65 protein-coding genes and 1 tRNA gene (2 of these 66 cut by a window edge) are annotated in these 51,941 nt (G+C 69.8%); 31 read left to right on the top strand and 35 right to left on the bottom strand.

Annotated elements, in window-relative coordinates; genetic code table 11:
* On the bottom strand, window positions 1–207 hold the start of the coding sequence (locus HWV07_RS18945) for a thiolase family protein (protein WP_178335827.1). Its footprint begins 942 nt before the window's first position; 207 of the gene's 1,149 nt are visible here — the first part of the coding sequence; the start codon lies at window positions 205–207; its stop codon lies beyond the left edge, outside the window.
* A gap of 140 nt (window positions 208–347) precedes the next feature.
* Window positions 348–1,706: a DolP-mannose mannosyltransferase gene (locus HWV07_RS18940; protein WP_211694188.1), complete on the bottom strand. Its 1,359-nt coding sequence runs from the start codon at window positions 1,704–1,706 to the stop codon at window positions 348–350.
* 170 nt (window positions 1,707–1,876) lie between these two features.
* Between HWV07_RS18940 and HWV07_RS18935 the strand changes: the two genes are divergently transcribed.
* Window positions 1,877–2,995, top strand: a complete 1,119-nt coding sequence (locus HWV07_RS18935; RefSeq protein WP_178335826.1) for a mechanosensitive ion channel family protein — start codon at window positions 1,877–1,879, stop codon at window positions 2,993–2,995.
* Window positions 2,996–3,272: 277 nt separating this feature from the next.
* Window positions 3,273–3,431, top strand: a complete 159-nt coding sequence (locus tag HWV07_RS18930; RefSeq protein ID WP_178335825.1) for a DUF7838 family putative zinc beta-ribbon protein — start codon at window positions 3,273–3,275, stop codon at window positions 3,429–3,431.
* A 936-nt stretch (window positions 3,432–4,367) separates the two neighbouring features.
* Here HWV07_RS18930 and gcvPB read toward each other — a convergent pair.
* Both gcvPB and gcvPA read right to left on the bottom strand, forming a co-directional pair.
* Entirely contained in the window at window positions 4,368–5,795 is a 1,428-nt protein-coding gene (gene gcvPB / locus HWV07_RS18925) for an aminomethyl-transferring glycine dehydrogenase subunit GcvPB (RefSeq protein ID WP_211694187.1), read from the bottom strand.
* Complete coding sequence (gene gcvPA / locus HWV07_RS18920; RefSeq protein WP_178335824.1) at window positions 5,792–7,120, bottom strand: aminomethyl-transferring glycine dehydrogenase subunit GcvPA; 1,329 nt, start codon at window positions 7,118–7,120, stop codon at window positions 5,792–5,794. Before gcvPA ends, gcvPB begins: the two co-directional genes overlap by 4 nt.
* Before the next feature lie 160 nt (window positions 7,121–7,280).
* Here gcvPA and HWV07_RS18915 point away from each other — a divergent pair, with 160 nt between their 5' ends.
* Complete coding sequence (locus HWV07_RS18915; protein ID WP_178335823.1) at window positions 7,281–7,670, top strand: universal stress protein; 390 nt, start codon at window positions 7,281–7,283, stop codon at window positions 7,668–7,670.
* Complete coding sequence (locus HWV07_RS18910) at window positions 7,667–7,936, top strand: DUF7553 family protein (RefSeq protein WP_178335822.1); 270 nt, start codon at window positions 7,667–7,669, stop codon at window positions 7,934–7,936. Before HWV07_RS18915 ends, HWV07_RS18910 begins: the two co-directional genes overlap by 4 nt.
* Window positions 7,937–7,942: 6 nt before the next feature.
* Here HWV07_RS18910 and HWV07_RS18905 read toward each other — a convergent pair whose 3' ends face one another.
* Together HWV07_RS18905 and HWV07_RS18900 are read right to left on the bottom strand one after the other, a co-directional pair.
* A complete protein-coding gene (locus HWV07_RS18905; RefSeq protein WP_178335821.1) occupies window positions 7,943–9,193 on the bottom strand; it encodes an ornithine cyclodeaminase, nickel-pincer nucleotide-dependent in 1,251 nt (416 codons plus the stop codon).
* Window positions 9,194–9,250: 57 nt separating this feature from the next.
* Window positions 9,251–9,628, bottom strand: coding sequence for a hypothetical protein (locus HWV07_RS18900; RefSeq protein ID WP_178335820.1), 378 nt, complete (start codon window positions 9,626–9,628; stop codon window positions 9,251–9,253).
* A 129-nt stretch (window positions 9,629–9,757) separates the two neighbouring features.
* Between HWV07_RS18900 and HWV07_RS18895 the strand changes: the two genes are divergently transcribed.
* The 5 genes from HWV07_RS18895 to HWV07_RS18875 all read left to right on the top strand — a co-directional run bounded on the left by HWV07_RS18895 (window position 9,758) and on the right by HWV07_RS18875 (window position 15,130).
* Window positions 9,758–10,213 (top strand): RDD family protein, encoded by a 456-nt coding sequence (locus tag HWV07_RS18895; protein ID WP_178335819.1) that lies wholly within the window; start codon window positions 9,758–9,760, stop codon window positions 10,211–10,213.
* A gap of 278 nt (window positions 10,214–10,491) precedes the next feature.
* The gene (locus tag HWV07_RS18890) at window positions 10,492–12,075 is read left to right on the top strand and encodes an MmgE/PrpD family protein (protein ID WP_178335818.1); all 1,584 of its coding nucleotides are present in this window, start codon (window positions 10,492–10,494) and stop codon (window positions 12,073–12,075) included.
* On the top strand, window positions 12,072–12,980 hold the full coding sequence (locus HWV07_RS18885) for a diacylglycerol/lipid kinase family protein (RefSeq protein ID WP_178335817.1): 909 nt from the start codon (window positions 12,072–12,074) through the stop codon (window positions 12,978–12,980). The genes HWV07_RS18890 and HWV07_RS18885 overlap by 4 nt, the downstream gene beginning before the upstream one ends.
* 196 nt (window positions 12,981–13,176) lie before the next feature.
* Entirely contained in the window at window positions 13,177–14,391 is a 1,215-nt protein-coding gene (locus tag HWV07_RS18880) for a PAS domain-containing response regulator (RefSeq protein ID WP_178335816.1), read from the top strand.
* 34 nt (window positions 14,392–14,425) lie between these two features.
* Window positions 14,426–15,130: a fumarylacetoacetate hydrolase family protein gene (locus HWV07_RS18875; protein WP_178335815.1), complete on the top strand. Its 705-nt coding sequence runs from the start codon at window positions 14,426–14,428 to the stop codon at window positions 15,128–15,130.
* A gap of 26 nt (window positions 15,131–15,156) precedes the next feature.
* On the opposite strand, the gene HWV07_RS18870 is transcribed toward HWV07_RS18875, so the two are convergent.
* On the bottom strand, window positions 15,157–15,600 hold the full coding sequence (locus tag HWV07_RS18870) for a universal stress protein (protein ID WP_178335814.1): 444 nt from the start codon (window positions 15,598–15,600) through the stop codon (window positions 15,157–15,159).
* 126 nt (window positions 15,601–15,726) lie between these two features.
* Here HWV07_RS18870 and HWV07_RS18865 point away from each other — a divergent pair, with 126 nt between their 5' ends.
* Together HWV07_RS18865 and HWV07_RS18860 are read left to right on the top strand one after the other, a co-directional pair.
* Complete coding sequence (locus HWV07_RS18865) at window positions 15,727–16,077, top strand: winged helix-turn-helix domain-containing protein (protein WP_178335813.1); 351 nt, start codon at window positions 15,727–15,729, stop codon at window positions 16,075–16,077.
* 153 nt (window positions 16,078–16,230) lie between these two features.
* On the top strand, window positions 16,231–16,521 hold the full coding sequence (locus HWV07_RS18860) for a DUF7521 family protein (RefSeq protein WP_178335812.1): 291 nt from the start codon (window positions 16,231–16,233) through the stop codon (window positions 16,519–16,521).
* Window positions 16,522–16,608: 87 nt separating this feature from the next.
* Here the strand turns inward: HWV07_RS18860 and HWV07_RS18855 are convergent, their stop codons facing one another.
* Window positions 16,609–17,802: a redox-regulated ATPase YchF gene (locus tag HWV07_RS18855; protein ID WP_178335811.1), complete on the bottom strand. Its 1,194-nt coding sequence runs from the start codon at window positions 17,800–17,802 to the stop codon at window positions 16,609–16,611.
* A 153-nt stretch (window positions 17,803–17,955) separates the two neighbouring features.
* Here HWV07_RS18855 and HWV07_RS18850 point away from each other — a divergent pair, with 153 nt between their 5' ends.
* The 3 genes from HWV07_RS18850 to HWV07_RS18840 all read left to right on the top strand — a co-directional run bounded on the left by HWV07_RS18850 (window position 17,956) and on the right by HWV07_RS18840 (window position 18,980).
* Window positions 17,956–18,099: a hypothetical protein gene (locus HWV07_RS18850; protein WP_178335810.1), complete on the top strand. Its 144-nt coding sequence runs from the start codon at window positions 17,956–17,958 to the stop codon at window positions 18,097–18,099.
* A gap of 15 nt (window positions 18,100–18,114) precedes the next feature.
* Window positions 18,115–18,471: a DUF5658 family protein gene (locus HWV07_RS18845; protein WP_211694186.1), complete on the top strand. Its 357-nt coding sequence runs from the start codon at window positions 18,115–18,117 to the stop codon at window positions 18,469–18,471.
* A gap of 71 nt (window positions 18,472–18,542) precedes the next feature.
* Window positions 18,543–18,980, top strand: a complete 438-nt coding sequence (locus tag HWV07_RS18840) for a universal stress protein (protein ID WP_178335809.1) — start codon at window positions 18,543–18,545, stop codon at window positions 18,978–18,980.
* 24 nt (window positions 18,981–19,004) lie between these two features.
* Here the strand turns inward: HWV07_RS18840 and HWV07_RS18835 are convergent, their stop codons facing one another.
* The 3 genes from HWV07_RS18835 to HWV07_RS20005 form a co-directional block, all read right to left on the bottom strand.
* A complete protein-coding gene (locus HWV07_RS18835) occupies window positions 19,005–19,424 on the bottom strand; it encodes a hypothetical protein (protein ID WP_178335808.1) in 420 nt (139 codons plus the stop codon).
* Window positions 19,425–19,589: 165 nt separating this feature from the next.
* Window positions 19,590–20,639, bottom strand: a complete 1,050-nt coding sequence (locus tag HWV07_RS18830; protein WP_178335807.1) for an actin-like salactin — start codon at window positions 20,637–20,639, stop codon at window positions 19,590–19,592.
* A gap of 93 nt (window positions 20,640–20,732) precedes the next feature.
* The gene (locus HWV07_RS20005; RefSeq protein ID WP_281362319.1) at window positions 20,733–20,855 is read right to left on the bottom strand and encodes a hypothetical protein; all 123 of its coding nucleotides are present in this window, start codon (window positions 20,853–20,855) and stop codon (window positions 20,733–20,735) included.
* 125 nt (window positions 20,856–20,980) lie between these two features.
* On the opposite strand from HWV07_RS20005, the gene HWV07_RS18825 reads away from it, so the two are divergent.
* The 4 genes from HWV07_RS18825 (at window position 20,981) to HWV07_RS18810 (ending at window position 23,392) form a co-directional block, all read left to right on the top strand.
* Window positions 20,981–21,526, top strand: a complete 546-nt coding sequence (locus HWV07_RS18825; protein WP_178335806.1) for a P-loop nucleotide/nucleoside kinase family protein — start codon at window positions 20,981–20,983, stop codon at window positions 21,524–21,526.
* A 36-nt stretch (window positions 21,527–21,562) separates the two neighbouring features.
* Window positions 21,563–21,988 carry a DUF8048 family protein gene (locus HWV07_RS18820; RefSeq protein ID WP_178335805.1) on the top strand — a complete coding sequence of 142 codons (426 nt, stop codon included), beginning with the start codon at window positions 21,563–21,565 and terminating at the stop codon, window positions 21,986–21,988.
* A gap of 49 nt (window positions 21,989–22,037) precedes the next feature.
* A complete protein-coding gene (locus HWV07_RS18815; RefSeq protein ID WP_178335804.1) occupies window positions 22,038–22,838 on the top strand; it encodes a YihY/virulence factor BrkB family protein in 801 nt (266 codons plus the stop codon).
* A 104-nt stretch (window positions 22,839–22,942) separates the two neighbouring features.
* Window positions 22,943–23,392 (top strand): hypothetical protein, encoded by a 450-nt coding sequence (locus HWV07_RS18810; RefSeq protein WP_178335803.1) that lies wholly within the window; start codon window positions 22,943–22,945, stop codon window positions 23,390–23,392.
* An 18-nt stretch (window positions 23,393–23,410) separates the two neighbouring features.
* On the opposite strand, the gene HWV07_RS18805 is transcribed toward HWV07_RS18810, so the two are convergent.
* A complete protein-coding gene (locus tag HWV07_RS18805; protein ID WP_178335802.1) occupies window positions 23,411–23,830 on the bottom strand; it encodes a hypothetical protein in 420 nt (139 codons plus the stop codon).
* Window positions 23,831–24,005: 175 nt separating this feature from the next.
* Here HWV07_RS18805 and HWV07_RS18800 point away from each other — a divergent pair, with 175 nt between their 5' ends.
* From HWV07_RS18800 to HWV07_RS18790, 3 genes are all read left to right on the top strand, one after another.
* Window positions 24,006–24,296 (top strand): DUF7553 family protein, encoded by a 291-nt coding sequence (locus HWV07_RS18800; RefSeq protein ID WP_178335801.1) that lies wholly within the window; start codon window positions 24,006–24,008, stop codon window positions 24,294–24,296.
* A complete protein-coding gene (locus HWV07_RS18795) occupies window positions 24,289–25,362 on the top strand; it encodes an NAD(P)/FAD-dependent oxidoreductase (protein ID WP_178335800.1) in 1,074 nt (357 codons plus the stop codon). Before HWV07_RS18800 ends, HWV07_RS18795 begins: the two co-directional genes overlap by 8 nt.
* A 110-nt stretch (window positions 25,363–25,472) precedes the next feature.
* Window positions 25,473–26,420, top strand: coding sequence for a hypothetical protein (locus HWV07_RS18790; RefSeq protein ID WP_178335799.1), 948 nt, complete (start codon window positions 25,473–25,475; stop codon window positions 26,418–26,420).
* An 88-nt stretch (window positions 26,421–26,508) separates the two neighbouring features.
* Here the strand turns inward: HWV07_RS18790 and HWV07_RS18785 are convergent, their stop codons facing one another.
* From HWV07_RS18785 to HWV07_RS18775, 3 genes are all read right to left on the bottom strand, one after another.
* Window positions 26,509–27,849 carry a hemolysin family protein gene (locus HWV07_RS18785; RefSeq protein ID WP_178335798.1) on the bottom strand — a complete coding sequence of 447 codons (1,341 nt, stop codon included), beginning with the start codon at window positions 27,847–27,849 and terminating at the stop codon, window positions 26,509–26,511.
* Between the two features lie 76 nt (window positions 27,850–27,925).
* Window positions 27,926–28,480 (bottom strand): hypothetical protein, encoded by a 555-nt coding sequence (locus HWV07_RS18780; protein ID WP_178335797.1) that lies wholly within the window; start codon window positions 28,478–28,480, stop codon window positions 27,926–27,928.
* Between the two features lie 197 nt (window positions 28,481–28,677).
* A complete protein-coding gene (locus tag HWV07_RS18775) occupies window positions 28,678–28,977 on the bottom strand; it encodes a hypothetical protein (RefSeq protein ID WP_178335796.1) in 300 nt (99 codons plus the stop codon).
* Window positions 28,978–29,128: 151 nt separating this feature from the next.
* On the opposite strand from HWV07_RS18775, the gene HWV07_RS18770 reads away from it, so the two are divergent.
* From HWV07_RS18770 to HWV07_RS18760, 3 genes are all read left to right on the top strand, one after another.
* Window positions 29,129–29,407, top strand: coding sequence for a hypothetical protein (locus HWV07_RS18770; RefSeq protein WP_178335795.1), 279 nt, complete (start codon window positions 29,129–29,131; stop codon window positions 29,405–29,407).
* A gap of 51 nt (window positions 29,408–29,458) precedes the next feature.
* Window positions 29,459–30,091, top strand: coding sequence for a class I SAM-dependent methyltransferase (locus HWV07_RS18765; RefSeq protein ID WP_178335794.1), 633 nt, complete (start codon window positions 29,459–29,461; stop codon window positions 30,089–30,091).
* A gap of 84 nt (window positions 30,092–30,175) precedes the next feature.
* Entirely contained in the window at window positions 30,176–31,429 is a 1,254-nt protein-coding gene (locus HWV07_RS18760) for a zinc metalloprotease (RefSeq protein WP_211694184.1), read from the top strand.
* A 27-nt stretch (window positions 31,430–31,456) separates the two neighbouring features.
* On the opposite strand, the gene HWV07_RS18755 is transcribed toward HWV07_RS18760, so the two are convergent.
* Together HWV07_RS18755 and HWV07_RS18750 are read right to left on the bottom strand one after the other, a co-directional pair.
* Window positions 31,457–31,732 (bottom strand): acylphosphatase, encoded by a 276-nt coding sequence (locus tag HWV07_RS18755; RefSeq protein WP_178335793.1) that lies wholly within the window; start codon window positions 31,730–31,732, stop codon window positions 31,457–31,459.
* 56 nt (window positions 31,733–31,788) lie between these two features.
* Window positions 31,789–32,763, bottom strand: coding sequence for an acetamidase/formamidase family protein (locus HWV07_RS18750; protein WP_178335792.1), 975 nt, complete (start codon window positions 32,761–32,763; stop codon window positions 31,789–31,791).
* Between the two features lie 124 nt (window positions 32,764–32,887).
* Between HWV07_RS18750 and HWV07_RS18745 the strand changes: the two genes are divergently transcribed.
* The gene (locus HWV07_RS18745) at window positions 32,888–34,003 is read left to right on the top strand and encodes an AI-2E family transporter (RefSeq protein ID WP_178335791.1); all 1,116 of its coding nucleotides are present in this window, start codon (window positions 32,888–32,890) and stop codon (window positions 34,001–34,003) included.
* A 130-nt stretch (window positions 34,004–34,133) separates the two neighbouring features.
* Window positions 34,134–35,090, top strand: coding sequence for a TIGR03557 family F420-dependent LLM class oxidoreductase (locus HWV07_RS18740; protein ID WP_178335790.1), 957 nt, complete (start codon window positions 34,134–34,136; stop codon window positions 35,088–35,090).
* Between the two features lie 160 nt (window positions 35,091–35,250).
* Here the strand turns inward: HWV07_RS18740 and HWV07_RS18735 are convergent, their stop codons facing one another.
* From HWV07_RS18735 to hpt, 3 genes are all read right to left on the bottom strand, one after another.
* Window positions 35,251–35,613, bottom strand: coding sequence for a hypothetical protein (locus tag HWV07_RS18735; RefSeq protein WP_178335789.1), 363 nt, complete (start codon window positions 35,611–35,613; stop codon window positions 35,251–35,253).
* A gap of 54 nt (window positions 35,614–35,667) precedes the next feature.
* On the bottom strand, window positions 35,668–37,044 hold the full coding sequence (locus HWV07_RS18730; RefSeq protein WP_178335788.1) for a uracil-xanthine permease family protein: 1,377 nt from the start codon (window positions 37,042–37,044) through the stop codon (window positions 35,668–35,670).
* A 96-nt stretch (window positions 37,045–37,140) separates the two neighbouring features.
* On the bottom strand, window positions 37,141–37,686 hold the full coding sequence (gene hpt, locus HWV07_RS18725; protein ID WP_178335787.1) for a hypoxanthine/guanine phosphoribosyltransferase: 546 nt from the start codon (window positions 37,684–37,686) through the stop codon (window positions 37,141–37,143).
* A 100-nt stretch (window positions 37,687–37,786) separates the two neighbouring features.
* Between hpt and HWV07_RS18720 the strand changes: the two genes are divergently transcribed.
* The 3 genes from HWV07_RS18720 to HWV07_RS18710 all read left to right on the top strand — a co-directional run bounded on the left by HWV07_RS18720 (window position 37,787) and on the right by HWV07_RS18710 (window position 38,947).
* Window positions 37,787–38,464, top strand: coding sequence for a glycosyltransferase (locus tag HWV07_RS18720; RefSeq protein ID WP_178335786.1), 678 nt, complete (start codon window positions 37,787–37,789; stop codon window positions 38,462–38,464).
* Window positions 38,465–38,489: 25 nt separating this feature from the next.
* Window positions 38,490–38,639, top strand: coding sequence for a zinc ribbon-containing protein (locus HWV07_RS18715; RefSeq protein ID WP_178335785.1), 150 nt, complete (start codon window positions 38,490–38,492; stop codon window positions 38,637–38,639).
* An 83-nt stretch (window positions 38,640–38,722) separates the two neighbouring features.
* Window positions 38,723–38,947 carry a hypothetical protein gene (locus HWV07_RS18710; RefSeq protein WP_178335784.1) on the top strand — a complete coding sequence of 75 codons (225 nt, stop codon included), beginning with the start codon at window positions 38,723–38,725 and terminating at the stop codon, window positions 38,945–38,947.
* Window positions 38,948–39,014: 67 nt separating this feature from the next.
* On the opposite strand, the gene HWV07_RS18705 is transcribed toward HWV07_RS18710, so the two are convergent.
* The 9 genes from HWV07_RS18705 to HWV07_RS18665 all read right to left on the bottom strand — a co-directional run bounded on the left by HWV07_RS18705 (window position 39,015) and on the right by HWV07_RS18665 (window position 45,204).
* On the bottom strand, window positions 39,015–40,046 hold the full coding sequence (locus HWV07_RS18705) for a deoxyhypusine synthase (protein ID WP_178335783.1): 1,032 nt from the start codon (window positions 40,044–40,046) through the stop codon (window positions 39,015–39,017).
* A gap of 61 nt (window positions 40,047–40,107) precedes the next feature.
* The gene (locus HWV07_RS18700; RefSeq protein WP_178335782.1) at window positions 40,108–40,605 is read right to left on the bottom strand and encodes a YkgJ family cysteine cluster protein; all 498 of its coding nucleotides are present in this window, start codon (window positions 40,603–40,605) and stop codon (window positions 40,108–40,110) included.
* Between the two features lie 78 nt (window positions 40,606–40,683).
* On the bottom strand, window positions 40,684–41,385 hold the full coding sequence (locus HWV07_RS18695) for a hypothetical protein (protein ID WP_178335781.1): 702 nt from the start codon (window positions 41,383–41,385) through the stop codon (window positions 40,684–40,686).
* A 72-nt stretch (window positions 41,386–41,457) separates the two neighbouring features.
* A complete protein-coding gene (locus HWV07_RS18690) occupies window positions 41,458–41,781 on the bottom strand; it encodes a transcription factor S (protein ID WP_178335780.1) in 324 nt (107 codons plus the stop codon).
* 43 nt (window positions 41,782–41,824) lie between these two features.
* Window positions 41,825–42,238 carry a DUF8135 domain-containing protein gene (locus tag HWV07_RS18685; RefSeq protein WP_178335779.1) on the bottom strand — a complete coding sequence of 138 codons (414 nt, stop codon included), beginning with the start codon at window positions 42,236–42,238 and terminating at the stop codon, window positions 41,825–41,827.
* On the bottom strand, window positions 42,231–43,046 hold the full coding sequence (locus HWV07_RS18680; protein ID WP_178335778.1) for a hypothetical protein: 816 nt from the start codon (window positions 43,044–43,046) through the stop codon (window positions 42,231–42,233). Before HWV07_RS18680 ends, HWV07_RS18685 begins: the two co-directional genes overlap by 8 nt.
* 104 nt (window positions 43,047–43,150) lie before the next feature.
* Window positions 43,151–43,984 (bottom strand): RAD55 family ATPase, encoded by an 834-nt coding sequence (locus HWV07_RS18675; protein ID WP_178335777.1) that lies wholly within the window; start codon window positions 43,982–43,984, stop codon window positions 43,151–43,153.
* 60 nt (window positions 43,985–44,044) lie between these two features.
* Window positions 44,045–45,016, bottom strand: coding sequence for a beta-ribofuranosylaminobenzene 5'-phosphate synthase family protein (locus HWV07_RS18670; RefSeq protein WP_178335776.1), 972 nt, complete (start codon window positions 45,014–45,016; stop codon window positions 44,045–44,047).
* A 47-nt stretch (window positions 45,017–45,063) separates the two neighbouring features.
* Window positions 45,064–45,204: a rubrerythrin-like domain-containing protein gene (locus HWV07_RS18665; RefSeq protein WP_178335775.1), complete on the bottom strand. Its 141-nt coding sequence runs from the start codon at window positions 45,202–45,204 to the stop codon at window positions 45,064–45,066.
* A gap of 242 nt (window positions 45,205–45,446) precedes the next feature.
* On the opposite strand from HWV07_RS18665, the gene ilvD reads away from it, so the two are divergent.
* On the top strand, window positions 45,447–47,192 hold the full coding sequence (ilvD, locus tag HWV07_RS18660; RefSeq protein ID WP_178335774.1) for a dihydroxy-acid dehydratase: 1,746 nt from the start codon (window positions 45,447–45,449) through the stop codon (window positions 47,190–47,192).
* A 267-nt stretch (window positions 47,193–47,459) separates the two neighbouring features.
* On the opposite strand, the gene HWV07_RS18655 is transcribed toward ilvD, so the two are convergent.
* The gene (locus HWV07_RS18655; protein ID WP_178335773.1) at window positions 47,460–48,128 is read right to left on the bottom strand and encodes a DUF2391 family protein; all 669 of its coding nucleotides are present in this window, start codon (window positions 48,126–48,128) and stop codon (window positions 47,460–47,462) included.
* A 107-nt stretch (window positions 48,129–48,235) separates the two neighbouring features.
* Between HWV07_RS18655 and HWV07_RS18650 the strand changes: the two genes are divergently transcribed.
* Window positions 48,236–48,676, top strand: a complete 441-nt coding sequence (locus HWV07_RS18650) for an acyl-CoA thioesterase (protein WP_178335772.1) — start codon at window positions 48,236–48,238, stop codon at window positions 48,674–48,676.
* A gap of 16 nt (window positions 48,677–48,692) precedes the next feature.
* Here HWV07_RS18650 and HWV07_RS18645 read toward each other — a convergent pair whose 3' ends face one another.
* The 5 genes from HWV07_RS18645 to cmk all read right to left on the bottom strand — a co-directional run.
* Window positions 48,693–49,040: a DUF8062 family protein gene (locus HWV07_RS18645; RefSeq protein ID WP_178335771.1), complete on the bottom strand. Its 348-nt coding sequence runs from the start codon at window positions 49,038–49,040 to the stop codon at window positions 48,693–48,695.
* A gap of 351 nt (window positions 49,041–49,391) precedes the next feature.
* Window positions 49,392–49,462 (bottom strand) — tRNA-Pro (locus tag HWV07_RS18640).
* Between the two features lie 50 nt (window positions 49,463–49,512).
* A complete protein-coding gene (locus HWV07_RS18635) occupies window positions 49,513–50,613 on the bottom strand; it encodes a succinylglutamate desuccinylase/aspartoacylase family protein (RefSeq protein WP_178335770.1) in 1,101 nt (366 codons plus the stop codon).
* A gap of 73 nt (window positions 50,614–50,686) precedes the next feature.
* Window positions 50,687–51,565: an RNA-guided pseudouridylation complex pseudouridine synthase subunit Cbf5 gene (locus HWV07_RS18630; protein WP_178336102.1), complete on the bottom strand. Its 879-nt coding sequence runs from the start codon at window positions 51,563–51,565 to the stop codon at window positions 50,687–50,689.
* Between the two features lie 11 nt (window positions 51,566–51,576).
* Window positions 51,577–51,941 carry the 3' portion of a (d)CMP kinase gene (cmk, locus tag HWV07_RS18625; protein ID WP_178335769.1) on the bottom strand. 214 nt of this gene lie beyond the right edge of the window, so 365 of the gene's 579 nt are visible here — the last part of the coding sequence; the start codon falls outside the window, past its right edge; its stop codon occupies window positions 51,577–51,579.

Raw genomic sequence — 51,941 nt, 5'->3', positions numbered from 1 at the left:
GAGCCGGGCGATGTTGAGCCCCTGCTCGTCGACCGGCGTCACGCAGCCGTAGATGACGTCCTCGACGGTCTCGGGGTCGAAGTCGTTGCGCTCGCGGAGCGCCGTCAGCGGTTCGGCGGCGAGGTCCTGCGGGTGCGTGTCGCTGAACGAGCCGTCGCGCTTGCCGAACGGCGTCCGTACGGCGTCGACGATGACTGGCGTACTCATGTGTCCTGTGAACACACGGTAAGGTCCGACTTGGGCGTTGCGGTGTGGATAAGAGGGACGTTGAAAAGGCACCGACGAACGCCGGCCCACCCCTTCGAATCGAAGTGGGTATCGGTCCTCACCGTTGCAGGGCTGTCGAACTAACCCGGCAGCATCCTGTCGACGACCCACTCCGCCGGCGGGTCGTCGAACGGCCACTGTCCGCACTTCGGCTTGTCGAGCGGCTCGCCGGTCTTGTGGGCGTACCAGCGCTGCTTGTGTCCCAGCCGGTAGTGGCAGATTTCCGGCTGGCGTTTCTCCCAGTAGATGGTCCGCATCGAGGGGACACCGTCCGGTTCCGGCGGGAGCGTCTCGTAGCTCGAGACCGTCTGGGACTCCTGGAGTTCGGTCATCCTGTCGCGAGCCGAGGTGACGGGGGCGACGGCCCACACCAGGCTCCCGGCGACGATGAGGACGACGACGCCCGCGACGACGGCCTGCCTGGGTGGCGTCCGCGCCCGCGCGACCAGCAGTCCGGCGCCGACCGCGAGGAACACCACCAGCAGGACGAGCTCGATGGCCCCCTGGAACTCCAGGAAGACCTGGAGAGCGTACACCGCCCCGCCGGCGCCGACCCACCAGTACCGCTCCGGGTCGTCCAGGATGGCCCGCGCCCAGCCGTACGCGCCGAGCGGGACGAGCAGCGCCCCGTAGCCGAGTTCGACGACGACCCCGAGGAGTCGGCCCGCCACCGAGTAGTTCTCCACGCCGTAGATGGAGCCAAGCACGGTCTCGAGGAAGAGGGGGATGGCCAGCCCCGCGGCGACGAACGGGAGGACGACGGCTGCGGCGACCAGGAGGCCACCGAGGACGGTCCGGCCCGCGGCGCGTCGCCCGCCGCGCTGGTAGCCCATCGCGACGACGAGGAGGGCGATAGGAGCGCCGAGTTGCCAGAATCCCGCGGCGGCCGCGGCAGCGGCGCCGCTCCAGGCCGGCCGGTCGCTCACGGCGAGGAGCAGGGCCGCCGCGCCGAGCGCGAACGCGAAGTACTTCGGCCGGATGCCGGCGAACGGGTAGGTGTAGAGCGACGGGAGGGCGAACGTCGCGACGCCGGCGACGAAGCCCGCGAATCCGTCGTCCGTCACCCGGTAGGTGAGCAGGCCGACGAGCGCCACGCCAGCGACGACGGTCGCGACCGCGACGGCAACGCTCAGCAGGTGGAGGAGGTGCATGTCGCCGCCCGCGAGCAGTGCGAGCACGGTCGTCACGCCGTAGATGAGCGGCGGTTTGAGGTCCCAGAAGTCGACGTACGGGGTCGCTCCCTGGGTGATGTACCATCCGGCGTGCTGGAACAGCGCCGAATCGTCCGAGACGTAGTAGGGAGCGACCCGGAAGCCCTCCCACGTCCCCCACGCCAGCAGCGCGATCGCGACCCCGACGAGCAGTGCGAACCACCGTCGTTCGATCCAGCCTCGCCATTCCGACCGGGACTCGTCCATCGACAGCGGGACCTTCGCCACAGGTCACCAATTTCTTGTCGGATTATCGAGCACCTGGAAATTTTCAGTCAATTAACCACTAGGTACACAGCGCAATTCTCCCGCTAATCGGCCTCCACCCCGGCTCTCGGGTGGCCGCGGCGGTCGCCGGTATCAATCAGCACTTCCGTCGGAACGTGTCATACGCTAGTATGCAGGCGTCGCCAACGGGGGAGGGACTGCAGCCCTCGGTACCGGACGCGCTGGTTCCGCTGCTCGATCTCCCGGCCTGGCAACGGCTCCTCGTCGTGGTCCTCGTCAGCGTCATCGCCGCGAGGCTCGTCAACGCGGCCACCGGGCTGGTCGTTCGTCGGCTCTCGCAGTCCGAGACCGGTCTCGACGAGGTGGTCGCCCAGGAGCTCCGCCTCCCGCTCTACGCGACGACCGTTCTCGGAGCCGTCTACTTCAGCACCGGCCTCGTGGCCCAGCTGTCCATCCCGCTCGAGCAGATCCAGGTGGTCGTCGCGCGACTCGCGGTCACCGGTATCGTCGCCGCCTGGACCTACGGCGCCATCCGGATCGGACGCCGGAGCCTCGAGGTGGTCCGCGATAGCGACACCCAGTACCAGTTCGCGCCGATCCTGAAGAACGTCTGGACGTTCACCGTCGTCATCGCGGCCGCCATCACCCTCGTATCCATCTGGGGCGTCAACCTCACGCCGCTGCTGGCCGCCGGCGGTATCGTCGGCATCGTCGTCGGCATCGCCGCCCAGGACACCATCTCGAACTTCATCGGCGGCATCTCGCTGTTCTTCGACAACACCTACAAGCTGGGCGACTTCGTCCTGCTGGAGTCGGGCGAGAAGGGGACCGTCGTCGACATCGGCATCCGGTCGACGACCATCCTCACGCCCGACTACGTCCTCGTCACGGTCCCGAACTCGGTGCTCAACACCGCGCAGGTGATCAACCAGTCCGCGCCGAAACGCCGGATGCGCATCCGCGTCGACGTCCGGGTGCCCTACGACGCCGACCTCGACGTCGCGGAGGCGTGCATGTTCGAGGCGGCGGCGGAGGCCGGCAGCGTCCTCGAGTCCCCCTCCCCGCAGGTCCGCATCCAGCAGTACGCCGACCGGGGGATCGAGTACGAGCTACACGTCCACATCTCGAGTCCACTCCGGCAGCCCCAGGCCCGCCACGACGTGTACCGAGCGCTGAACGCCGCCTTCGACCGCGAGGGGATCGAACCGCCCTACCAGGGCCAGGAGGTCCAGTTCCGGGAGGAGCGAGCGGTCGACGACGAGGACGATGGACCGTCCGAGACCGAGTAACCTCCGCTACTTTATCCCATCAAATAAGATAGGAAAGATGTCAAATTCGGCTAAACGATCGGGTTTAGGGCCGATATTCGAGGTTCATCACCCTCGCTGTACCGCGAAATTCGATATAGTAGTATCCAGTTTGCTATTTATACCAACGGTACGAGAGGGGTTGCGTTACTTTCTGGCGAGCGTCTTTCCTGGTCGCAGAAACGACCAGTGGGAGAACTGTATCGCCCTGCGGCAGTCGTTGGAAAAGTACAATTACGCCCGGCTACAAGGCCGGTGTATGGCCCTTTCGCTCGAAGACGAGTGCCCCGAGTGCGGCGAGGACGAGTTCTACAAGGCCGCGAGTACCCAGCTCCAGCTCGGCCAGAAGCAGAAGTGGCACTGCGCCAACTGCGACTACGGGTTCGTGACGATCGACGGGATCGACACCCGGGCCTGACGGTCGGGAAGACCAACGCCCGCGATCCGTCTCGTCGAGGAGTCCCACCGGGTTCCCACTCTTCACCCCGCGCCTCGGTGGTCAGTCTCCGGCATCTCATCCCACTTCCGATAGAAGTTAGAACCATTTGCTGATAGACTCCGAGATCGGATGAATCTCGGTTGAGGTCCTCTCCCGTACTCTTGCGACCCGCTGATGGAGACGCCACCCCTGGGGTTCACGCGTCAGATAACGTGCCCTAAATCTCGACGTCCGTTCTATGCTTGCAGTGATCAGATATGGGAGGGAATTCGCCGATTCTCCGATGACGAATCACCGATGGCCCGATGCTGGGTAATTGAGAACTATCCCTAGTCGATACCGTTCCAGAAGTCACACGAAAACTGGGGGAAACGAAGGATTTCCCTGAAGCGACTGGCCTCAGCTTCGACCAGTTTGCGCCGGTCCCCCAAGGGAGCGATCGATTTCTTTTCCGGGGCTGTTCTAGCTCTGATTCCTGTTTACAAGCGAAACGAGGTGTGTGAGATTCGGCAGGGCAGTTCTCGAAACCGAGATACCTCCTGCTGGGTCGTCTACCCCTGTTCTCGTGCGCGTCGGGATGCAAATCTGAGTTTCTCGAGTGCCGAAGACTCCAGAATTCCCCCATCTGAACATCGCAACGGCGGGTTTGAGTCAACCGTAGGTGATCAAGCCTAAACGTCGGATTCCGTTGAATCCCTTTCATCAGACCTACTCGAATCGATTCCTCGCTCGGTCGCGCCATACCAGTAACTCGTCACGCGCCGTCTAACTGACGGCAGATGTCCATCGAATCGGCAGCCGCTAGCCAATCCATACGAAACTCGTAAACTATATGTCGCGATAGAGAACACGAAAACGGCGAAGAGAATAGACCCACAGGTAGGAGCCTTCTATCCGTCAAAAATAGGCGTTCCGCTATTCGTCGTCCAGCTCTCGCCAGGACAGCCGGGGGTTTCTGGCGGCCGAGACCTGGTCGATGCGGCGTGCGGCCGTCCGCTCGGGCGCCGACGCCAGGGTCTCGTCGCTGTCCGCCCGGGCGGCGTCGAACGCGGCGGCGAGCTGGTCGAGCGTCCGGCGGTTCTCGATCTCGGTTGGTTCGGTCATCAGCGCCTCGCCGACGATCTCCGGCCACTTCGTCGTCGGCGGGTGGACGCCGTAGTCGAGCATCCGCTTGGCGACGTCGGCGGCGTCCTGCTCGCCCGCGCTGGCGACGAACTCGTGGTGGAAGGGTTCGAACGGCACCTCGTAGTCGATCTGCTCGGCGAGGTAGTTGGCGTTGAGGACGGCCTTCGCGCTGGCGTCCGAGAGCCCCTCGTCGCCGAGTCGTGCGATGTAGGCGTATGCCTTCACGAGGACGAGCCAGTTGCCCTGGTAGCCGTGGACCTTCCCGATGGAGTTCTCGGGCGCGTACAGCTCGTAGTCCCCGTCGGACTTCCGGACGTGGGGGTCCGGGAGGAACTCGGCGAGTTCTTCGGTGACGCCGACGGGGCCGGCGCCGGGACCGCCGCCGCCGTGCGGCGTCGCGAACGTCTTGTGGACGTTGTAGTGCATGACGTCGAATCCCATGTCGCCCGGGCGGCCGCGCCCGAGCAGGGCGTTGAGGTTCGCGCCGTCGTAGTACAGCAGACCGCCGACGTCGTGGACGAGTTCGGCGATCTCGACGATGTCGCGCTCGAAGAGCCCGAGGGTGTTCGGGTTCGTCAGCATGAGCGCGGCGGTGTCGTCGGTGAGCGCGGCCTCGAGAGCCTCCAGGTCGACGCGGCCGTCGTCGGAGGGCAGCGACACGACGTCGTAGCCGGCCATCGCCGCGCTGGCGAAGTTGGTGCCGTGGGCGGAGTCCGGGATGACGACCTCGCTGCGGTCGTCACCGTTGGCCTCGTGGTAGGCCCGCGCGACGAGGATGCCGGCGAACTCCCCGGCGGCGCCGGCGGGCGGCTGGAGCGTGACGGCGTCCATCCCGCCGATGCGGCCGAGGTAGTCCTGGAGCCGATACTGGAGCTCCAGGGTCCCCTGCGTGGAGCGCTCCGAGCGGCCGGGGTGGACCGCGGCCTTCGGGTGGGCGGCGACGTCCTCGGTGAACTTCGGGTTGTACTTCATCGTACAGGACCCGAGCGGGAACGGCCCCGACTCGACGCCGTAGTTCATCTCCGAGAGTCGGGTGTAGTGCCGCGCGAGCTCGGGTTCGCTGAGCTTCGGCAACTCGACGCTGTCGCGGGTGAGGTCGTCGGGGAGCGAGGAGTCGACGGCCACCGACTCGGCGTTCTTCTCCGAGAGCAGCGGCTCGTAGGTGTCCTCGTCGTCGGTCCACCGCGCCTGGTCGAAGGTCAGCGGGTCGTCGGTCATCGCGCGGCCACCTCGAAGGCGTCGACGAAGCCGTCGATCGCCCGTTCGTTGGTCTCGGTCGCACAGACCTGCACCTGGTGTTCGTCGACGACGTGGACCGCGTAGCCGTCGGCCTCGAGGTCGGCGGCGACGGCCGCCGCGGGCTGGTCGGTCCGGACGACGAACTCCCGGAAGTGGTGGCGGTCGTGGATCGGCGCCTTCACCCCGCCGATCTCGTCGAGCCGAGCGGCCAGGTCGCGGGCGCGGGTGACGCAGTCCTCGGCGAGTTCGACGAGACCGTCGGGGCCGAGCCACGCGACGTGCATCGCGGTCCGGAGGGCGACCCACGCTTGGTTCGTACAGATGTTGGAGGTCGCCCGCTCGCGGCGGATGTGCTGTTCCCGCGTCTGGAGAGTGAGCGTGTACGCCCGGCGGCCGGTCGCGTCCTCGCCGGCGCCGACCAGCCGGCCGGGGACCTGCCGGAGGAACTCCTCGCGGCAGGCGAACAGCCCCAGGCCCATCCCGTAGGCCGTCGACAGCCCGAGCGTCGCGGCGTCACCGACGACCACGTCCGCCCCAACGCTCGCGGGTTCCTCGAGGAGCGCGAGCGCGACCGGGTCGGAGCCGAGGACGAACAGCGCGTCGTTGTCCTCGGCGATGTCGCCGACGGCCTCGAGGTTTTCCTCGATGGTCCCGCGGACGGTCGGGTTCTCGGCGTAGACGAGGAGCGTCTCCTCGTCGACGGTGTCTGCCAGGACGTCGACGTCGACGTTGCCGTCCGCCAACGGGTACTCCTCGACGGCGACGTCGTGGCCCCCGACGTAGTTCTCGAGGGTGCCCCGTCGACCCTCGTGGATCGTCTCGGGGACGAGGACGCGCGACCCGTCGACCGACCGGACGCGCGTCGCGAGCGTCGCCGCCTCGCCGAGCGCCGACGCCGCGTCGTACATCGAGCAGTTCGCGACCCCGAGACCGGTCAGTTCGACGAGCATCGACTGGTACTCGAACAGCGCCTGCAGGAAGCCCTGGGCGACCTCCGGCTGGTACTGGGTGTAGCTGGTCAGGAACTCCGAGCGCTGCGAGAGGTGGTCGACCATGGAGGGGACGTAGTGGTCGTAGTGGCCCCGGCCGAGGAACTCCACCAGGTCGTCGTTCTCGCCGAGCGTCCGCTCGACGTGCGTCCGGACCGCCCGCTCGCCGCGGGCCTCGATGCCGAACTCGTCGTCGAACCGGACTTCCTCGGGGATGTCGAAGAGCGCCTCCTCGCTGTCCGCGCCGACGGCCGAGAGCATCGCCTCGGTCTCGGCGTCGGTGTGCGGCGCGTAGGGGCTGCCGTTGGCTGTCATGGGGAATCGAGTATGGCACCTCTTGCGAGGGAGGCCTAAAGAGCGCCCCGGTTCGACCCACTCGGTTGCATAGAACCAGGAGTCGATATCGAGTTTTATCCACGTTCGTGAGCATCGTGGGCGGGAGCGGTTTTATAGGCGCTCCGTGCTAGCCGGAGGTATGACGAAGTTCCTCGCGGCGACCGACGACGAGACGACGAGCAAGCGGCTCCGGCGGTACCTCGCCGACCGCGTCACCGGCGACGACACCGTGTTCGTGATCAACTCCCTGAAGGGCGGCGACGAGACCTCCGACGTCGACGCCGCCGACGGCGAGACGGCGATGGCGGAGCTCGCCGAGGGGCTGCCCGGCGCCGAGCCCCACCAGCTCGTCCGCGGCAACTCCCCGGAGCAGGACATCAAGAAGTTCGCGACCAAGCACGACGTCGACGAGATCGTCATCGGCATCCGGAAGCGGAGCCGAACCGGGAAGATTATCTTCGGCTCGACCGCACAGGACGTGTTGCTGTCGGCCGACGTTCCGGTCGTCGCAGTACCCCTCGACTCATGAGCGCAGACGAACTCCAACACGCACTCGACGAACTCCGCACCGCTCGCGACCTCGCAGACGGCGAGGCCGAAGAACGAATCTCGAAGCTCGTGGACAGCGTCGCAGGCGCCATCGAGAACGACCGCACAGTCGACCACGGCAAGCTCGCGCGGATGGACCGCACGCTCGCCGATATCGCCGAGGACAGCGCCGGCGAGACCGAGACGGCGGTCCAGGACGCCCGCGACGCGCTCCGGTCGTACCGCGAGGGCGTCCCCGGCGCCTGAACCCGGCTAGTCGTCCAGTTCGACGGCGCCTTCTTCCAGCAGGTTCTCCGCCAGGATCGGCACGAACGTCCCGATGTCGGTGACCATCCCGACGGCTTGCGCCGACCCGCGGTCGAGCAGTTGAGTCACCGTCGCCGGGTTGATGTCGACGCAGACGACGCGGGTCGTCGACGGCAGGCAGTTGCCGACCGCCACGGAGTGCAGCAGCGTCGACAGCATCAGCACCATGTCGGCCTCGTGGGCCTGCTCGCGGATGGCGTTCTGGGCCTCGACGGCGTCGGTGATCGTGTCCGGCAGCGGCCCGTCGTCCCGGATTGACCCCGCGATGACGTAGGGGACGTCGTTCGTCACGCACTCGTACATGACGCCGGACTCGAGCATGCCGTCCTCGACCGCCTCCTCGATGCCGCCGGCGCGGATGATCTCGCTGATGGCGTAGATGTGGTGCTTGTGGCCGTGCCGGGCGTGGTCCAGCGTCTCGGTGTTGACGCCGAGCGAGGTGCCGTAGAGGTCCCGCTCGATGTCGTGGACCGCGAACCCGTTGCCGATGGAGAGGTAGTCGACGAAGCCGCCGTCGACCAGCCGCGCGAGGTCCTCGCGAGCCCCCGAGTGGATGAGCGCCGGGCCGGCGACGACGAGGACGTCGCCGCCCTCGGCCTTCGTCTCCTCGACGGCGCCGGCGATCTGCTGGATGGTCGACTCCGAGGGGCGCTCGGAGGAGACGCCACCCTGCATGAACCCGAAGGCGCCCTCCTGGTCGCGGGGGCGTTCCGGCGGCTGGACGCGGATGCCGGCCTCGCCCGTGACGATCATGTCGCCCTCCTCGACGGCGTTGAGAACCTTCGTGTACGCTCGGGGTCCGTCGGCCGTCCCCTCCACGACGACGGCGCAGTCCATCTCGATGTCCTCCACCTCGATCCACTCGCCGTCGAGGCGGATCTCGGTGGGGTGGTTCGTCGTCGAGTAGAAGCCGTGCGGGACGACGCGGTCGTCGGGCGCCGGCTCGAGGGTGGCGTCGTCGGGGTCCGCCGGGTTCGCGCCCTGCTGGTGGAGGTCGTGGACGATGCTCTGGAGGTCCTCCTCCGTCTCGGCGGTGACGAGCATGCGGGCGTACGACTCCTGGTCCTTGCGGCGGCCGATGTCGAACTCCTCGACGTCGAAGGAGCCGCCGTGGTCCATGACGATGCCGAAGGCGGCCTGCATCATCCCCGAGTCGATGATGTGGCCCTCCAGTTCGACGACGCGAGAGACGCTCATGGGAGGGGTGAGGGATGGCCCCGATAAGTCGGTTGTGGGTCGCAGAGCCGGCCGCCGTCAGCGGCGGTCGACGTACCACGTCGTCTCGCTGGCGTCGACGAGCCGATCGTACAGCCGCCGCAGCCCCTCCGGTTCGGTGTCGGGCAGGACGTGGAACTCCACGTCGCCGTCCCGGACCGCGACCCGGAAGGTGTCGCCCGTCACGTCGTCGTGGACGAGGTAGAGCGGCATCGGGAGGTCGAACCAGTCGCCGTACCGGTAGGGGTCGCCCTCGAGGACGGACCGGACGAGCGACGCGAGTTCGGGGTCGTCGAGCGGGTCCGCCGGCGTCAGCGAGAACACCGTCTGCCCCTCGTACTCGACGCCGCCGCGCCGCGGATAGCGTCGCACCGGCGGCTCCGGGATGGCGAACGTCGGCGTGTCGTCGTCGGCCACACCGGCGGTACGGCGCGATGTCGTTTAAAGTCGCGGGCACCGATACCGCGGCGCGTCCCCGGCGTCGGGACCTCGCTCGCCGGCGAACGTCTGCTGTACATTTATGCCCCCGTTGGGCGGACCACCCCCATGGTCACGTTCGAACGACCGAGACCGGACCCCGAAACGGAGGGCGAGGTCCTCCTGGAGCGAATCCTCGCGTTCGCCATCGACGCCGTCGGCTTCTCGATCCTCGTCAGCGTGATCGCGAACCTGGTGTACCTCGTCTCCGCGTCCCTCGGTATCGTCCTGAATCTGCTGGGCGTCCCGCTCTTCTTCGCCTACTTCGTCTACTTCGAGGCGGAGTACGGCCAGACCGTCGGCAAGATGGTGACCGACGTGGTCGTCGTGGCCGACGGCGGCGGCCCGATCGACTACCGGGCGGCGACGATCCGCTCGCTCGTCCGCATCGTCGACCTGTTCCCGTACCCGCTCCACCTCGTCGGCCTCGTCGCCATCCTCCTCACCGACCGGAACCAGCGGCTCGGCGACATCGCGGCCGACACCGTCGTCGTCCGGGCCAGAGAGAAGGGCGAGAAGCTGTAGTCCGGCCCGGGATTTATCAACCAGAACGCGGCCAGACCGCCCGTGAGCTGACGACGTGCCGGCGGGCGGTCGAGGCGGGAGCGCGGAACGCCGCCGCCGGATTCCACGACGGGAGCGGGATAACTCTCTCGTGTATCATCGACAGGTCGGTCCACGCACCACGTTCCGCCTGTTAGCCACCCGGATCAGTCGTGGGTCCCGGCGAGCGACGGAGGATTCGGTCGGTCCCTGGCCGATCGACCGAACGAATAAGCGGCCGGCCGCCGTCGGGTCCGTCAATGAACGTCTCCGACCGCCTGCCGTTCCTCGGCGGCGACGACGCGGATGTCGACGCCTTCCTCGACCGCGCCGCGCGATGGGCCACAGACCTCGAGTACCGCGAGATTCCGCAGCCGGTCCGGCGGGCCGCGAAGGCCCAGCTCGCCAGCACCGTCGGGGCGGCCGTCTGGACCGTCACCCACCCCCTCGGCGACCCGATCGCCGCGGCTACCGGGTCGCGGTTCGAGGGGGACGGATCGACGTTCCTGGGCGGCGAGGATCTCTCCCCGGAGGGTGCCGCCTGCGGGAACGCCGCGCTCTCGATGGCGCTGGACTTCGACGACACCGTCCTCGGCGGCCACACCGGCCACAGCAGCGTCTTCGTCCCGCTGGCGTACGCCGAGGCCGACGGCGCCAGCGGCGAGCGCGCGCTCGTGGCACACGTCGCCGCGAACGAGGTAGCCGCGCGGCTGGCCTCGGCGGCCGCCATCGGCCCATTCCGCGGCCAGCAGACCGCCTACGTCCACGCCGTCGGCGCCGCCGTCGGCCGCGCCGTCGTCGAGGGCGACGACGCCGACACGCTCGCCGACGCGCTCGGCATGGCGCTGCTCCAGCCGCCGTGGCCCCTCGAGCCGCCGTTCCTCGGCTCCGACGCGAAGGTCTGGAGCGCGAGCGAGCCGATCCGGACCGGTCTCGGCGCGGTCGACTCCGCCCGCGCCGGCCTGTCCGGCCGCTCCGACCTCGTCGAGGCCGACGCCGGTTTCCTCGCGGAGTTCGCCGACCGCCCGGTCGAGGAGTTCCTCGAGGGGTTCGGCGAGCGCTGGCACACCCGTGCGGTGACGATCAAGGCCGTCCCCGGCTGCGCGTACGTGACGGCGCCGGTCGAGGCCGCCCTGGAGGTCCGCGGCCGGTTCGACCGCGGCCGGACGTCGATCGAGCGCGTCGACGTCCACGGCTCGCTGTTCGCCACCGAGGTCGACGACCGAGCGTCGCCGTACCTCGAGGGGCCGGACAGCCCCGTCTCCGCGCTGACGTTCACCGTCCCGTTCAACGTCGCCGCGGCGCTGATCGACGGCGAGCACACGCCCAGACAGCTCGGCGACCGCGCGAAGAACGACGCCATCTGGGAGCTCGCCGAACGGGTGACCCTCCAGCACGACTCCGACTTCACGATGGCGGCGCTGCGGTCGGAGGTACCGGTCGGCGCGATGCTGCGCCGGGTCGGCCTGCCGGTCGTCGGCTACGCGGCGAAGACCGTCGGCGTCGGCGCGACGGTCCGGCACCTCCCGACCCTGCTGCGGTTCGCCCGCAAGCGCCCGCTCCCGACGGACCTCTCGACGGCCGAGAAACGGATGGGCGCCCGGGTCGAGGTGACCACGACGGACGGGCGGACCTTCGAGTCGACGGTCGAGCACCCCTCCGGGTTCGCCGGGAAGCCGCTCGCGGAGATCCGGGCGGTCGCGCGGAACAAGTGCCGGTCCGGCCTCCAGGCGGCCGGGGTCCGCGAGTCCACCGCCCGCGAGCGCGTGGACGACCTGCTGTCCATCGACGAGGAGCGAACGGTGTCGCTGGCCGGCCTCCTCGCCGCGGCCGACCGGGTATGAGGCCCGAGCGCGTCGGGGCGGTCGTGAACCCGCACTCGGGCGGCGGCGACGCGGCGAGACTGTTCGCCGAACTGGCTCACTGCCTCCCCGACGCGACCGTCGACGCCCGCATCACGACCGGACCCGACGACGTCCCGGTCGCGGCCCGCGAGCAGGCGGAGTGGGCGGACCTCCTCGCGGTGATCGGCGGCGACGGGACGCTCCGGGAGGTGACGGCGGCGCTGGTCGAGGCCGGCGCAGACACGCCGCTGTTCGTGGTACCCGCGGGCCGCGGGAACTCCTCGTACCGTCACCTCTACGGCGACCGGGCCTGGCGCGACGTGGCCCGGGGACTGGCCGCCGGAATCGACCGACGGCCTCTCGACGTCGGCCGGGCGGACTGCGAGCCGGCGATCGACGAGACGCACTTCGTCCTCGGGTTCACCGCCGGCCTGTTCCGCAACGCGGTCGTGAACGCCGAGCGGTTCCGCGCGCTGCCGGGGCCGCTGGCGTACGTCCTCGCGACCGGCCAGGCGTTCGTCGTCGACGACCCGGTGACGGCGACCGTCCGCGTCGACGACGACCCGTTCTTCGACGGCGGCGCACGACTCCTCGCCGTCGGTGGCGGCCGGTTCCGCGGCAGCGACTTCGAACTGTTCCCGGCCTCCCGGCCCGGCGACGGCATGCTGCACGTCCTGGCGATCGAACCCGTCGGGCACCAGGACTCCGTACGCCTCGCTCGTCTGGCCCGCCGTGGCCGACTCCACGAGCACCCGGCCGTCGCGTCCACCACCGGCGGGACCGTGACCGTCCGGTCTGACGACGGTCTGCCCGTCGAGATGGACGGCACCCCGATCTCGCCCGCGCTCTCTGAGGCGAACCTGTCAGTCGTCCCCGGTGCGGTCTCGGTCGCCTATCCGGCCTGAGAGGGACTTCGCGCTCGGAGAACGCGCCGCACGATTTATATTGGTAGTCCGTGACACGGAGGACGAACGCGGGGCGAGAGGGGTATCGACCGCCGACGAGGACGCGACGAACGGGGGCTGAACCGCGCGTCCAGTCGTTGTGAACCGCCCGAGGGGCCGGGCGTCCAGCGCAGGGATTCAGAACCAGATTAACACGATGGCAACAGACGGAACGGAGGGACGGAGCGAAGAGACGGAACGGTCGATCTCGGTAGTCTACGTGGACGACTACGACGAGCTCTGCAGTCTCGCGAAGACGGGGCTCGAGACGGCGAGCGACCGACTGGCGGTCGAGACCACGACGGACCCGACGACGGTGACCGACCGGCTGGGCGACGTCGACTGCATCGTCTCGGACTACGAGATGCCGGAGGTCGACGGCCTGGAGTTGCTCCGGCAGGTCCGGGTCCTGGACGAGGACGTCCCCTTCATCCTCTTCACCGGGGAGGGCTCCGAGAACGTCGCCAGCGACGCGATCTCGCTGGGCGTCACCGACTACCTCACCAAGGGCGGCGGCCAGGAGCGGTTCGTCCGGCTGGCCAACCGCATCGAGGGGGCAGTCGAGGCCCACCGGGCCAGCGAGGTCGTCCAGCGGACGCGGTCACAGGCCGCCGAGGCCATCGAGCGCGAGCGGGCACGCAGCCGCGCGCTCATCGAGCACTCGCCGGCGATGACCGGCATCCTCGACGGCGGCGGCCGGTTCGAGTACGTCAGCCCCTCCGTCGAGGACATCACCGGCTACAAGCCGCGGGAGCTGCAGGGCGAGGTCGCCTTCGACTACGTCCACGAGGAGGACCGCCCCCGGATCATGGACGAGTTCCAGCGCTCGCTGTCGAACACGGCCTACCGGCCGACGGTCAGGTATCGGTTCAGACACGCAAGCGGGGAGACAATCCACCTCGAGACGAAGGGCGTCAACCGGCTCGACGACCCGGTCGTCGAGGGGATCGTCGTCAACACCCGGGACGTCACCGAACAGGTCAGGTCGGAGCGGAAGCTCCGGCGCGAACGCGACATCTCGAAGCGCATCCTCCAGGTCAGCCCGGCGCCGCTGATGCTCGTCGACGGCGAGGCGCGAATCCGCCGGGTCAACTACCGGGCGGCGGAGGGCTTCGACATGACGCGTGAGCGGCTGGAGGGGATGTCGCCGTCGTCCTCGAGGCTCGAGGTCCGGACGCCCGACGGCGAGGACGTGCCTATCGATGAACTCGTCACCTCGCAGGTCGCAACCGCCGGCGTCGAGCGCAGCGGCGTCGAGTACCACGTCGACCTGCCGACCGGGACGTTCCGCGTCGAGGTGAGCGCGGCGCCGCTGGCGGAGACGGACTTCGAGGCCGCCGTCCTCTGTCTCGACGAGGTCGAACGCGTATAACAATACGTAAGGCCGCCGCGGTCGCGCCTCCGGTATGAAGCTGGCACGCGTCGAGACGCCCGACGGCGTCCTCGAAGGCGAGTACGACGACGGCACAGTGACGACCGACGAGGGAACGTACGAACCCGAGGAGTACGACCTGCTCGCGCCCTGTGAGCCCTCGGTCTTCTACTGCGTCGGCCGGAACTTCGGCGAGAAGGTCGACCAGATGGACTACGAGGTGCCGGAGGTCCCTGACTTCTTCATCAAGCCGCCCGTCTCGCTGCACGACCCCGAGACGCCCATCCCGTACCCATCCTTCTCCTCGGAGCTGACCTACGCCGGGGAGCTGGCGGCCGTGATCGGCGAGGAGTGCAAGGACGTCGCCGAGGACGAGGTCGACGACGTGGTCCGGGGGTACACAATCCTGAACGACCTCGACTGCCTCGACCAGGAGCGCCGCACCGCCCGGAAGGCCTTCGACTCCTCGGGGCCGCTCGGGCCGGTCGTCTCCGACGTCGACCCCGTCGGCCTCGACATGACGACCCACATCAACGGGGAGCTCCGCCAGGAGGACAACACCGAGAACATGTTCATCAAGCCGCGGGAGGTCGTCTCGTTCCTCTCGGAGCGCTTCACGTTCGAGCCGGGCGACGTGATCTCGTTCGGCAGCCCCGCCAACCCGGGACTGCTGGAGCGCGGCGACGAGATCGAGATCTGGTACGAGGGCATCGGCACCCTCCGGAACACGGTCGAGTAGCGGTCAGGCGGACCGTCCCTCGTCGCTCACTCCTCAGCGCCGCCGATGTCGACGACCAGCAGCGGTCGCTCTGCGGCCTTCACGATCCGCTCGGTCGTGCTGCCGAGGTTCAGGCGCTTCTCCCGGCCGGTCCGGCCGTGGGTCCCGAGGACGAGCAGGTCGACGTCCGCGTCGTCGGCGTACGACAGGATCTCCCGGTAGGGGACGCCCTGCGGCGTCGCGGTCGTGACCTCGATGCCGGCGTCGGTCGCGCGGGTGGCGAGTTCGTCGACGGCCTCGTCGGCATCCTCGGTCAGCTCCGACTCGACCGCCGCCTTCTCGTCGACGTCGGCCGCGAGGACGACGCGGCGGTCGACGACGGAGACGACGTGGAGGTCGGCGCCGTAGGCCTCGGCGGCGCCGATGGCGTGGTCGAGCGCCTCCGCCGCGCCGTCGCTGCCGTCCGTCGGCAACAGGATGGAATCGTACATGTCGCGACGTCCGGGGGCCACCTACTTGAAACGCCGTCACCTCGACCGCCCGGACCCGGGGGTGGCGCCGTTACTAGATTTGGTTTGCCAGTAACTCTTTTATGGTCCGACTACCGTTTCAGTTACGTGGCAGACGAGCGCAGCATCGAGGACATCCTCGACACTATCGGAGACCAACACGCACGGACGGTTCTGGCCACCCTGAGCCACGAACCTCGGTCCGCCAAGCAGCTCGCCGAGGAGTGCGACCTATCACTGCCGACGATATATCGACGACTCGAACTGCTGCAGGACCACAACCTCGTCGTCGAGCGGACCGCGGTCGCCGAGGACGGCAACCACTACAACGTCTACGAGTGCAACTTCGACAGCACCGTCATCCGCCTCGAGGACGACGAGTACGACGTCCGCATCTACCGCAAGGAGAACCTCCCCGACCGGTTCACTCAGCTGTGGGACGAACTCGGCGCGGAGTGAGACGGACCGTCGGACCTACCATCGGCCAGCCGGCGGAGTAGTCTCGAATCGCAGTCCGACCTCAGCGGTGCGGTTCGTCGTGGCTTCGTTCGTTTACGACGCCCCGTGTGAGTCGTCGCGTACATTTATTAGCACGGCAGAAATCCCCCGCACATGGTCAATATCCTGCAGGGCGTTCTCATCCTGATGCGGCTCGTCCTCTTCGGTCTCACCCTGGGTCTGACGCTCATCAGCTTCCAGGCGTACACGAAACGCGAGAGCCAGCGGCTCCAGTACGCCTTCATCGGCTTCGCCTTCCTCAGCATGGGGGTGGCGGTGACGAACCTCACCACGCAGGTCGGCGTCACGAGCGACCTCGGGAGCGACCTGCTGTACCTCCAGATCGCCGAGACGATCCCCTTCATCATCGGCTTCGCGATGATCTACGTCTCGCTGTACCGGTAGCCAGTCGAACGAACATCCAGGCCCCTGCGGTCTCAGTTCTCGGGAACTCCCTCTTTTGGCTCTGCAGCCACGGAACCCCGGCCGGGCTCAGTTCGTCGTGACAAGCTCGACGACGTCGCGGTGGTCGAGTTCGTGGTCCGAGCCGACCTGTCGGCCCGCCCGGCAGTCGACACCGTGGAGCAGCCCGTCGCCGAGGTCGGAGTGGATGTGGTAGGCGAAGTCGGAGGTCGTCGCGTCCTCGGGCAGCAGGAAGCAGTCCGGAAGGAGCTTGCCGTCGGCGGTGCCGAGTCCGCCGGCCGAGCCCGGGAACACCGCGACCGCGCCGAGGACGTCGAAGACCGCCGTCTCGAGGGCGCCCTGGACGCCGGTGCCGCCGTACTCGGCGGCGAACTCGGCGATCTGTTCGAGACCGGCGGCCTGCTCGTCGGAGACGTCGCCGACGATCTCGAAGCCGTCGTCGCCGGGGACGTAGTCGACGGCACCGTTCTCGTCGGCCTTCTTCAGCGCCTTCTCCGCGTGGGCGCTCGCGGGGACGACGGTGAGGTGGTCGTAGTCGGGGTCGCTCGCGATCGCCTCGTAGTTGGCCTGCGCCTCGGGGGTGTCCATCTTGTTCGCGGCGACGACGATGGGCTTGGTCGCCTGTCGAATCTCGCGGGCCAGTGCCTCGCGGTCGTCGTCGTCCCACTCGGCGGGCTCGAAGCCGCAGTCGACCCGGCGGATCAGCCGCTTGATCTCGTCCTCGTTCGTCCGGAACGCCGTCATCTGCTCGGCGAGTTCGACCTCGATGTCGGTCTCCTGGCCGTTGTAGGCGCCCTCGTAGCGCTCGATGCCGCGCTCGAGGATGTCGAGGTACCACATGTCCAGCTCGTGCTCGAGGAAGTCGATGTCCTCGCGGGGGTCGTGGCCCTCGGTGGGTTCGCCCTCGGCGTCGGTCGTCCCCGAGAAGTCGACGACGTGGACCAGCACGTCGGCCTCGTTGAGGTCGGTGAGGAACTGGTTGCCGAGGCCGGCGCCCTCGTGGGCCCCCGGGATGAGGCCGGCCACGTCGACGAGGCGGATCGGGACGAACCGCGTGCCGTCCCGGCAGAACCCGGAGTCGGGGGTGCAGGTCTCGTCGAACTCCGGGGCCGCGCAGTCGACGCGGACGTACGCCTCGCCGACCGAGGGGTCGATGGTCGTGAACGGGTAGGCCCCCTCGGGGACGTCGTTCATCGTCGCGGCGTTGAAGAAGGTGGACTTGCCGACGGAGGGCTTGCCGACGAGTCCGACCGTGTAGCTCATATCCCCGGTATCCCGCCGCCGCCCAAGAGGGCTTCCATCGCCGCCTTCCGTGGGTTTCGCTGGCACACCGCGCAGGATTCAGCCACGGTAGCGCGTCGTATCGGCACTCGAAACCGCGCGGACGTTGAAGCCCTGCGGAGCCCACGTCCGGGTATGGCCACCGACCACGCGGCGTCGCTCGACCCCGACGCCACCCCGGAGGGCGAGGCGTACATCTCGCCGACGGCGGACTTCCTGTTGCTGGCGACGCTGACCACGGCCGTCGCGCTCGCGTGCGCCGCCGTTATCGTCCCCTGACCCGTCGGAGCCACCGTGCTCGGTGACTCAGGGACGGATCTGATCTCGGACGGCGACCACCTCGAGGCGCTCGCGACCAGGCAGCGACGGGTCTGGCTCGCCGCGATACTCCTCTACGGCGTGGGCGACACCGTCACGACGTTCTGGGGGCTCTCCACCGGCGGCATCGCCGAGGCCGGCCCCGTCGCCGCCCCGCTGATGGAGGCCCACGGCCGCTTCGTCCTCCTCGGCGTCAAGGTCGTCACGTTCGGCGCCTTCTACCTCCTCTGGCGGCTGGTCCGCACGCCGGGTCGGGTCGCGGTCCCGCTGGCGCTGGCCACCGTCGGCGCCCTCGTCACGGCCTGGAACCTCGTCGTCATCTCCAGCGCCTGACCAACCGTTTTAGGACGGGCCCGCGTAGTCGGTCGCACGCCCGGGACGTGTCCGACCGCCCGGCCCCTCCCATGTTCGACGTCATCGTCATCCCCACCGACGGCAGCGAGTTCGCCGAGAACGCCGCCGAGCGCGGCTTCGAGCTCGCCCGGCACCACGACTCCACGGTCCACGTCCTCTGCGTCGCCGACACCGGGATGCTGGGCGACCTCCGGCTCCCCGGCGACGACGCCAGCGCCGACGACGCCATCCGCGCGAAGGCCCGGGAGTTCGTCGACCGGCTGGCCGACCGCGCCAGGGCCGGCGGCCTCGACGTGACGACGGCCGTCCCCGACGGGACGGCGAAGAACGCCATCATAGACTACGCCGAGTCGGTCGACGCCGACGCCATCGTGATGGGCACCAGCGGCCGCGGCGGCGTCGAGCGACTGGTGCTGGGCAGCGTCGCCGGGCACGTCGTCCGGCACAGCGACGTCGACGTCCTCGTCACCCACGGCACCGGCAAGTGACGCGAGTCGGCGGGCGGGCGCCGCTCACCCGCCGGTCGTGATCCGCTCGATGACCTTCGCCCGTTCGCCGAGGCCCCACCCGGCCAGCGCGAGGCCGGCGTAAACGCCGAGCGCCGGCAGCGCGTGGACCAGCGGCATCGTCTCGATGGTCATCCCCGCGGTATCGAGGATGCCCGAGAGGACGATCGACGCGAGGAACACCGCGATGCCGCCGTCGAGGGCCCGCATGTTCGGCATCTCTTCCGGTTCGGAGAGCATCCGCCCCAGCGCGTAGAAGGCCAGAGCGAAGGTGGCCCAGCCGACGACCAGGAACGGCAGCGCCACGACGAACTCCTCCGGGACGTGTCTGGGGACGTACACCCCGTGGACGAGCGCCGTCGCCACCGACGAGAGCGCGAACAGCGCGGTCAGCAGCGCCGACTCGCGTGCCGCCAGTGCGGTCATACCGGCACCACTCGGCGAGGAGATAAAAACGAGGGGGGCGGCGGCACCGTTCGCGGCTCCCGGCGCCGTTCCGCCGGACAGCCAGGCGCCGTCGCTGGGCGGGGTGAAAACACGGAGAGAATCGGGGTGGTCGCGCAGCCGACGAGTCGACCGGCTGGGGGCCGATCAGTCGTGGTGGACCATGAGCTGCTCGGCGATGCGGTGGGCGCCGTTCGCCGCCGCGAGCTCGGGACTGTCGGCGGTCGTGACCTCGACGTCGCGCTGCAGTTCCTCACCGAGTCGCTCTTCGACCTCCTCGACCAGGCCGGGGATGCAGGCCATCCCGCCCGTGAGGACGATCTGCTCGTCGAGGGCCAGCTTGTACACCTTCATGTAGTTGTTCGCCAGCTCCGGGAGGAACTCGTTGGCGATCTGGTCGACCACGCTGTCGACGTACTCGTCGACGGCGTCCATGACGCTGTCCTCGATGGTGAACTCGTGGGAGCCGCCGCCGGGCTGCTGGACGACGTCCGTGAACGCCTCGTAGTCCTCGAAGTCCGCGTGCTGTTCCTTGTACTCGCGGGCGGTCGTGATGTCGACCTTCACGCGGCCCTGCGTCTCCTCCTCGACGTAGGAGACGATGGTGCGGTCGACCTCGTTGCCGGTGACGCCGCCGGTCGCGTAGGGGGCGAGCTGCTCGCCGCGGCGGTACGCGCAGGCCTCGAGGTTCGTCGACCCGAGGTTGATGGCGACGAAGATGCTGTCGAGGGCGTCGAGCCCGTCGAAGCAGGGGACGGAGCCGCAGAGCGACTCGGGGTAGGCCCGGACGAACGTCTCGCCGACGGGGCTGGACTCGACGACCGCCTCGAGGTTCGCGACGCCCTCGTCGTTGTCGATGGTCGGGACGGCGTAGACGAGGCCGCTCTCCGGCGGCACGTCGGTGGCGTCCATGAACGCCTCGAAGAACGTCGCCGCGGCGTCGGCGTTCTCGTCGTCCTCGGGGAGGCCCGACCGGAGCATGTACTGCACGCGGTCGGGGTACTCGACGGCCGCCTCCTCGCCGTAGAGGACCTTCTCCTCGCCGGTGAGGGCGTCCTCGTAGGTCGCGAGGCAGGTGAGCGTCCGCTCGAGGTCGTCGGGCGTCTTCACGACGGTGCGCGTGCTGCCGAGCTTCACCCCGACGGGGTAGTCGCTGGGGGTGTCCGCGTCTGAGCCGGTCTGGGAATCGCTGCTCATGATACCTCCTCCCACCCCGCCGAACCTATAAACCAGCCGTGACTCAGCTCTCGATACGCCTCCCGAGGCCGCCGAATTCCGGACTTCGAGCGGTCACAGGACCAGCGAGACGACCTGGTAGACGAACCCGAGCGCGAAGACGGCGACGAGGAGTCCCGTCGTCACGACGACGAACGGCGAGAGGTACTCTTCCGCCTCGATGATGTAGTCCTCCATGGAGGTGCGGTCGTGACCGGACGGAAAAAGCGTTGCGACCCCCGGGCTGGGCGGGTCCGGTGCCGGGTTCCCGCGGGGCAGCGAAGGGTAACGCTCATCTACCTGCCGCGGCTGGTCCCGGCTGAATGCCAGAGCGTCCGCCCGACCGGGATAAGGTCGACGCCGTCTCGCTGGTGGCGGTCTGCGGCCTCCCCGGCGTCGGGAAGTCGACGGTCGCACGCCGGATCGCCGAAGGAATCGACGCCGAGGTGCTCCGGACCGACGTCGTCCGGAAGGAGCTGTTCGACGACCCCGAGTACACGGACGCGGAGACGACCGCCGTCTACGACGAACTGCTCGACCGGGCCGCCGAACGGCTCGCGGACGGCCGGTCGGTCGTCCTCGATGCGACGTTCAAGACCCGCGAGCGCCGACTGGAGGCTCGCGGGGTGGCCGACCGCCACGACCGCGGCTTCCGGCTCGTCCACGTCGACTGCGAGGAGCGGGTCGTCGAGCGCCGCATCGAGGCCCGCGACGGAGTCAGCGACGCCGACTTCGAGATCCACCGCCAGTTCCGCGAGGCCTTCGAGCCGGTCGAACTGGACCACGTCGCGGTCGACAACTCCGGGAGCGAAGCCGAGACCCGCAGCCAGGTCGACGCCGCGTTCCGACTCAACACAAGTAGTCCGTAACAAAGGAGTTCGGTATCCACCCCCAAGCCGGATTCGATGACCTCCGACCTCCGCCAGGGCGACGAACGCCCGATCGAATCGTCGGTCGCGGACGCCGACCGGGTCGACGCCGAGTCCCGCGTCGCGTGGTACTTCGGCGACCTCCTCGACAACGTGACCAGCGAGTACCCGGTCGCCCGCCACCGGCTCGTCGTGACCCTGGCGGCCCTCGACGCGGCCGCCCGCGCCCACGAGGACCTCGTCGAGGACCGCAGCGAGCCCGTCGGCTACGAGAACACGCCCGGTCGAGTCGTCAGGCTCCCCCTCCAGCTGTGGACCGTCTTCGAGGAGACGGAGGAGCTCGGCGAGGACGAACTGCGCGCCGCCCGCGCCGTCCACCGACGGATGGCTGTCGCACTCGCCGGCGCCGACCCCGACCCCGCCGCGCCCTTCTTCGTCTTCGCCGCCGAGTCGCCGTACTGACCGCCCCGCGGTCGCGGGTTACTTCCGCCCTCCCGCCGGGGCTTTACCCATGGACTGGCGCGCGGCCGTCGGGTTCGCGAGGACCGTCGTCGAGGAGGTCAGGGAGAACAACATCACCTTCATGGCGGGGAGCATCGCCCACTCCGCGTTCCTGTCGCTGCTGCCGCTGCTGCTGTTACTGCTCGTGATCACCGCCGCCGTCGGCAGCGACGCGCTCACCGAACAGCTCGTGTCGCTGGCCCGCCAGTACCTGAGCCCGGTCGGCCAGGGCCTGCTCTTCGAGGCGCTGACGAGCGCGTCGGACCGGGCGGGCGCCTCCGTCCTCGGCGTCGTGACGCTCGTCTGGGGGATGCTCCGGGTGTTCCGCGGCATCAACACGGCCTTCGACGAGCTCTACGGCGGCGAGGAGTCCGACCTCCTCGAGCAGGTCGTCGACGGCCTCGTCGCCTTCCTCTCGGTGGTCGTCGCGACCCTCGGGACGGCCGGCGGCGTGACGCTGCTCGCCATCGGCGAGCACCCGCTGGCCGTCGTGCTCAACCCGCTGGCGCTCGTCGTCGGGCTGACGGCCGCGTTCTTCCCGCTGTTCTACGTCTTCCCGTCGGTCGACTTCCGGCCGCGAGAGGCGCTGCCCGGGACGCTCGTCGCCGCCGTCGGCTGGGTGCTGCTGGAGGTGCTCTTCGGGTTCTACGTGGACGTCGTCGAGACGGTCTCGATGTACGGCGTCCTCGGCTCGATGATCCTCCTGCTCGTCTGGCTGTACGCCGTCGCGTTCGTGCTACTCGTCGGCGCGACCGTCAACCTCGCCCTCCGGCGCCGCCTGGACGACCGCCCCGACGGCACGCCCGCCTGACCGATAACCGCCAACCCGTTGCGTTCCGCCGGACTCAGGCGGTAAGTCGACCGGGTCGTTTATGGCCGGCCATCGCCGCCACTAAGGCAACCCTACGGGCAGTAATGTCACCGACAACCCTCATCCTCGCCGGGCTCGTCCTGCTGCTGACGGTCGGTATCGGTACCGTCGTCCACGAACTGCTGCACGCCGCCGTGCTGCGCGCCAGCGGCGTCGACTACGAGCTCCAGTGGCTCCACGGCGAGGCGACCGGCCGCCTCGGCGCCGGCGTCTTCGGCACCTGGGCCTCCGTCGAACTCCGGGCCGTCCCGGCCGACCTCGCCCCCTGGCGGCTCCGGGCCGCCTCGCTGGCGCCGCTGCTGCTGGCGACCCCGCTGGTCGCCGTCGCCGCCGGCGTCGTCCCCGACCCCTTCGCGGGCGACGCGGTCGTCCTGCAACTGGCCGTCGTCGGTTGGCTGGCCTGCTCGCTGCCGAGCCCACAGGACTTCTCGATGGTCTGGCACGCCGAGACGGTGCTCTCCGAGGGACACCTCCCGGTCGCCGACGGCGCCTGAAACAACGGTCCGGCTACCCTACTCCTCCTCGTCGGTCTCCTCGGCCTCCTCGTCGACCGTCTCCTCGACGAGGTCCTCGTCGATCTGCATCTCGCCGGGCTCGGCCGGCTCCTCCTTGACGTCGGACTGCGTCCGCTCGTCGACCTCCTCCAGCGACGGGTCGGCGCCGGCCGCCCCCGCCTCGGTCTCGTCATCGTCCGCCGAGGTATCGCCGATGGGGACGTCAACCCCGTTGCCCGGCAGCGCCTCCCCGGCGCGCTCCCGGAGGTCGTCGGGGTCGGGACCGCCCGACCCCAGCAATCGGCGGCCGAGGAGGAACCCTGCGGCGACCGCTCCCGCCCCGAGGACGGCCGTCCGCAGGGTCAGTTCGCTCCCGGTCTCGTCGGCGTCGGTCGCTTCCTCGCTCGAGTTTCCGTCGGATGGTAGGAGACGAGCCACGCCAGCGACTACGGTGTTCGGACCCAAGTTCGTTCGGGAGACCAACCCCAGCCGAACGGTAGGGAACCGGTCAGGGACCCGCAAACGGCGCCGTTACGGCCCCGAAGCCGACCGTTGTTACCGCTCTCCTGTCGGCGGCCACACACGTATTCCGCTCGGGACAGTAGTGACGCCCATGGAACAGGAACGTCTCGACCGCGCGCGCCAGGAACTGCAGTGGGCCAGCGAGCACGCCGACGCCCACGTCCGGACGCAACTGGAGTCCCTCGAGGGCGGGCTCTTCGAGGAGGAGGAGGGCACCATCACGAAGGACGACCCGGGGCCGAAGGTCGACCGCGTCGTCGAGGTGATGGAGAAGCTCGACGAACTCGAGGGCGAGGCCGACCACCCCGACGTCGCCGAGCGCATCGGCAGCGCCAGCGACCTCCTGGAGGCGTACCTGAAGAACCACCCAGAGGATGCGTGACCGGCGGGCCTACGAGGTCGTCGTCGTGGGCGGCGGGCCGGCCGGGATGACGGCGGCGCTGTACGCGACGCGGCTCGGCCACCGCACGGCGGTCTTCGAGAAGGAGGGCGGCAGGCACGCGGCGGTCAGCCACGTCCACAACCTCTACGGCGTCTCCGAGGACGTCTCGGGGCAGGAACTGGCCGCCCACGCCGTCGCACAGCTCGAGGAGTACGGCGGCGACTACCACCTCGACCCGGTCGACGAGGTCCGGCGAACCGGAGGCGACGGCGAGGGCGACTCCCGGTTCGTCGTCGAGGCCACCCACGCGACCGTCGAGGCCGACCGCGTCGTCTTCGCGACAGGGTTCACGGACTGCGGGCCCTACGTGCCGGCGCTGCAGCGGTTCGACGGCCGCGGGATGTTCTACTGTCTCCACTGCGACGCCTACGAGGTCGGCGACAGCCCGGCGTTCGTCCTCGGCCGCGACGACGCGGCGGCGACCGACGCGATGCTGCTGTTGAACTTCACCGCCGAGGTCGACCTGCTGCTCGACGGCGACGACCCGACGTGGAGCGACGAGACCGACCGCCAGCTGGCGGCCCACCCGGTCGAGGTCGTCGAGGCAGACGTCGTCGACGCCTACCCTGCGGACGTCGACGCCGAGGACCCGTGGCTCGGCGGTCTGACGTTCGGCGACGGCTCCGAGCGCGACTACCACGGCGGCTTCGCGATGTACGGCTCGGAGTACAACACCTCGCTGGCGGCGGCGCTGGGCTGCGACCTCGCCGAGGACGGCGCGATCGAGGTCGACGCCGACCAGGAGACCAGCGTCGACGGCGCCTACGCGGTCGGCGACGTCACCCACGGGCAGAACCAGACGGTCCTCGCGATGGCCGACGGCGCCAGCGCCGGCATGGCGCTGCACAGGGACCTGCGGCGGTTCCCGGTCCCCGTCGACGAACTCGAGGAGCGCGGCTCCACACCCGCGGCCCCGGCGGCGGCCAGCGACCTCCGGGCGCGGATGCGCCTGCTGCGCCGACGGGAGACCCACGCCGGACTCCGCGGCCCCGACCCCCGGCGGTAGGGCCAGCACCCGACAACCAATCCCGTCCAGCCGGTAACGGGAGTTGAACCGTCGTCGACACGTAGTCACCGGTAGTACAGTCGCGACGACCGACGCCGTTCCACGATATCATGACAACACACAGTTCCGACACACGCGAGCGCAGTCACGACGATAACGACGAGTCGCCGACCGGCGCGAGGCGGGCCGCCTCGACGGTCGCGAGCGTCAACGAGAACGGGTGGCTCAGCATGCTGCTCGGCGGTGCGCTGCTCGCTGGCGGCGTCCGCTCCTACCGGGGCTCGGGCGGCCGCGGCCGGGCCATCGCGCAGGGGCTCGCCGGCGCCGCGCTCGTCGCGGTCGGCCTCCGGCAGCGCCGGTCGGGTTCCGGGACGAAGGACGAGGACACCTCCGACGAGGCGGCCGCCCACCGCGAGCAGTCGAAGGTCCTCGACCAGGACGAGACGAACCCGCGCGGGACGTCGGGTGAGCCGGACGTCGAGAAGCAGACCGACACCGGCAACGTCGAGTTCACCGAGGAGCAGGACCTCGAGTCGGAGCGACAGCCCGACCTGGACGAGGAGACGGACTCGACGGACCCGCGGACCGGCGACGACGACCCCGAGATCGACCTCTCGGAGGCCGCGATGGCCGACGAGGCCAGCGAGGCCACCGGCCCGTCGTCGACGCAGTCCCAGCCCGCACAGACCGACCGGACAGAGCCCGAACGCGACCCCGACGAGGACGATTCATCCATGGACGACGACACCACGGCCGACGAGGACGAACCGGACGCCGACGCCGACCCCGGCGAAGCGACCGAGGAAGCGACGTCGGCCGACTCCGAGGACGTCGCCGAGGAGATCGTCGAGGACGAGATCGACGACGAGGACCGCGAGGGCGTCGAGACCGAGGGCGGCGCGACCGTCCACACGGACACGAACGAGTCCGACAACATGGACATCGACGTCGACGACGTCACCGACCCCGACGACGACCTGAACACGGAGTCGGCGGACTCCGAGGAGCAGTCCAGTTCCCACCTCGACGACGACCCGCCGGACGAAGACGAGGAGTGACGACGGCGAACAGGACTCGTCGTACCGAGCGGTGACAGGCCACCGACGGCCGCCGGGTGGTGACGGCGGCCCGCTGCGACCCCGTACCCTATTCTTCGCCGGATTCTTCGGACGTCGCGTCGTCGCCCTCCCGCAGCATCACCGTCGAGATGCGGGCGCCCTCGACCCCGTCGACCGTCAGCGAGTGGCCGTCGATTTCGATCCGGTCGCCGACCTCCGGCGCCCGCCCGAGACGGGCCAGCATGAGTCCGCCGACGGTATCGAACTCGTCGCTCTCGAAGTCGGTGTCGAGCCGGTCGTTGAGCGCGGAGATGGGGACGCCGCCGTCCACGTGGTAGGTCCCGGGACCGCGACTGTCGATGGACGGTTCGCGGTCCGCGACGTCGAAGTCGTCCTTGAGGTCGCCGACGACGACCTCGACGACGTCCTCGACGGTCGCGATGCCTTCGAGGGCGCCCCACTCGTCGATGACGGCGGCCATCTGGCGCTGCTCGTCGCGGAACTGCACGAGGAGGTCGTTGATGCGGGTCGACTCGGGGACGACGAGGACCTCGCGTGCGAGATCGCCCGCCGTGGCCGCCTCGTCGCCGTCGTCGCCCGCCCGGAGGACGTCCTTGACGTCCAGGTAGCCGACCACTTGGTCGGCGTCGTCGGCCTCGACCACCGGATAGCGGGTGTGCTCGGCCTCCAGGATGACCGACCGGAGCTCCGCGAGCGACGCGTCGGCGGGGAGGCTGACCACGTCGGGCCGTGGCACCATCACCTCGCGGACGCTGACGTCGTCCAGTTCGAACACCCGCTCGATCATGTCGACCTCGGCCATGTCGACGTGGCCCTGCTTGCCGGCGCGGGCCAGCACCATCCGGAGTTCGTCCTCCTGGAGCGTCTCCTCGGTCTCGGAGGCGGGCTGGACGCCGACGAGCTTCGTGAAGAAGTTCGCCGTGCCGTTGAACACCACGATGCCGGGTCGGAGCAGGAGGAAGCAGAACTTCATCGGGGGCGCGACGAGCAGGGAGATCCGCTGGGAGCGCTGGATGGCCAGCGTCTTCGGCGCGAGTTCGCCGAAGACGACGTGGAGGAACGTGATCACGGAGAAGCCGACGGCGAAGGAGATGAGGTGGATGAGTCCCGCCGGCAGTACCGGCTCCAGGAGGGGCTCCAGAAGCGACGCGACCGCGGGTTCGCCGGCCCACCCGAGTCCGAGCGAGGCGATGGTGATCCCCAGCTGCGTCGTCGCGAGGTAGTCGTCGAGGTTGTCCATCACGTCCGTGAGCGTAGCGGATCCCGGCCGGCCCGCGTCGGCGAGTTGCTCGACCGTCGTCGACCGGATCCGCACGAAGGCGAACTCGGCGGCGACGAAGAAGCCGTTCAGGACCACGAGGAACAGCGCCAGCAGGAGTCGCCCGACCGACAGGGCGACGTCTACCATCCCTCGACCCGTCCGTCGCGATGGTCGTCGGACTGCTGACGTGCGACGCGACCCCGTCTGCGAGCGGATGCGGTCGTCATGCCTCGGCAGACGCGGCGGACGCACTAAACGGTGGGTGTCCGCCGGCCGGCCCCCGAGGCGTCACCGCGGGGCGCCTCACTCGATGGGGAACCGGAGCATTGCCGCGACGCCGAACGTCTCGTCGAAGCGGGCGCCGTGCTCGGTCTCCGGTGGCACGACGACCACCTCGCCGCCCTCCCGCTCGCTCGACGTCGAACTCGTTGTCCCACTCGAAGGTCGGCTCGGCGACCCGCCCCGGGAGGTCGTCGAAGACGTACTCGACGACGTCGTCCTCGTATTCGACGGCCCCGACGTGGAGGACGAGGCCGTTCTCGGGCGTCTCGTCGTAGTCGTGGAGTAGCTGTCTCGCCCGGTCCAGCACCGCCCGGCGGTCCGTCGAACTCTCGTCGGAGTCGATGTACTCGGCCTCGGCGTGGTCCTCCTCCACCCGCTCGAGCGTCTCGCCGACGGACGCCTCGGGCGGGATCGCTACCGTCAGGGGGTCGTCTTCGTCGCCCTCGGCGTCCGATACGGCCTCGATGCGCTCCCGGAGTTCGTAGTCCGTGTTCATCGTGTTCGGCGGCCCCCGACGCCCCGCGTCCCCGTGACGTCCGGCGGTCCGGTCGGCGGAGCTACGCCGTTACCACGGTTCAGTGCCGGGCCTAGTCATCTTGGGTCGAAGAACAGAACACCCCTAAACAGCTCCCCTCCGGCGGTTCCTCGACAGCGACTCCTCGAGGACGACTGCCGTCCGGCCCGACCGCACCGTCAGGCGCCGATGGAGGGGTCGGCCCCGAAGTCGTCGTACCCCGCCAGGCGGTACTCTCGGGAGTCGGTGCAGTCCGCTGCGGCGGCGGCCAGTTCGCCGACCGCGGCGTCGAAGCGATGTTCGAACTCGTCGTACGGCGCGTCGTCCAGTTCCTCGAGGAACGCCTCGACCGAGAGCTCCTCGTCCCAGTCCTCGCGGAACGCGGCGGCCCTCGACGCCGCCTCGCCCGCGACGTCCGCGTCGGCTCCGTACTCCGATTCGAAGGCGTCCGCCAGTTCGGTCTCGAAGTCGTCGCTCATACGGTGTCGTGTTCGGCCGTCTCGAACGTATCCCTTGCGAAATGCAACCGTCCGGCCCCCGCCACGGCCCTGCCCCGGAGGCGAGGGTTCAACCGGCGTCGGGACCAACGAAGGGACGAACGGTCCGGACGACGCGACCGCACTTCCACCGATGTCCCCACGCACCACGAGACCGACCGAACCCGACGTCGACCACGGAACCGAGGCGCGAACGTCCCGCCTGCGACGCCTGGCCTCGCCGCTCGCCGCGCTGTCCGGCGTGCTGTTGCTCGTCGGCGCCGCCCGGGAGGCGACCGACCACCGGCGCCGAGCCGGCGGCCTCGCGCTCGCGGGCGGTGCACTCCTCGCGGGTTGGGTCCGACGGCAGGGACCCACGACGGTCACCGACCCGGAGGCACCCGCAGTCGGAGAGACGGACGAGCGGGCGTAGGTCTGCCGCGGAGTCCGACGGGCCTTTAGGTCTCGGCGGCGATTCCCACACGTGGATTCTGAGGAGGTACGCGACCACTGGGCGGATCGGTCCGGAGAGTACTCGCCGGAATACTACGCCCACTACGGGCCGGACGAGACCAGCGAGACGCTGCTGGAGATTCTCGACCGTCACCTCGGTCGGGACGCGTCGGTCCTCGAACTCGGCTGCAGTTCCGGCCGCCACCTCGCGCACCTCCACGAGCACGGCTACGACGACCTGTCCGGCATCGAGCTCAACGAGGACGCCTTCGACGTGATGGCCGAGGTCTACCCCGACCTCGCCGACGTCGGGGAGTTCTACCCGGCGGCGATCGAGGACGTCGTCGCGGACTTCACGGACGACCGCTTCGACGCGGTCTACTCCGTGGAGACGCTCCAGCACGTCCACCCCGACGCCGAGTGGGTCCTCGAGGAACTGGTCCGGGTCGCCGGCGACCTCCTCGTCACCGTCGAGAACGAGGGCGGCGAGGGGGCGCAGGCGACCGGGTCGGACGTGAACTACGTCAACGACGACTTCCCGCTGTACTACCGCGACTGGCACGACGTCTTCACGGGGCTGGGGCTGGAGGAGGTACACGCCGAGACCGGCGAGCGCGACACCGTACGCGCGTTCCGCGTCCCGCGGGATCGGGCCGCTCGCTGATACACCGACGACTCCTCACGAGGCCGGCGAGCTTCGGACCCGCTCGTCACCGCCGTTAAGTTCGTCCGCAGCGCACGCCAGACCGTGACGACCAACTCGGGTTCGGACGGCCGCGAGGAGCCGGCGCTGGTCGCCGCGGAGTGTGAGGGCGCCACGGGTCGGCGAGTCGACGTCGGACTCCTGGTCGCCCACGCTCCGGGGGCGGAGCCCGACGGGCTACGGTCCTTCGCCTCGCGGGCGGCCGCGGACGCGGTCGACGAGCTGGCCACCGCGACCGACGTCGGCTGGCGGTTCCACCTCGAGGACCCGGCGCGGCTCCCGGACCACGACCGCCGGCGGCCCTCGGAGTTCCTCGACCGCGCGACCCACCGGATGGTCGAGGGCCCCTACGACCTGGTCGTCGTGGTCACCGACGTCCCGCTGGTCTCCAGCCGGGAGCGGTTCGTCCCGGGCCTGGCCTCGCCACTGTCGCGCGTCGCCGTCGTCTCGACGGACCGCCTCCGGAGCGCGCCGCGCGGCCGCCCTCGGCGCGGGCTAGACGACGAGGCCGTCCGCTGGAACGCGGCGACGCTACTGGTCCACCTCGTCGGCCACGTCCTCGGCGCCCGGCACCGCGACGCCGACGACGGCGTCATGTCGCGGTTCCGGTTCGATCCCGACCGGCGGTCGGTCCCGGCGTTCGACGCCGACGTCGAGCGGTACCTCCACCGCGTCGCCGACGAGATCCCGGCGACCGAGGCCACCCCGCGGGGACCGCTCGGGCGGCTCGCGTTCCACGCGAAGAGCGCGGTCCGGAACCCGGGGCAGGTCCTGCAGGCGCTCGGCAACAGCCGCGCGCCGCTGCTCCCGCTGTCGTTGCCGAAGCTGTCGACCGCCGCGGTCGCGCCGACGCTCGTCATCGTCTTCAGCGCCGAGTCCTGGGACGTCGGCTTCCACATGAGCAACGCGACCGCGGCGCTGTTCGCCTGCGTGAGCGTCCTCGTGGCGGCGCTGTACCTCCTGTTCGTCCAGAACCTCTCGTTCCCCCGGAAGCGTCACCGGGTCGTCACCGAGCACACGGCGCTCGTCAACGTCACCGTCTTCCTCGTGCTCGTCGGGGCCATGGTCGGCCTGTTCGCGCTCGTGTGGGGGATCATCCTGGTCATCGAACTGCTGGTGTTCCCGCCGAACCTGATGTCGAACTGGCCGAGCCTCGAGGACCCCGCCGTCGGGTTCGTCGACCTCGTCCGGACGGGCGCGTTCATCAGCACCGTCGGCGTCCTCTCCGGCGCGCTGGCCGGCGGTCTGGAGAGCCGGACCATCGTCAGCCACCTGGCGCTGTTCCCGGACGAACCGTAGAAGCTACCCGCGACGACGGGAGGCGAGTCAGCGCTTCTCGAAGCCGTCGAGGTCGCCCTGCGGGTTCCCCTCCTCGACCTCGACGTCGTCCACGTCGGCCTTTATCGGCCCGCGTTCGCACCACTCCAGCATGGTCTCGACGTCCTCCTCGCTGCCCTCGAAGACGGCCTCGACCCGGCCGTCGTCGAGGTTTCGGACCCAGCCCTCGAGGTCGTGGGCGCGGGCGGTCTCGTGGGCGTTGTCGCGGAAGTGGACGTCCTGGACCTCTCCGGAGACGAACACGTGGACTCGTGACTCGGGCATCACGTCGGGATAGGGGTTCGCGATAGAAAACGACCAGGGGCGACGGAGTGAGTCGCCTACATCGCGTCGGTCGACTCGGGGAAGAGGCTCTCCGAGAGGTACGCAGACACCGTCCAGGTCGGGTCGTTCACGACCTGATTGATCTTCAGGTCGACCGCGGCCGAACAGAGGATGTACGCGTCCGGACGGGCGAGCCCGCGCTCCTCCTGCAGGTGGTCGAGCATGTGTCGGATCGCCAGCCTGGAGGCGTCCACGAGGTCGTCCGCGACGCCCGTAGTGGCGTACGCCGTCCCGTCAGCACCGCTGGGAGCGAACGGGCCGGTCGTCTCGAACCGCGGTTGCTCTATCTCCATCTCCGGTCGGAGCGTGAGGCGCGCGGTGACGGACATCGGGGCCTCGACGCCGGTGACGCACACCTCGCCGTCGCCCTGTGCGGCGTGGCAGTCGCCGACGCTGAACAGTGCGCCCGCGACCTCGACGGGGAGGTAGAGCGTCGATCCGGCCGTGAGGTGCTTGACGTCCAGGTTGCCACCCACGCGCCGCGGCGGCGTGGTGCTGTGGTCGCCGGGCGCTGCAGGGGCCACGCCGGCGATCCCGGGGAACGGGGCCAGCGGGACCTCGATCCCGTCGACGAACTCGCCGACGTCGCCCTCGAGGTTCCACACGTGCAGCCCCGGTTCGTCGAACTCGTCAGGGAGGAGTCCCTTCCCTGCCGCGGACGGATAGAAGTAGCTCACTCCGAAGCCCTCGTGCTGAAAGTCGAGGAACTCGACGGCGAGGACGTCGCCCGGTTCGGCCCTGGCGACGCGAACCGGCCCCGTGAGCGGGTGCCCCTCGAAGGACATCGCCTCCAGATCCGCGACCGTCGACCCGGCGTCGAAGTGGCCGTTCGCCGCGTCGCGGCACTCGAAGGCCACCACGTCGCCCGACTCGACCGAGAGGACGGGGTCGAGGTCGCGGTTCCAGGCGCCGACGTGGACGTTCTCCGGACGGTCGTCGAGTCGGTGGTCGATCGAGGGGTCGGGAGGCACACCCGACCGTCGGCCCGAGCAGGCTAAGCCCTGTTGTTCGGTCGGTCGCCGTCCCCTCCGGCTCGACGGGCAGTGATGAATAGGCAGGCAGGAGGCTTTTTCGTCGCCTCTCCGTCTAGTCCGTATGGAACTCGGTAGTCGGGCGCTCGACCGGTCCCGCGTCGGCTGGTGGCTGCTCGTCCTCGCCGTCGCCGGGGGCTTGGCCTTCGTCCTGCACTCCTTCGTCGGCACCTTCGTGCTCGCAGTGTTCATCTACTACGGGATGCGCCCGCTCGACCGCCGCCTCGAGTCGTACCTGTCGACCAGCGCGGCCGCGGCCGTCTCCATCGTCGTCGTCGGTCTCCCTGTGTTACTGCTCGTCGCCGCAGTCATCGTCGTCGGCGTCACCGAACTCGGGAACACGGGACTGCTCGACCAGGCCCAGTCCGCGCTGGAGCCGTACCTCGGGGGTGGCTCGGGCGATATCACCGAGCGGCTCTCGTCCGTCGCCGGCGGCGACACCGGGTCGGCGACCGGCGTGCTCCTCCAGGGCGCCGGCGTCCTCTCGGCGCTCGCCGGCGGCATCATGCACCTCTTTCTGGCCGTGACGGCGGCCTTCTACCTCCTCCGGGACGACCACCGGCTCCGAGGCTGGTTCCGCTCGACGATCGGTGGCGCGGGGAGCACCGCCTACGCCTACGCGACCGCCGTCGACCGCGACCTCGCGACGATCTACTTCGGGAACGTCCTGCTCGTGGCCGTCGTCGCGGTGGCCGCGACCGTGGTCTACCACGCCTACAACCTGGTCGCGCCGGCCACGGTCTCCATCCCGGCGCCGACCGCGCTGGCGCTGCTGACCGGCTTCGCCAGCCTCGTGCCGATTGTCGTCGGCAAGATCGTCTACATCCCGCTGACGCTCGGCCTGGCCGCCCAGGCCGTCCGGACCGACCCCGGGTTGCTCGTCTACCCGGCCGTCCTCTTCGGCGTCGCCCTCGCGTTCCTCGACCTCGTTCCGATGACGTTCGTCCTCCCGAAGGTGGCCGGGAAGGCCGGCCACACGGGACTGGTACTGTTCGCGTACATCCTCGGGCCGATGCTGTTCGGGTGGTACGGGCTGTTCCTCGGCCCGCTCCTGCTCGTCGTCGGCGTCCAGACGGTCCGGATCGTCCTCGAAGAACTGATCCACGGCGAGCCGCTGTCACCCGAGGTGACGTCCGCGGAGCCGCTCGGGTCGCCGCCCGAGACCGGCGACACGGACTGAGCGCCGAGTCTGACGCTGCGTCGCGTCGAGCGAACAAGGACGGCAGCCCCTTTCAGGTGCCGGCAGAGGGCTCACACACCCCGGGCCCCACGTCTAGGTAGGTCCCGCTGGACCGCCGTCCAATCCCACCATGACCGAAATAGGCTTCACGCTGTCGAGCGAGGAGCATCACCCCAACGACCTCGTCGAGTACGCCCGGCAGGCGGAGGCGGCCGGCTTCGACTTCCTCTCCATCTCGGACCACTTCCACCCCTGGGTCAGCGAGCAGGGGCAGTCCCCCTTCGTCTGGTCGACCCTCGGCGGCGTCGCGGCCGCGACCGACGACGTCGACGTCGGCGTCGGCGTCTCGGCGCCGATCATCCGCCTCCACCCGGCCGTCTACGCGCAGGCCGCCGCCACCGCCGCCGCCATGTTCGAGGACCGCGAGTTCTACGCCGGCGTCGGCACCGGCGAGAACCTGAACGAGCACGTGCTGGGCGACCGCTGGCCGGAACACGCAGTTCGCCTCGAGATGCTCGAGGAAGCCGTCGAGGTCATCAAGGAACTCTGGACCGGGCGGGAGGTCAGCCACCACGGCGAGCACTACACCGTCGAGAACGCGAAGCTGTTCACGCTTCCCGAGGAGACCCCGCCGCTCTGCGTCTCCGCGTACGGCGACCGAACGGCAACGACGGCCGCGGAGGTCGGCGACGGCTTCTGGTCGGTCGGCCCGCAGGAGGTCGTCGACACCTGGGAGGCGGAGGGCGGGTCCGGCCCGCGGTTCTGCCAGCTCCAGGCCTGCGTCGCCGAGACCGAGGCGGAGGCCATCTCGACGGTCTACGAGCGGTGGCCCAACGTCGCACTGCCGGGCGAACTCAGCTCCGAACTCGCGACGCCGGCGCTCTTCGAGCAGGCGACCCAGATGGTCGAGGAGGAGGACATCGCCGAGAGCAGCGTCCTCACGAGCCCCGATCCACAGGACCACATCGACAACATCCAGCAGGCGATCGACGCCGGCTACGACCACGTCTACCCGATGCAGATCGGCGACGACCAGTCGGCCATGATCGAGATGTACCGTGAGGAGGTCCTCCCGTCGTTCTCCTGATCGCGGTGCGGAAGGAGCAGACGGGTACTGTTTAGCAGCGTTCGCGAGAGCGCGGTGGCCTCGGCACTCATAGGGCTCGTCACGGCCGGCTGCCTACACCGGCTCGGCCCGGTCGCTCGTCATCGGCCGGCCGACGGTACGGACGCGGGGGTGAAGTCGCTTACTCGTCGCCGGCGGGGAGCAGCCCCAGGCTCTCGCCGACGCCGAAGACGTCGAGCTGGTGGAGGACGTCCTCGTCGGTCGGGTCCAGCAGGAGCCGTTCGTCCTCGAGGTCGAGGAACAGCTCGTCGTCGACGATCGCGAGGTCGCCGTCGGCGAACTCCTCGAAGACGTCCTCGCCGGTCTGCTGGAACAGCTCACCGAGGGACTGGCCGGTCTCCTGGGCCTCCTGGAACAGTTCGGCGACGACGTCGGGCGCCGAGGCGGGGTCCTCGACGGCGGTCTGGAGCAGTTCGCCGAGCGTCTCGCCGCGCTCCTCGAGTTCGGCCTGCAGTTCGTCCACGAGGTCGGCTGCGTCGGACATCGTGGAGGGACGCTCCACGGCCAGAAACAAAGGTTTGAGGGTTCGTGCAGTCGGTCAGTCGTCGGTCGGGGTCGGCGCGTCCGGCCCGGTGCCGTCCTCGGGCCGGGCGTCGAACAGCGGGCTCTGGTCGCCGGGGACGAGGGTGTTGAGCAGGAGCGCCGACAGCGCGGTCATGATGACCGGTTCGCCGAAGAAGGTCGCGGCGGCCTCCGGGAGTCCACCGAGGGCCTCGGGTTTGGTGGCGACGCCGAGGCCGAGGCCGAGCGCGACGGCCATGATGACCATGTTCCGGCGGTCGAGGTCGGTGTGCAGCAGGATGAGGCGGGCGCCGCTGGCGGCGACCATGCCGGCCATCAGGAGGACGGCGCCGCCGAAGACGGCGCTGGGGATGGTCGCGACGACCGCGCCGACCTTCGGGCTCAGCCCGAGAACGGCGAGCATGACGCCGCAGATGGCGACGACGTGGCGGCTCATCACGCCGGTGAAGTTGACGATGCCGACGTTCTGGGAGAAGGAGGTGACGGGGAATGCGGCGAAGACGGAGCCCAGCGAACTGAGCAGGCCGTCCGTGAGGAGGCCGCCGCGGAACTCCTCGTCGGAGGGGTTGCGGCCCTCGGCGGCGGTGATGCCGGACATGTCGCCGACGGTCTCCATCGCGGAGACGAGGAAGAGGAAGGCGAAGGTGACGATGGGGACCGGCTCGAAGGCGAAGCCGAACTTGCCGGGCGAGGGGAAGGCGACCCACGCCGCGTCGGCGACGGGCGCGAAGTCGACGAGGCCCATCGCGACGGCGACGACGTAACCGATGCTGATACCCGCGAGGACCGCCAGCAGTCGCGCGACGCCGCGGGTGAAGAGGTTGAGGACGACCGCGATGGAGAGGACGAGCGCCGCGAGGCCGAGGTTGTGGACCGCGCCGTAGTCCTCGGCGCCGACGCCGCCGGCGGAGTAGTCCATCGCGACCGGGATGAGGTAGAGGCCGATGATGACGACGACGAGGCCGGTCACCAGCGGCGGGAAGAAGGGTTCGATGCGCTTGAACTGCCAGCCGATGAGCCCCTCGACGAGGAGGCCCGTCACGAGTATCGCGCCGAAGACGGCCGCGAGGCCGTAGTTCAACCCGATGCTCACGGAGGCGCCGACGAACGTGAAGCTCGTCCCCATCACGATGGGGAGCTTCGCGCCGACGGGGCCGACGGTGTAGGCCTGGACGACGGTCGCCAGCCCCGAGAACAGCAGCACCATCTGGACGATGTAGGCGGTGTCCGCGCCGCCGAGGCCCACCTCGCCGGCGACGATGTAGGCGACGGCCGTCGCCGGGACGATCATCACCGCGACGTGCTGGAGGCCGAGCAGTATCGACTTCGGCAGCGGGGGCTTCTCGTCGAGCCCGTACTCGAGCTGGATCTCCCCGTCGGTATCGGTCGACATCTATGGCCGGCTGGACAGGCTCCCACCCCATAATAGTTCCGTGTCCACGCGCATTTCTGACCTTCTACGGAGACATATTATGCACGGTCGTGGATATCAGTGGATGACGACCTCGCCGTCCTCGACGGTGATGTCGACGAGGCTGGTCGCCTCGTAGCCGGTGTCGTCGAGGGCCGACTCGCCGACCTTCCGGATGACGACGACGATGTCGGCGATCTCGGCGCCGATCCCGTCGAGGGCGTCGCAGATGGCCGCGAGCGTCCCGCCCGTCGACAGCAGGTCGTCGACGATGAGCACGCGGTCGCCGTCCTCGACGTCGTTGATGTACATCTCGGACTCGGAGTAACCGGTCGTCTGGTGGAGGGAGACCTCGCCGTCGAGGCCGTAGGAGCGCTTCCGGATGACGACGAGCGGGACGTCCGTCTGCAGGGAGAGGGCGGTCGCGAGGTGGATGCCCATGGCCTCGGGCGCGACGATCTTGTCGACGTCGAGGTCGGCCGCGCGGATGACGCCGACGACGACCTCCCGGAGGAGCTCCGGGTCGAGCACCGGCACCCCGTTGCTGATCGGGTGGACCATGTACTCGTAGCCGTCCTTGTCGATTATCGGCGCGTCGTGGAGCGATTCGCGCAGTCGGTCCATGGCGCCCGTTCGGCGATACGTGGGAAAAGCCGTTCGCTCTGGGGTCGCAGCCGCCGGCGCGCGGCAAGCGATTAGTGGCAGAGCGCCGAACAGTCGCGTGATGGCACCTCCCGCGGTCAGTTTCGTCGTCCCGGCGCGGAACGAGGCCGACTACCTCGAGGCGACGCTGTCGAGCATCGACGCCCAGCGGGGCGATGTCGACCACGAGGTCGTCGTCGCCGACGGCGGCAGCACCGACGGGACCGTCGACGTCGCCCGCGAACACGGCGCCGAGGTCGTCTCGGAGGGCGGCCACAGCATCGCCGCGGGGCGGAACGCGGGCGCCGCGGCCGCCGACGGCGAGTGGCTGGCGTTCGTCGACGCCGACACGACACTCACGCCCGAGTACCTGACGACGATGCTGGCGTTCGTCGAGCGGGAGGACCTGGTCGGCGCGTCCTCGCGGTGCCGGATGACTGGGCCGTACCGCGCGAAGGCGATGGAGTGGACCATCAACCACGTCTTCCCGCGGCTCGCCGCGCCCGTCCTCCCGGGGTTCAACACGTTCGTCCGCCGGGACGCCTTCGAGCGCGTCGGCGGGTTCCCGGACGTCCCCAACGAGGACACCGCCTTCAGCCGGCGGCTGGGTCGCGACGCGCCGACGGCCTACTGCCCCGAGGTGCTCGTGGAGAGCTCCGGTCGCCGGATCTCGGAGCTCGGACTGACGGGGACGCTGCTCCACTACCTCTGGCTGGACTGGGGCCGGCTCCGCGCCAGCCGCGGCACGGACCAACGTTAAGTGGACCGGCCACCGAGTGGCAGGTATGTCCCTCGGTACCATGAACCGATGCCTGGAGTGCGGGTACGAGGCCACCCCGGACCCCGAGAACTGGGGCACCGTCGACCACCCGCCGCTGGGGAAGCTCACCCAGTGTCCGGAGTGCGGCAGCACGAACACGCACCGTCGGGTGTGAACCCGCGGGCGAGACGACCGGCCCTCGCGTCGAGGCCGGCGGCGCCCGCCACGTTTTCCTTCGGCGCGAGCCTACCGGCGGGTATGAACGGAAGCGACGGCGATGGCGAAACCGCCGACCGGATCGCCGACGTGCTGGCCGACACCGACGAGCCGCTCTCGGCCAGCGGCATCCAGCGCCGGCTCGCCACGCGGAGCCGCGACGTCACCACGGGCGTCATCCGGGACGTCTGCAAGGAGCTCGTCGAGGAGGGGCGCGCCGAGGCGACCGACGACCTGCCGACGGAGTACCGGCTGGTCGAGGAGTAGCACGATTCAGAGCGACCGGAGGGAGCGAGAATTGCGAGCGGCGATCGCAGTGAGCCGCGAGGAGTAGTCAGTCGGCTTCGTCAGCGCGGTCGAGCGCGCCCGCGACCACGAGCGGCAGCGTGATGGTGGCGTCGGCGTACACCGAGACGTTCCGGGCGTCCTTCTTGAGCTTCCCCCACGACCGCGCCTCGTCCAGCGTCGCCCCCGAGAGCCCGCCCGTCTGCGGCGGGTCCATCGTCAGCTGGACCGCGTAGTCGTAGGCCTCCGGCGTCACCAGCATCGTCTGGAGGACGTAGTTCTTCGGCACGCCCCCGCCGACGACGATGGCCGCCGTCGACTCCGCCTCGTAGGCGAGGTCGTTCAGCGGCGACATGTCCTTCAGTGCGTCCAGCGAGAAGCCGGTCACCTGCGACCGGAGCCACGCCTGCAGCCCCAGCACGGAGTCCTGGATCGCCGGCGCGTAGATGGGGACGTCGCTCTCGTAGGCCGCCGCCGCGATACCGGCGTCCTCGTCGACGTCCTCCCGGTCGTTCACCTCGGCGTTCGCCCGCCCGAGTTCGCGGGTGAACTCGGCGATGGAGACGACCTCCTCGCCGATGTCCTCGAGGACCTCGCTGCGGAGGTGCTCCTCGAACAAGGCGAAGTGCTCCTGGGGCAGGTAGACGTTGTAGATGCGGTCGACCTCCTCGTCGCGGAGCTGCTCGTCGAACTCCCGCTCCGTCAGTTCGGGGTGCTCGTGGTGGCCGTGGTGGTGCTTGCCGCCGACGGCCTCGATGGCGTCGTGGGTCAGATTCGCGCCCGTCGTCACCAGCGCGTCGACGTGGCCCTCGCGGATCAGGTCCGAGACGATCCGTCGCATCCCCGCCGGCACCATCGCGCCAGCCAGCCCCAGGAAGACCGTCGTCTCGTCGCTGGCGAAGATCTCGCCGGTCACGTCGATGGCCTCCGAGAGGTCCGCCGCGCCGATGCCCGCCCGACCGTACTGCTCGGCCAGGTCCGCGACGGACATGCCGGCCGAGACCTCGGCGTGCTCCACGGGGTCGTGGCCGAACTCCTCCCGCTCGGGCGGGTGGTGTTCGTGCTCGTCCTCGTCGCTCATTGGTCGGTGGTGGGCCGGCGGGCCTTTCAACCGCGCGATTTCCGAGGGCGGGAGCGGCCCGCTACAGTTCGACCTTCGTCGTCGGGTCGTCCAGTTCCCACAGTAGTTCGGGCAGAAATGCCTCCAGGTTGTCAACCACGCGGCGTTCGCTCACGTCCAGGCCCTCGCAGTGCTCGTGGGCCTCGTCGCGGATCGTGACGTGGATGTCGTCGTCATCGACGTACACCTCCAGCGGGAAGACGGAACACCGGGCGGGCTTCCAGTCGTGTTCGTCGTGGAGGGCGCAGAGGCCGTCCTCGCGGAGGAAGAAGCAGGCCATACCGTCGTCGCCGGTGTGGGGGTGGTCGTCGGCCTTCTCCTCCTGGCGGACGAAGTCCCGCCCCTCGAACTGGGTGGTCGCCTCGGCGAGGGACTCCCGCGAGGCGAGCTCCAGGAAATCCTTCTCGTACAGCAGCACGCCGTGGCGACAGCACCACGTGCAGTCGTCGACGCACTCGAACGTCAGCGAGGGGTCGAAGTCGACGACCGCTTCCTTCCCGGGATACACCTCGACGCGCACGTCCCTCGCTCGGGGGCGGAGAAGGAAAGGGGTGTCGGGGCGGCCGCGTTGCCACGGTCCCGTACCGACGAGGCGGCGTCAGGTCCGGATCGCGGCGGCGACGGTGCGTAGTTGCGAACGGCCGTTGGCCAGCAGGGCGCTCGGAAACCGCCGACGGGAGTACGTCAGGGCCTCCGCCAGCGCCGGCGCGGCGTCCTCGTGGACGCCCGGGCCGTGCCCCGAGAGGACGCGCTCCGGCGAGAGGTCGGCGAACGCCTCGCGCGGCGGGGTCAGGCGCCGGAGCAGCATCACGCCGAGACGCTCGTCGCCGACACGGAGGTAGTCGGCGCCGCCGACCGACTCCGAGACGACGAGCGTCTCGCCGTCGTAGAGGGCGTACTCCCGCCAGGCGGGGCCGCTGTCGGCGACCTCGAGGAGTTCGTAGTCGCCGACCGTCCCGCCCACGTCGAGATAGGCCACCGGGGCGTCGAGGGAGCCGGCGACGTCGGTCATCGATGCCGGGAGGGTCACCGGGACGCCGTGTCGGTTCGCGAAGACGGCCGCGTCCCGGGTGTGGTGGTTCGAGAGGACGACGACGCCCGCCACCTCGCCGAACTCGCCGAGCAGGTCGTCGATGCCGTCGGCGTCGACGGGGTCGACGAGCCAGACGCCCTCGTCGGTCGCCAGCGCGTGGCTGGCCCGCTCCATCGTCTCCTCGGGGTGGGCGATCCACCCGACGCCGCCGTTCCAGCGGTCGATCTCCTCGTACCCGGTGGCGGGGTCGGTCACCTTCGCCGGCATGGTCGTGCGGCGGGGTCGCAGGGAGAGGGGGTAAGCCTGTCGCCGGCGGGGTGCTCCGGGGTCGACGCCGTGTCAGCTGTACTCCCGCCAGCGGTAGCCGCACTCCTGGCACTTGAAGAACCGCGTCGGCGGCTCGTCGGCGGCGCCGGTCTGCTTGATCGTGTACCAGGCCTTCCCGTGGCCGCACTCCTCGCAGGTGACGTCGTCTGCGGTGGGTTTGCCCTCGAAGTCGGCGCCCTCCTCGGTCTCGATGAGTTCGTCGTCGGACTGGGCCTCCGTCGAGACGAACTCCGAGGCGCGGTCCGCGTCCTTCGTCTGGGTGGCGCCGCAGGACGAGCAGACCATCTCGTCGCCCTGGCCGTGCATCATGGAGCCGCACTCCTCGCAGAACTGCATGCCCGAGGGGACGGCCCCGCCCGGCAAAAACGTGCGGTCTCGCCTACTCCTCGTCGCCGATGTCCCGGGAGGCGCTCTCCCGCCGCTCCACCACGGGGCAGTCCCGCACCCGGAAGTGGTCGACGTCGACGAGTTCGACGATCTCCGTCCCCGGATTGCCGCAGACCGCCTGCGGTGGCTTCGAGAAGTGCTCGCACTTCTGGCAGTAGCTGGCCTTCGGGACGACCGTCCCCTCGGGCTCGTCGTCGGCCGCTGGTTCGTCGACGGCCCGGGCCTGCCCGGCGCCGTTCCCACCGGGACCGCCGGATGCGGCGTCGCCCTCGGTGAGCGCGTCCCAGACCGCCTCGTCGTCGACCTCGTCGACCTCCACCTCGGTGAACAGGTCGTCGACGTCGGCGTCCACGTCCGCGTCGTCGTCTTCGGGACCAAGGTCCTCGAAGGGGTCGTCCTCAGTCATCGCCGGCCTCCAGGGCGGGCGGCTCCGCACACCGGAGCTCCGGGCGGCGGAACCCGAGCGTCCGCCCCAGGCCGCCCGCCGGGAGTTCGATCTCGGCGAACTCGGACCCGCAGTGCGGACACGACGGTTCGGAGAGCAATCCGATGGTCACCGCGCCGCCGCAGGCGCCGCAGGCCGCCTCGGTGACCCCGCTCCGGTTGGCGGCCAGCCGTAGTTCCTCGAGCCCCGTGCCCTCGTCGGTCTGATCGGCCTCGCGGCGAAGCGAGACGACCGCGCGGGCGACCCGAGTGAGCTTCTCGTCGGCGTCGTCGAGCCGGGATTCCACGTCGGCGACGCGGCTGCCCTGCGCATCGAGGTCGGTGGCGACCGACTCGACGGTCTCCGAGAGGTCGTCGAGGCGCGCGTCGATCTGGGCGAACTCGCGGTGGGAGTGGGTCTGCGAGGCGGTGTCGCCGACGGCGTCCCGAAGCTGGAGGACCCGCTTCCGGAGGTCCTCGACGTTCTCCTCGAGTCTCGCCTCGACGTCGTTCATCCGGCCGTTCAGCTCGTGGAGGGCGTCGTCGTCCGCCGCGAGCTGTTCGCGGACGTCCTCGATCGCCTCGGGGTCGACGCCGTCGCCGGCGAGCCCCGCCAGCGACTCGTCGCCGAGGTCGGCCGCCGCGCGGTAGGCGCTCGCGAGCTGGACGAGCAGTTCTCCGGGGTCGACGTCCAGTACCGCGGCTCGCTCGTCGAGCCACTCCTCGAGGTCCGGCGGCAGACGTACGGACACCTCCGACTCGTCCGGCTCGTCCGCCGACTCCGTAGCCATTCGCTGTTCCTTATCCAGGACAGCAAGTTAATGGTTCGCCTCACTCAGGCCCTGACCCGGGGCGATCCGAGCGTCACGCCGTCTAGCGAGCCGTCGGGCGGGCGCTACCGGATCTTCCGGACGTCGCTGATGTCGAAGCCGGAGTCGCCGATCTCGGTCTCGAAGCGGACGATGTCCTCGTCCTCGATCCGCGAGAGGACGCCGCGGAACTGCTTGACGACCATCGTCCGCGCGCGGGCGGAGCCGCCGCTCTCCCACTCGAACAGGAGCGTCCCGTCCGCGGAGTCCATGAGCTGGCCGTGCTTCTCGGCGTCGAGGGTCTCCTGGTTGACGTGCGCGAGGATGAGCCCGCCCCAGTCGTAGGCGGCCCGCGAGAGCCCCTTCAGTAGGACGGGGATGTCGTTCCACGGGAGGTCGTCGGTCGAGCTGATGAGGTCGGCGATGGAGTCGATGACGACGACGTTGCCCGCCGCGTGTTCGGTGAGCCGGTTGCCTAGTGCCTCCGGGACGCTCTTGCGGTCCTGGGACTGCCCCAGCTCGGAGATGCTCTGGGTCTTCGAGGCGTACCACTCCCGCGGGACGGGGCTCAGCCGGAAGAACTCCGGGGAGAGGTCGTGGAACTCGACGTTCTCGATGGCGGCGTCGACGATCTCGTCGTCCATCGCCAGCGTCATCTCGCGGCGCACCTGCCGCTCGTCCGAGGTGAAGGAGACGTAGTGGACCTCCTCCGGCGGCGCGGCGCGGTCGTCGATGCCGCCGTAGTAGAGGTCGAAGAGGTCGGGGTCGCCCTCCGCGAGGCCGTTCATGATGGCGCAGGTGTACATGAACTCCCGCGCCCCGGCGCCGGCCTGCCCCGACAGCAGCACGACGCTCCCCGGCGGCGCGCCGCCGCCGATGGTCGTATCGAGGCGTCGGATCCCGAAGGGGATGCGGTCCATGGGGGTCCCTTCGACCCCGGCTACTTAAATTATTGAGGGGGAATCGAGCGCCGTGACGGCTCACGCCGGGTCGACGCGGGCGCCCTCGTTCCGCGGGGCGACGACCCGAACGGAGCCGTCGACGTCGGCCGCCGACAGCGCGTCCTCGGCGGCCACCCGGGCGTCGTCGGCCAGCGTCGCGTCCGTCACGCCGTAGACGGCCGGCCCCCACGAGGACTGCCCGACGCCGCGGACCGACGGCCGCTCGGCGAGGGCGTCGATGAGCCGGCCCGCCGGCGGTCGGTAGACGCCGCCCTGCTCGTCGGCGTACCAGGCGCCGTTGAGCCGGCCGAACGCCCCCAGCGCGTCGCCGAACGCTTCCAGGCGACCCTCGGCGACGGCGGGGAGCAGCCGCCGGACCAGCAGGGCGGCGAGGTCGTCGGCCACGGCGGGGTCGGCGTTCTCGACGACCGCGCGCATGCTCTCGTTCTCGGCGTCGCCGCTGCGGCCCTGCTCGGCGTCGGCCAGCACCAGGACGAACCGCCAGTCGGCCGGGACTTCGTGGCGCGCGGCGACCGCCGGGACCTCCCACTCGCCGGCAGCGGGCGGGGCGGTCGTGAACCGCTCAGTGGGGTGGCCGGCGTCGACGACGAACCCGCCGGCCTCGAAGGCGGCCACGCCGACGCCGCTGCGGCCGCCGCGGTCGAGTTCGGGCGCCCGCTCTCTGACTCGCGGCGCCATCTCGTGGGCGCGAGCGACGGCGGCGAGCGTCGCCAGCGCGAGCTGCGTCCCGCTGCCGAGGCCGACGTGGCGGGGCAGCGACGCCTCGACGTCGATCCGGGCGCCGTCGACCCCCAGCACCTCGCAGACGCGGTCGGCGTAGTCCGCGACCAGCGGGTCCTCGCAGGCGACCGCGGCGGCGGGTTCGGCCGTCAGCACCACCGACGGCTCGTCGAGGGCGACCCCGACGCCCCCGTAGAGGCGCTCGTGGGCCAGCGAGAGGTTCTGGAAGCCGACGTGGAGGCGGGCGCCGGCGTCGACGCGGACGCGCATTGCCGGCCGTTGGTCGGTCGCCGAGTTGTGGGTTTCGACAGCGGCAGTTAGAGGTCCCTCGACCGGCCGAGGTTCCGCAGGTCGCCGCCGCAGTGCTCGCAGGTCGGCACCGGCGGGTCGGTCGTCCGCTCGCCACAGTCGAAACACTCGTACAGTTCCACTCCCGCTTCCGGGTTGTTCGGGCGCATGTAGCACGGAATAGGTTCAAGAACACATAGACATATCCCTATAACACCTAGTAGAGTACAATCATTGGCCCGCTTCGTGTAGACGAACGTCCGATTATGGGAGCGATTGTAACGAGAACCGTCAGGATGCTATCGAGAGCCGGCCGGCGCCGTTCGACCGAATACGTTCGGCTCGCAGGCGGCTCCCGGAAAAAACTGGACCGTATACTGGCCGTTAAGTCACTCGACGGCAAGGGGTCGGTATGAGCCAGCAGGAACCGCCCGAGCGCGAGTCGGGCGACCGCCAGAAGCCCGACGACCTCCCGAGCAACGAGGTGACCGAGGGCGTCGAGCGCGCCCCCCACCGCGCGATGTTCCGCGCGATGGGCTACGACGACGAGGACCTCTCCTCGCCGATGATCGGCGTCGCCAACCCCGCCGCCGACATCACGCCCTGCAACGTCCACCTCGACGACGTCGCCCAGGCCGCCTACGACGCGGTCGACGACGCCGGCGGCATGCCCATCGAGTTCGGCACCATCACCATCTCCGACGCCATCTCGATGGGGACCGAGGGGATGAAGGCCTCCCTCGTCTCCCGGGAGGTCATCGCCGACAGCGTCGAGCTCGTCTCCTTCGGCGAGCGCATGGACGGCCTCGTCACCATCGGCGGCTGCGACAAGAACATGCCAGGGATGATGATGGCCGCCATCCGGACGGACCTCCCGTCGGTGTTCCTCTACGGCGGGTCCATCATGCCGGGCGAGCACGACGGCCGCGAGGTCACCATCCAGAACGTCTTCGAGGGGGTCGGCGCGGTCGCCGACGGCGAGATGAGCGAGGACGAACTCGACGACCTCGAGCGGAACGCCTGCCCGGGCGCCGGCTCCTGCGGCGGGATGTTCACCGCCAACACGATGGCGTCGATCTCCGAGACCATCGGCTTCGCGCCGCTGGGCTCGTCGTCGCCGCCCGCCGAGGACGACGACCGCTACGAGGTCGCCCGCGAGAGCGGCGAACTCGCCGTCGAGGCCGTCCAGGAGGGCCGGAAACCCTCCGACTTCCTCTCCCGGGAGTCCTTCGAGAACGCCATCTCGCTGCAGGTCGCCGTCGGCGGGTCGACCAACGCCGTCCTCCACCTGCTGGCGATGGCCGCCGAGGCCGGCATCGAGCTGGACGTCAAGGACTTCAACGAGATCAGCGCCCGCACCCCGAAGATCGCGAACCTCCAGCCCGGCGGCGAGCGCGTGATGAACGACCTCCACGAGGTCGGCGGCGTCCCGGTCGTCCTCCGGGAGCTCCTCGAGGCCGACCTCCTGCACGGCGACGCGCTCACGGTCACCGGGGAGACGATCGCCGAGGCGATCGAGCGTCTCGACCCGGCGGCAATCGAGGACGTCGACGCGGACTTCCTCCACACCGTCGACGACCCGATCCACGAGCGCGGCGCCATCCGCATCCTCACCGGCAACCTCGCGCCCGAGGGCGCGGTCATCAAGATCACCGGCGAGGACCACCTCCACCACGAGGGGCCGGTCCGGATCTTCGAGGACGAGGAGACCGCGATGCAGTACGTCCAGGAGGGCCACGTCGAGTCCGGTGACGTCATCGGCATCCGCAACGAGGGACCGAAGGGCGGCCCCGGCATGCGCGAGATGCTCGGCGTCACGAGCGCGGTCGCCGGCCAGGGCCACGCCGAGGACGTCGCGCTGTTCACCGACGGCCGGTTCTCGGGGGCCACACGCGGGTTCTCCATCGGCCACGTCGCCCCGGAGGCCTTCGACGGCGGCCCCATCGCCGCCCTGGAGGACGGCGACACCATCACCATCGACATCGACAACCTCGAGATGTCGGTGGACCTCTCCGACGAGGAGATCGAGCGCCGCATCGAGGAGCGCGGCCAGCCGGAGCCGAACTACACGAACGGCGTGCTGGCGAAGTACGGCCAGCAGTTCGACTCGGCGGCCAACGGCGCTGTGACGAACCCCGGCGCGAAGCGAAACGACTGAGCGCCGGACTGCTTTCTCGACTGTAGAGGCGCTGCTTTGGCCAGACGAGAGTAGAAACGAAAGCTAGCATCCGCGCGAGCGAAGCGAGCGCGGTTCGCGGCGGCGAACGAAGTGAGCCGCCGTAGCGCCCGACGACTATCGCGCGGCTGAGCGGAGCGAAGCCGCGCGACAGGAGGAGGGCGCGCATATTTTCCCCAAGTTTTTGCCGCGGAGGCGTGTTCAGCGCCATCGGCGCTGAACCGCCGGAGCGTGCAAAAAGTGGGGGTTCTAGAATCGCCCTTCCCGGTCCCCGATACCGATGCGTTCGCCGAGGTCGTCGAGTTCGTCGTTGATGTCCTTCGCGGAGGACTCGCCGGGCAGGAGGTCGCCGAGCGCGGCGCCGAACGCACAGAGCGTCCAGACGACGGAGATGCGCGCGAGCGCGACGACCGGGTCAGACCAGCCGTCGAGGCGGCCCCACAGCGTCATGGTGAACGTCGCGGTGACGAAGGCGATGACGAGGACGGCGGTGAAGCGCCGGGGGATGATGCCGAAGATGGGCCGGGTGATCTGGACGTCCCGGAAGTCCGCGAAGTACAGCAGGCCGGCGGTCACCGCGAACACGAAGCAGACGTTGAGGACGAGCAGCGCGGGCCGGGCGAGGAACACCTCGGCGATCTCGAACACGCCGTCCTCGACGAGCATCGGCAGCGAGATGAGGATGGCGCCGACGAACCCCTCGGCGATGTCGCGCCGGGTGAACTTCCTGATGAGGTCGGCTCCGTCGGCGCCGCCGGGCAGCCGCTCCAGGAGGCTGATCGCCTGCTCGACCTCCCGGCGCTCCTCGGGGTCGTCGACGGTGTCCTCCAGCTCCGCGAGCTGCGAGCGGAGCTCCTCGACGGCGACGGTCTTCGCCGGCGACGGGTCGCCCCCGCCGTCGCGCCCCCCTGCGGTCATGCCCCGACAGTGGGGTGACGGGTCGAAAAAGATTCCCCCGCTATCGCGGCGAGGTGGGCAGCCCCGATGGCGCCGGTGTTTTCCAGGCCGGGCTTCGTACCCCGGACATGGTCGACCTGATGGACACCTACATCGAGGACCGCAACCGCGTCCAGCCGCACCACGCCAACAACCTCGGCACCGCCCACGGGGGGAACGTCCTCCACTGGATGGACGAGGTCGGCGCCATGAGCGCGATGCGGTTCGCCGGACAGTCCTGCGTGACCGCCCACATCGACTCGGTTGACTTCCAGTTGCCCCTCGAGCTCGGCGACATCGCGCTGATCGAGGCGTACACCTACAACTCGGGCCGGACGAGCGTCCGCGTGCGGGTGCGGGCCCACGCGGAGGACCCGATGACGGGAGACACCGAGGTCACGACGGAGTCGTACTTCGTCTTCGTCGCCATCGACGAGGACGGGCATCCGGTCGAGGTTCCGGAACTGGAGACCAGTACGGCGGAGGGCGAACAGTTGCGCGAGCAGGCGCTGGCGGACGAAGCGCAGTAGCCAGAATCCGGGTCGTTCAATCCTCGGGTTCGACGATCGTCGGTTCCTCCTCCTCGTCGTGGCGCACCGTCACCGCGTGCTGGGTGTGCCGCGCGTGGGTCTCCGCCCACCGCCGGCCCGGCCGCTCGGCGAGGAACTCCTCGCCGTCGGGGCACTGCCGGCACGCGACGATCCACGGCGACACGTCGTCCGGGAAGTGGCCGGTGTGGCGCTTGTGGTCGAGCGCGAACTGCTCCATCGCCTGATTGCCCACCTGCAGGTCGTCGAGTTCGAACTCGAGGTCCCACTCGCGGTTGCAGCGGGAGCACGTGACGGTCGGCGTGTCGTCGACGTCGTCCGGGAAGGAGTCGAAGGGTTCTGGCACAGTGTGGAGTTCGAGAGCGCAGGATAAAGACGTAGGGAAATGCAAAGCTGGAAGCTCCGTGGTTCCGATTGACGCAGGACGGATCATCTAGTCCAACCGCTCGAGAGGATTAGAAGGACGGCCGGGGGCCGCCGCTCGCGACAACTCCCGCGACGCCCGCGTCGACGGCCTCGCCGACGCTTCCCCAGGCGTTCGCGGTCAACTACTTATTCGACCGGTATAGATATAAATCGGAAGGCGAGTATTCGCTTCCTGATAAACGGGGGCGGAATCAACGTCCGACCCTGCAGGGGGCCACGTGTCGGAATTTCTGTCGGCAGTGCCTCCGCTCGTCGTGGAAAGAAGTTGGAGTGGGACCGCCGAGAATTGAACTCGGGTCCTACGGACCCCATCCGCAGAGGATACCACTACCCCACGGTCCCTCGCGTTTCGAGGGACGGCGGTTTGACGTTTAAGCGCTTCGCTTCGAGGGTCAGGGACGCTCGCCCACCAGGGGTTCCTCGTCGCGGACGGCCAGCGCCGCGACGGCGTCGTTCTCGTAGACCGCCACGCCGGTCCGGTGGGCGAGGACGTACCCGTCGTGGTCGCTCGTGACCGAGCTCTGATACTCGCCGTTCGCGGTGCGGACGTCGGCGACGACGTCGCCCGCCTGGACCGTGTCGCCGGGCCCGACCCGTGGACGGACGATACCGGCGGCGTCGACGCGCGGACCGCGGTACCGCCGGACCTGGAAGTCGACCGGGTCCGGGGTCGCCGGGTCGGACTCGAGAACTGGGTCGGGAACGGAATCGAGTGCGTCGAAGGCGACGAGCGCGCGGAAGACGTCGGCGACGCCGGCGGCCCGGGTCCGGTCGTCGACGGTGCTGTGGCTCCCCAGTTCCACGGTGCACGCCGGGACGCCGGCGCCGTTCAGCGCCGCGCCCGCGACCGAGCGGTGCAGCCCGCGCTCGACGTACTCCTCGGGGGCGTACTGGACGACCGTCGGGAGGTCGAGCGCGTCCGTGAGTCGGCCGAGGTCGTCGGCCAGTTCCTCGGCGGTCTCGCGGTCGCGGCGCTCGCCGTACAGCACGCGGTGGCGGATGACGTAGGCGATGGAGTTGACCTGCGCGGTGTGGAGGTCCAGCAGGAGGTCGGCGTCGGCGAAGGCGTCGTACAGCCGCTCGGCGACGCGCTCCTGGGTGGTTCGCTCGCCGACGGAGTCGGCCGTCGGGTCCGGGAACGTCCTGTTGGGGTCCTCGCCGCCGTAGTAGGAGTGCCGCGTCGTCCGGCGGAGGCCGGCGGGGTTGACGACCGGGACGCAGACGAGGCGGCCCCGGAGGTCAGCCGGGTCGACCAGCGGTCCGGAGGCGTCGGCCCCTCCGTCCGCGGGCGCGAACGCGTTGGCGACGTCCTGGGCGGCGACGACGCCGGTCACCTCGTCGCCGTGGACGCCCGCCGTCACCCAGGCGGTCGGTCCGGGGCTTCCGCCCTCGACGACGATCACCGGCAGTCGCTCCGCGCCGCCCGTCGGCAGCCCCGTGACGTCGAGCCAGGCGCGCTCGAGGCTCCCTGGCGCCGGGTCTGGGAGGTCCATGGTCGGAGGTCGGCCGCCAGCCACAAAAAGCAGGGCCCGCAGGTGGACGTCGCCGCCCCGCGCCGGCCCGGAATCAGACCAGGACGCGCTCCAGTTCGACGACGACGCCCGAATCTGCCGCCGGGTCGCCGACGAGGTGGCCGAGACAGACCGCGGCGCCGTCCGGCGTGTAACTGGCGACGAGGTCGCCTTCGTCGGCGGCCCCGAGGTCCGTCTCCAGGATACCGGGGGGGTACACCGGCGCGCCCTCGGCGATCTCGCGGGCCGCAGATGGTGCGACGGTCAGCCCCGGCAGGTGTTCCAGCGCGCGCTCGGCGGGCTGGACGACCTCCCGCAGGAGGTCTGCGTCGCCGTCCTCGCGCCAGAACGCCAGCCCGTCGACGAGGTCGTGCAGTGTGACGAGCGACGCGTCGTCGAAGGTGCCGGTCTTGGTCCGCCGGAGGTCGCCCATGTTGGCGCCGGTGCCGAGCGCGAGGCCGAGGTCGTGACAGAGCTTCCGGACGTAGGTCCCGCTCTCGCACTCGACGTCGATCAGCGCCCGGCGGTCCTCGACCTCGAGGGCCTCGAGGCTGAATATCTCGCGGACGCGGAGCCGGCGGGCGACCGCGGACTTCCGCGGCGGCTTCTGGTAGAGCGGGCCCTCGAACTCGGCGAGGGTCTCCGCGAGGTCGTTCGGCGCGGGCGCATGGAGTTCGAGTTCGGAGACGTACCCCTTCCGGCTCTCGTCGAACACCTGTGCGGCGCGGGTCGCGGTGCCGGTCAGGATCGGCAGACAGCCCGTCACCTTCGGGTCGAGCGTGCCCGCGTGGGCGGCGCGGGCGACGTCGGCGGCGTCGCGGACCCAGGCGGCGACCTGGTGGGCCGAGGGGCCGGGCGGCTTGTCGAGGTTGACGACCCCGAACTCCAGGAGGGTCTCGGGGTCGCGGTCGTCCGGCGGGCCGCGTTCGCGCATTGCCATGGTGTTCAGAAGTCGTAGTCGACGCCTTCCACTGGGGCCTTCCCCTCGTCGTCGGCGGGGTCGTAGGCGTCGACCGCGGTCAGGATGACGTCGAGGACGGCGCCCGGCGAGAACCGCGCGGTGTTGAGCGCGAGGTCGTAGATGCCGAGTTCCTCGATGTCGATGTCGTAGTACTCCTCGTAGCGGAGCGCCTCGCTTTCGCTGCGCTTCCGGGTCTCCTCGCGGGCGACGTCGACGGCCTTCTCCTCGCGGTCGGCGATGCGCTCGGCGCGGACCGACAGCGGGGCGTCCAACCAGATGCGGAAGTCGGCGTGGTCGCCGGCCATCCAGCCGGCGAGCCGCGACTCGAGGACGAGGTCGTCGCGGGTCT

Source organism: Natronomonas salina, from assembly GCF_013391105.1.
Lineage (GTDB): Archaea > Halobacteriota > Halobacteria > Halobacteriales > Haloarculaceae > Natronomonas > Natronomonas salina.
The sequence above is the reverse complement of the archived record's forward strand: the minus strand, read 5'-3'. Positions and strand labels throughout refer to the sequence as shown.

Excerpts from the sequence above, each read along its gene's own strand:
- HWV07_RS18935 (WP_178335826.1), top strand. The coding sequence starts at position 1,877 with ATGCAGGCGTCGCCAACGGGGGAGGGACTGCAGCCCTCGGTACCGGAC.
- HWV07_RS18930 (WP_178335825.1), top strand. The coding sequence starts at position 3,273 with ATGGCCCTTTCGCTCGAAGACGAGTGCCCCGAGTGCGGCGAGGACGAG.
- gcvPB (WP_211694187.1), bottom strand. The coding sequence starts at position 5,795 with ATGACCGACGACCCGCTGACCTTCGACCAGGCGCGGTGGACCGACGAC.
- gcvPA (WP_178335824.1), bottom strand. The coding sequence starts at position 7,120 with ATGACAGCCAACGGCAGCCCCTACGCGCCGCACACCGACGCCGAGACC.
- HWV07_RS18915 (WP_178335823.1), top strand. The coding sequence starts at position 7,281 with ATGACGAAGTTCCTCGCGGCGACCGACGACGAGACGACGAGCAAGCGG.
- HWV07_RS18910 (WP_178335822.1), top strand. The coding sequence starts at position 7,667 with ATGAGCGCAGACGAACTCCAACACGCACTCGACGAACTCCGCACCGCT.
- HWV07_RS18905 (WP_178335821.1), bottom strand. The coding sequence starts at position 9,193 with ATGAGCGTCTCTCGCGTCGTCGAACTGGAGGGCCACATCATCGACTCG.
- HWV07_RS18895 (WP_178335819.1), top strand. The coding sequence starts at position 9,758 with ATGGTCACGTTCGAACGACCGAGACCGGACCCCGAAACGGAGGGCGAG.
- HWV07_RS18890 (WP_178335818.1), top strand. The coding sequence starts at position 10,492 with ATGAACGTCTCCGACCGCCTGCCGTTCCTCGGCGGCGACGACGCGGAT.
- HWV07_RS18885 (WP_178335817.1), top strand. The coding sequence starts at position 12,072 with ATGAGGCCCGAGCGCGTCGGGGCGGTCGTGAACCCGCACTCGGGCGGC.
- HWV07_RS18880 (WP_178335816.1), top strand. The coding sequence starts at position 13,177 with ATGGCAACAGACGGAACGGAGGGACGGAGCGAAGAGACGGAACGGTCG.
- HWV07_RS18875 (WP_178335815.1), top strand. The coding sequence starts at position 14,426 with ATGAAGCTGGCACGCGTCGAGACGCCCGACGGCGTCCTCGAAGGCGAG.
- HWV07_RS18870 (WP_178335814.1), bottom strand. The coding sequence starts at position 15,600 with ATGTACGATTCCATCCTGTTGCCGACGGACGGCAGCGACGGCGCGGCG.
- HWV07_RS18860 (WP_178335812.1), top strand. The coding sequence starts at position 16,231 with ATGGTCAATATCCTGCAGGGCGTTCTCATCCTGATGCGGCTCGTCCTC.
- HWV07_RS18855 (WP_178335811.1), bottom strand. The coding sequence starts at position 17,802 with ATGAGCTACACGGTCGGACTCGTCGGCAAGCCCTCCGTCGGCAAGTCC.
- HWV07_RS18850 (WP_178335810.1), top strand. The coding sequence starts at position 17,956 with ATGGCCACCGACCACGCGGCGTCGCTCGACCCCGACGCCACCCCGGAG.
- HWV07_RS18840 (WP_178335809.1), top strand. The coding sequence starts at position 18,543 with ATGTTCGACGTCATCGTCATCCCCACCGACGGCAGCGAGTTCGCCGAG.
- HWV07_RS18835 (WP_178335808.1), bottom strand. The coding sequence starts at position 19,424 with ATGACCGCACTGGCGGCACGCGAGTCGGCGCTGCTGACCGCGCTGTTC.
- HWV07_RS18830 (WP_178335807.1), bottom strand. The coding sequence starts at position 20,639 with ATGAGCAGCGATTCCCAGACCGGCTCAGACGCGGACACCCCCAGCGAC.
- HWV07_RS20005 (WP_281362319.1), bottom strand. The coding sequence starts at position 20,855 with ATGGAGGACTACATCATCGAGGCGGAAGAGTACCTCTCGCCGTTCGTC.
- HWV07_RS18825 (WP_178335806.1), top strand. The coding sequence starts at position 20,981 with ATGCCAGAGCGTCCGCCCGACCGGGATAAGGTCGACGCCGTCTCGCTG.
- HWV07_RS18820 (WP_178335805.1), top strand. The coding sequence starts at position 21,563 with ATGACCTCCGACCTCCGCCAGGGCGACGAACGCCCGATCGAATCGTCG.
- HWV07_RS18815 (WP_178335804.1), top strand. The coding sequence starts at position 22,038 with ATGGACTGGCGCGCGGCCGTCGGGTTCGCGAGGACCGTCGTCGAGGAG.
- HWV07_RS18810 (WP_178335803.1), top strand. The coding sequence starts at position 22,943 with ATGTCACCGACAACCCTCATCCTCGCCGGGCTCGTCCTGCTGCTGACG.
- HWV07_RS18800 (WP_178335801.1), top strand. The coding sequence starts at position 24,006 with ATGGAACAGGAACGTCTCGACCGCGCGCGCCAGGAACTGCAGTGGGCC.
- HWV07_RS18795 (WP_178335800.1), top strand. The coding sequence starts at position 24,289 with ATGCGTGACCGGCGGGCCTACGAGGTCGTCGTCGTGGGCGGCGGGCCG.
- HWV07_RS18790 (WP_178335799.1), top strand. The coding sequence starts at position 25,473 with ATGACAACACACAGTTCCGACACACGCGAGCGCAGTCACGACGATAAC.
- HWV07_RS18785 (WP_178335798.1), bottom strand. The coding sequence starts at position 27,849 with ATGGTAGACGTCGCCCTGTCGGTCGGGCGACTCCTGCTGGCGCTGTTC.
- HWV07_RS18780 (WP_178335797.1), bottom strand. The coding sequence starts at position 28,480 with ATGAACACGGACTACGAACTCCGGGAGCGCATCGAGGCCGTATCGGAC.
- HWV07_RS18775 (WP_178335796.1), bottom strand. The coding sequence starts at position 28,977 with ATGAGCGACGACTTCGAGACCGAACTGGCGGACGCCTTCGAATCGGAG.
- HWV07_RS18770 (WP_178335795.1), top strand. The coding sequence starts at position 29,129 with ATGTCCCCACGCACCACGAGACCGACCGAACCCGACGTCGACCACGGA.
- HWV07_RS18755 (WP_178335793.1), bottom strand. The coding sequence starts at position 31,732 with ATGCCCGAGTCACGAGTCCACGTGTTCGTCTCCGGAGAGGTCCAGGAC.
- HWV07_RS18745 (WP_178335791.1), top strand. The coding sequence starts at position 32,888 with ATGGAACTCGGTAGTCGGGCGCTCGACCGGTCCCGCGTCGGCTGGTGG.
- HWV07_RS18740 (WP_178335790.1), top strand. The coding sequence starts at position 34,134 with ATGACCGAAATAGGCTTCACGCTGTCGAGCGAGGAGCATCACCCCAAC.
- HWV07_RS18735 (WP_178335789.1), bottom strand. The coding sequence starts at position 35,613 with ATGTCCGACGCAGCCGACCTCGTGGACGAACTGCAGGCCGAACTCGAG.
- HWV07_RS18730 (WP_178335788.1), bottom strand. The coding sequence starts at position 37,044 with ATGTCGACCGATACCGACGGGGAGATCCAGCTCGAGTACGGGCTCGAC.
- hpt (WP_178335787.1), bottom strand. The coding sequence starts at position 37,686 with ATGGACCGACTGCGCGAATCGCTCCACGACGCGCCGATAATCGACAAG.
- HWV07_RS18720 (WP_178335786.1), top strand. The coding sequence starts at position 37,787 with ATGGCACCTCCCGCGGTCAGTTTCGTCGTCCCGGCGCGGAACGAGGCC.
- HWV07_RS18715 (WP_178335785.1), top strand. The coding sequence starts at position 38,490 with ATGTCCCTCGGTACCATGAACCGATGCCTGGAGTGCGGGTACGAGGCC.
- HWV07_RS18710 (WP_178335784.1), top strand. The coding sequence starts at position 38,723 with ATGAACGGAAGCGACGGCGATGGCGAAACCGCCGACCGGATCGCCGAC.
- HWV07_RS18705 (WP_178335783.1), bottom strand. The coding sequence starts at position 40,046 with ATGAGCGACGAGGACGAGCACGAACACCACCCGCCCGAGCGGGAGGAG.
- HWV07_RS18695 (WP_178335781.1), bottom strand. The coding sequence starts at position 41,385 with ATGCCGGCGAAGGTGACCGACCCCGCCACCGGGTACGAGGAGATCGAC.
- HWV07_RS18690 (WP_178335780.1), bottom strand. The coding sequence starts at position 41,781 with ATGCAGTTCTGCGAGGAGTGCGGCTCCATGATGCACGGCCAGGGCGAC.
- HWV07_RS18685 (WP_178335779.1), bottom strand. The coding sequence starts at position 42,238 with ATGACTGAGGACGACCCCTTCGAGGACCTTGGTCCCGAAGACGACGAC.
- HWV07_RS18680 (WP_178335778.1), bottom strand. The coding sequence starts at position 43,046 with ATGGCTACGGAGTCGGCGGACGAGCCGGACGAGTCGGAGGTGTCCGTA.
- HWV07_RS18675 (WP_178335777.1), bottom strand. The coding sequence starts at position 43,984 with ATGGACCGCATCCCCTTCGGGATCCGACGCCTCGATACGACCATCGGC.
- HWV07_RS18670 (WP_178335776.1), bottom strand. The coding sequence starts at position 45,016 with ATGCGCGTCCGCGTCGACGCCGGCGCCCGCCTCCACGTCGGCTTCCAG.
- HWV07_RS18665 (WP_178335775.1), bottom strand. The coding sequence starts at position 45,204 with ATGCGCCCGAACAACCCGGAAGCGGGAGTGGAACTGTACGAGTGTTTC.
- ilvD (WP_178335774.1), top strand. The coding sequence starts at position 45,447 with ATGAGCCAGCAGGAACCGCCCGAGCGCGAGTCGGGCGACCGCCAGAAG.
- HWV07_RS18655 (WP_178335773.1), bottom strand. The coding sequence starts at position 48,128 with ATGACCGCAGGGGGGCGCGACGGCGGGGGCGACCCGTCGCCGGCGAAG.
- HWV07_RS18650 (WP_178335772.1), top strand. The coding sequence starts at position 48,236 with ATGGTCGACCTGATGGACACCTACATCGAGGACCGCAACCGCGTCCAG.
- HWV07_RS18635 (WP_178335770.1), bottom strand. The coding sequence starts at position 50,613 with ATGGACCTCCCAGACCCGGCGCCAGGGAGCCTCGAGCGCGCCTGGCTC.
- HWV07_RS18630 (WP_178336102.1), bottom strand. The coding sequence starts at position 51,565 with ATGCGCGAACGCGGCCCGCCGGACGACCGCGACCCCGAGACCCTCCTG.